General features: G+C 75.1%; 60 protein-coding genes and 1 riboswitch (1 of these 61 only partly in view). Of the genes, 29 read left to right on the top strand and 31 right to left on the bottom strand.

Annotation, left to right across the window (positions count from 1 at the left end; translation table 11 throughout):
* Positions 1-61, bottom strand: partial view of an RNA polymerase-binding protein RbpA gene (locus PHK61_RS02880; RefSeq protein WP_133828683.1) — the beginning only. Its footprint begins 284 nt before the window's first position; the window shows 61 of its 345 coding nt (coding positions 1-61); the start codon lies at positions 59-61; its stop codon lies beyond the left edge, outside the window.
* Positions 62-216: 155 nt separating this feature from the next.
* Positions 217-1,053 (bottom strand): glycerophosphodiester phosphodiesterase family protein, encoded by an 837-nt coding sequence (locus PHK61_RS02875; protein ID WP_274279460.1) that lies wholly within the window; start codon positions 1,051-1,053, stop codon positions 217-219.
* A 165-nt stretch (positions 1,054-1,218) separates the two neighbouring features.
* On the opposite strand from PHK61_RS02875, the gene PHK61_RS02870 reads away from it, so the two are divergent.
* A complete protein-coding gene (locus tag PHK61_RS02870; protein ID WP_274279459.1) occupies positions 1,219-2,088 on the top strand; it encodes a hypothetical protein in 870 nt (289 codons plus the stop codon).
* A gap of 165 nt (positions 2,089-2,253) precedes the next feature.
* On the opposite strand, the gene ligD is transcribed toward PHK61_RS02870, so the two are convergent.
* The 3 genes from ligD to PHK61_RS02855 are packed head-to-tail and all read right to left on the bottom strand — an operon-like array spanning position 2,254 to position 5,140.
* Positions 2,254-3,681, bottom strand: coding sequence for a non-homologous end-joining DNA ligase (ligD, locus tag PHK61_RS02865; RefSeq protein WP_274279458.1), 1,428 nt, complete (start codon positions 3,679-3,681; stop codon positions 2,254-2,256).
* A gap of 10 nt (positions 3,682-3,691) precedes the next feature.
* Positions 3,692-4,711: an extracellular catalytic domain type 1 short-chain-length polyhydroxyalkanoate depolymerase gene (locus PHK61_RS02860; RefSeq protein ID WP_274279457.1), complete on the bottom strand. Its 1,020-nt coding sequence runs from the start codon at positions 4,709-4,711 to the stop codon at positions 3,692-3,694.
* Positions 4,712-4,741: 30 nt separating this feature from the next.
* On the bottom strand, positions 4,742-5,140 hold the full coding sequence (locus tag PHK61_RS02855; protein ID WP_274279456.1) for a CopG family transcriptional regulator: 399 nt from the start codon (positions 5,138-5,140) through the stop codon (positions 4,742-4,744).
* A gap of 85 nt (positions 5,141-5,225) precedes the next feature.
* Between PHK61_RS02855 and PHK61_RS02850 the strand changes: the two genes are divergently transcribed.
* The 5 genes from PHK61_RS02850 to PHK61_RS02825 all read left to right on the top strand — a co-directional run bounded on the left by PHK61_RS02850 (position 5,226) and on the right by PHK61_RS02825 (position 10,960).
* Positions 5,226-6,653, top strand: coding sequence for a thioredoxin family protein (locus PHK61_RS02850; protein WP_274279455.1), 1,428 nt, complete (start codon positions 5,226-5,228; stop codon positions 6,651-6,653).
* Positions 6,654-6,656: 3 nt separating this feature from the next.
* Positions 6,657-7,172 (top strand): UGSC family (seleno)protein, encoded by a 516-nt coding sequence (locus tag PHK61_RS31875; protein WP_476287228.1) that lies wholly within the window; start codon positions 6,657-6,659, stop codon positions 7,170-7,172.
* A gap of 44 nt (positions 7,173-7,216) precedes the next feature.
* Positions 7,217-8,152 carry a YihY/virulence factor BrkB family protein gene (locus PHK61_RS02835; protein WP_274279452.1) on the top strand — a complete coding sequence of 312 codons (936 nt, stop codon included), beginning with the start codon at positions 7,217-7,219 and terminating at the stop codon, positions 8,150-8,152.
* A gap of 198 nt (positions 8,153-8,350) precedes the next feature.
* Positions 8,351-9,709, top strand: a complete 1,359-nt coding sequence (locus tag PHK61_RS02830) for an FAD-binding oxidoreductase (RefSeq protein WP_274279451.1) — start codon at positions 8,351-8,353, stop codon at positions 9,707-9,709.
* 27 nt (positions 9,710-9,736) lie between these two features.
* Positions 9,737-10,960 (top strand): class I SAM-dependent methyltransferase, encoded by a 1,224-nt coding sequence (locus PHK61_RS02825; RefSeq protein WP_420791345.1) that lies wholly within the window; start codon positions 9,737-9,739, stop codon positions 10,958-10,960.
* Here the strand turns inward: PHK61_RS02825 and PHK61_RS02820 are convergent.
* The gene (locus PHK61_RS02820; RefSeq protein WP_274279449.1) at positions 10,908-11,561 is read right to left on the bottom strand and encodes a sigma-70 family RNA polymerase sigma factor; all 654 of its coding nucleotides are present in this window, start codon (positions 11,559-11,561) and stop codon (positions 10,908-10,910) included. The genes PHK61_RS02825 and PHK61_RS02820 overlap by 53 nt on opposite strands.
* A gap of 286 nt (positions 11,562-11,847) precedes the next feature.
* On the bottom strand, positions 11,848-12,501 hold the full coding sequence (locus tag PHK61_RS02815) for a TetR/AcrR family transcriptional regulator (RefSeq protein ID WP_274279448.1): 654 nt from the start codon (positions 12,499-12,501) through the stop codon (positions 11,848-11,850).
* Positions 12,502-12,570: 69 nt separating this feature from the next.
* Here PHK61_RS02815 and PHK61_RS02810 point away from each other — a divergent pair, with 69 nt between their 5' ends.
* Positions 12,571-13,068 (top strand): hypothetical protein, encoded by a 498-nt coding sequence (locus PHK61_RS02810; RefSeq protein WP_274279447.1) that lies wholly within the window; start codon positions 12,571-12,573, stop codon positions 13,066-13,068.
* Between the two features lie 240 nt (positions 13,069-13,308).
* A complete protein-coding gene (locus PHK61_RS02805; RefSeq protein WP_274279446.1) occupies positions 13,309-14,385 on the top strand; it encodes an AbrB family transcriptional regulator in 1,077 nt (358 codons plus the stop codon).
* Between the two features lie 6 nt (positions 14,386-14,391).
* Here the strand turns inward: PHK61_RS02805 and PHK61_RS02800 are convergent, their stop codons facing one another.
* On the bottom strand, positions 14,392-15,162 hold the full coding sequence (locus tag PHK61_RS02800) for a 5-formyltetrahydrofolate cyclo-ligase (RefSeq protein ID WP_274279445.1): 771 nt from the start codon (positions 15,160-15,162) through the stop codon (positions 14,392-14,394).
* 62 nt (positions 15,163-15,224) lie between these two features.
* Between PHK61_RS02800 and PHK61_RS02795 the strand changes: the two genes are divergently transcribed.
* The 3 genes from PHK61_RS02795 to PHK61_RS02785 are packed head-to-tail and all read left to right on the top strand — an operon-like array spanning position 15,225 to position 18,120.
* Positions 15,225-15,815, top strand: a complete 591-nt coding sequence (locus PHK61_RS02795; RefSeq protein WP_274279444.1) for an ArsR/SmtB family transcription factor — start codon at positions 15,225-15,227, stop codon at positions 15,813-15,815.
* Positions 15,812-16,639, top strand: coding sequence for an SRPBCC family protein (locus PHK61_RS02790; RefSeq protein ID WP_274279443.1), 828 nt, complete (start codon positions 15,812-15,814; stop codon positions 16,637-16,639). Before PHK61_RS02795 ends, PHK61_RS02790 begins: the two co-directional genes overlap by 4 nt.
* Entirely contained in the window at positions 16,636-18,120 is a 1,485-nt protein-coding gene (locus PHK61_RS02785) for an MFS transporter (protein ID WP_274279442.1), read from the top strand. The genes PHK61_RS02790 and PHK61_RS02785 overlap by 4 nt, the downstream gene beginning before the upstream one ends.
* Before the next feature lie 2 nt (positions 18,121-18,122).
* On the opposite strand, the gene PHK61_RS02780 is transcribed toward PHK61_RS02785, so the two are convergent.
* Complete coding sequence (locus PHK61_RS02780; RefSeq protein ID WP_274279441.1) at positions 18,123-19,019, bottom strand: helix-turn-helix domain-containing protein; 897 nt, start codon at positions 19,017-19,019, stop codon at positions 18,123-18,125.
* 89 nt (positions 19,020-19,108) lie between these two features.
* On the opposite strand from PHK61_RS02780, the gene PHK61_RS02775 reads away from it, so the two are divergent.
* Entirely contained in the window at positions 19,109-19,834 is a 726-nt protein-coding gene (locus PHK61_RS02775) for a class I SAM-dependent methyltransferase (protein WP_274279440.1), read from the top strand.
* Here the strand turns inward: PHK61_RS02775 and PHK61_RS02770 are convergent, their stop codons facing one another.
* Genes PHK61_RS02770 through PHK61_RS02760 form a run of 3 tightly spaced genes read right to left on the bottom strand, consistent with a single transcriptional unit; the run spans position 19,835 to position 22,807 of the window.
* Complete coding sequence (locus PHK61_RS02770) at positions 19,835-21,178, bottom strand: pyridoxal phosphate-dependent decarboxylase family protein (RefSeq protein ID WP_274279439.1); 1,344 nt, start codon at positions 21,176-21,178, stop codon at positions 19,835-19,837.
* Between the two features lie 11 nt (positions 21,179-21,189).
* The gene (locus PHK61_RS02765; RefSeq protein ID WP_274279438.1) at positions 21,190-21,900 is read right to left on the bottom strand and encodes a DUF998 domain-containing protein; all 711 of its coding nucleotides are present in this window, start codon (positions 21,898-21,900) and stop codon (positions 21,190-21,192) included.
* 7 nt (positions 21,901-21,907) lie between these two features.
* Positions 21,908-22,807 (bottom strand): acyl-CoA thioesterase family protein, encoded by a 900-nt coding sequence (locus tag PHK61_RS02760; RefSeq protein ID WP_274279437.1) that lies wholly within the window; start codon positions 22,805-22,807, stop codon positions 21,908-21,910.
* Between the two features lie 88 nt (positions 22,808-22,895).
* Between PHK61_RS02760 and PHK61_RS02755 the strand changes: the two genes are divergently transcribed.
* Positions 22,896-23,498 (top strand): class I SAM-dependent methyltransferase, encoded by a 603-nt coding sequence (locus PHK61_RS02755; protein WP_274279436.1) that lies wholly within the window; start codon positions 22,896-22,898, stop codon positions 23,496-23,498.
* A 31-nt stretch (positions 23,499-23,529) separates the two neighbouring features.
* On the opposite strand, the gene PHK61_RS02750 is transcribed toward PHK61_RS02755, so the two are convergent.
* Complete coding sequence (locus PHK61_RS02750; RefSeq protein WP_274279435.1) at positions 23,530-24,324, bottom strand: MmyB family transcriptional regulator; 795 nt, start codon at positions 24,322-24,324, stop codon at positions 23,530-23,532.
* A gap of 113 nt (positions 24,325-24,437) precedes the next feature.
* On the opposite strand from PHK61_RS02750, the gene PHK61_RS02745 reads away from it, so the two are divergent.
* Positions 24,438-24,848 carry a hypothetical protein gene (locus tag PHK61_RS02745; RefSeq protein WP_274279434.1) on the top strand — a complete coding sequence of 137 codons (411 nt, stop codon included), beginning with the start codon at positions 24,438-24,440 and terminating at the stop codon, positions 24,846-24,848.
* Positions 24,849-24,859: 11 nt separating this feature from the next.
* Here the strand turns inward: PHK61_RS02745 and PHK61_RS02740 are convergent, their stop codons facing one another.
* Complete coding sequence (locus PHK61_RS02740; RefSeq protein ID WP_274279433.1) at positions 24,860-25,618, bottom strand: YqjF family protein; 759 nt, start codon at positions 25,616-25,618, stop codon at positions 24,860-24,862.
* Between the two features lie 92 nt (positions 25,619-25,710).
* Here PHK61_RS02740 and PHK61_RS02735 point away from each other — a divergent pair, with 92 nt between their 5' ends.
* Complete coding sequence (locus tag PHK61_RS02735) at positions 25,711-26,361, top strand: GOLPH3/VPS74 family protein (protein ID WP_274279432.1); 651 nt, start codon at positions 25,711-25,713, stop codon at positions 26,359-26,361.
* An 83-nt stretch (positions 26,362-26,444) separates the two neighbouring features.
* The gene (locus tag PHK61_RS02730) at positions 26,445-27,242 is read left to right on the top strand and encodes a DUF427 domain-containing protein (RefSeq protein ID WP_274279431.1); all 798 of its coding nucleotides are present in this window, start codon (positions 26,445-26,447) and stop codon (positions 27,240-27,242) included.
* Here the strand turns inward: PHK61_RS02730 and PHK61_RS02725 are convergent, their stop codons facing one another.
* From PHK61_RS02725 to PHK61_RS02710, 4 genes are all read right to left on the bottom strand, one after another.
* The gene (locus tag PHK61_RS02725; protein WP_274279430.1) at positions 27,243-27,821 is read right to left on the bottom strand and encodes a mycothiol transferase; all 579 of its coding nucleotides are present in this window, start codon (positions 27,819-27,821) and stop codon (positions 27,243-27,245) included.
* Between the two features lie 59 nt (positions 27,822-27,880).
* Positions 27,881-28,348, bottom strand: a complete 468-nt coding sequence (locus PHK61_RS02720; protein ID WP_274279429.1) for a MarR family transcriptional regulator — start codon at positions 28,346-28,348, stop codon at positions 27,881-27,883.
* Between the two features lie 46 nt (positions 28,349-28,394).
* Positions 28,395-29,369, bottom strand: coding sequence for a type I pantothenate kinase (gene coaA, locus PHK61_RS02715; RefSeq protein ID WP_274279705.1), 975 nt, complete (start codon positions 29,367-29,369; stop codon positions 28,395-28,397).
* An 82-nt stretch (positions 29,370-29,451) separates the two neighbouring features.
* Complete coding sequence (locus PHK61_RS02710) at positions 29,452-30,186, bottom strand: SDR family oxidoreductase (protein WP_274279428.1); 735 nt, start codon at positions 30,184-30,186, stop codon at positions 29,452-29,454.
* A 50-nt stretch (positions 30,187-30,236) separates the two neighbouring features.
* Between PHK61_RS02710 and PHK61_RS02705 the strand changes: the two genes are divergently transcribed.
* From PHK61_RS02705 to PHK61_RS02670, 8 genes are all read left to right on the top strand, one after another.
* Positions 30,237-30,701: a PPOX class F420-dependent oxidoreductase gene (locus tag PHK61_RS02705; RefSeq protein ID WP_274279427.1), complete on the top strand. Its 465-nt coding sequence runs from the start codon at positions 30,237-30,239 to the stop codon at positions 30,699-30,701.
* A 19-nt stretch (positions 30,702-30,720) separates the two neighbouring features.
* Positions 30,721-32,076 carry a hemolysin family protein gene (locus tag PHK61_RS02700; RefSeq protein ID WP_420791338.1) on the top strand — a complete coding sequence of 452 codons (1,356 nt, stop codon included), beginning with the start codon at positions 30,721-30,723 and terminating at the stop codon, positions 32,074-32,076.
* The gene (locus PHK61_RS02695) at positions 32,073-33,257 is read left to right on the top strand and encodes a hemolysin family protein (protein WP_274279426.1); all 1,185 of its coding nucleotides are present in this window, start codon (positions 32,073-32,075) and stop codon (positions 33,255-33,257) included. The genes PHK61_RS02700 and PHK61_RS02695 overlap by 4 nt, the downstream gene beginning before the upstream one ends.
* Positions 33,258-33,403: 146 nt before the next feature.
* Positions 33,404-34,447: an NAD(P)/FAD-dependent oxidoreductase gene (locus PHK61_RS02690; RefSeq protein ID WP_274279425.1), complete on the top strand. Its 1,044-nt coding sequence runs from the start codon at positions 33,404-33,406 to the stop codon at positions 34,445-34,447.
* A 317-nt stretch (positions 34,448-34,764) separates the two neighbouring features.
* Positions 34,765-35,541 carry a VldE C-terminal domain-containing protein gene (locus tag PHK61_RS02685; protein WP_274279424.1) on the top strand — a complete coding sequence of 259 codons (777 nt, stop codon included), beginning with the start codon at positions 34,765-34,767 and terminating at the stop codon, positions 35,539-35,541.
* A 132-nt stretch (positions 35,542-35,673) separates the two neighbouring features.
* Complete coding sequence (locus PHK61_RS02680) at positions 35,674-36,978, top strand: MFS transporter (RefSeq protein WP_274279703.1); 1,305 nt, start codon at positions 35,674-35,676, stop codon at positions 36,976-36,978.
* 146 nt (positions 36,979-37,124) lie between these two features.
* A complete protein-coding gene (locus PHK61_RS02675; RefSeq protein ID WP_274279702.1) occupies positions 37,125-38,519 on the top strand; it encodes an APC family permease in 1,395 nt (464 codons plus the stop codon).
* Positions 38,516-39,322 (top strand): universal stress protein, encoded by an 807-nt coding sequence (locus PHK61_RS02670; RefSeq protein ID WP_274279423.1) that lies wholly within the window; start codon positions 38,516-38,518, stop codon positions 39,320-39,322. The genes PHK61_RS02675 and PHK61_RS02670 overlap by 4 nt, the downstream gene beginning before the upstream one ends.
* Here PHK61_RS02670 and PHK61_RS02665 read toward each other — a convergent pair.
* Complete coding sequence (locus PHK61_RS02665) at positions 39,319-40,269, bottom strand: helix-turn-helix domain-containing protein (protein ID WP_274279422.1); 951 nt, start codon at positions 40,267-40,269, stop codon at positions 39,319-39,321. The genes PHK61_RS02670 and PHK61_RS02665 overlap by 4 nt on opposite strands.
* 143 nt (positions 40,270-40,412) lie before the next feature.
* On the opposite strand from PHK61_RS02665, the gene PHK61_RS02660 reads away from it, so the two are divergent.
* The 3 genes from PHK61_RS02660 (at position 40,413) to PHK61_RS02645 (ending at position 42,157) form a co-directional block, all read left to right on the top strand.
* Positions 40,413-41,279 (top strand): alpha/beta hydrolase, encoded by an 867-nt coding sequence (locus PHK61_RS02660; RefSeq protein ID WP_274279421.1) that lies wholly within the window; start codon positions 40,413-40,415, stop codon positions 41,277-41,279.
* A 65-nt stretch (positions 41,280-41,344) separates the two neighbouring features.
* Complete coding sequence (locus PHK61_RS02655) at positions 41,345-41,560, top strand: helix-turn-helix domain-containing protein (RefSeq protein WP_274279420.1); 216 nt, start codon at positions 41,345-41,347, stop codon at positions 41,558-41,560.
* A gap of 24 nt (positions 41,561-41,584) precedes the next feature.
* Positions 41,585-42,157, top strand: coding sequence for a Clp protease N-terminal domain-containing protein (locus tag PHK61_RS02645; protein ID WP_420791337.1), 573 nt, complete (start codon positions 41,585-41,587; stop codon positions 42,155-42,157).
* A 5-nt stretch (positions 42,158-42,162) separates the two neighbouring features.
* On the opposite strand, the gene PHK61_RS02640 is transcribed toward PHK61_RS02645, so the two are convergent.
* The 9 genes from PHK61_RS02640 to PHK61_RS02600 all read right to left on the bottom strand — a co-directional run bounded on the left by PHK61_RS02640 (position 42,163) and on the right by PHK61_RS02600 (position 50,802).
* On the bottom strand, positions 42,163-42,378 hold the full coding sequence (locus tag PHK61_RS02640; protein WP_274279419.1) for a hypothetical protein: 216 nt from the start codon (positions 42,376-42,378) through the stop codon (positions 42,163-42,165).
* A 216-nt stretch (positions 42,379-42,594) separates the two neighbouring features.
* Positions 42,595-45,528: an aminomethyl-transferring glycine dehydrogenase gene (gene gcvP / locus PHK61_RS02635; RefSeq protein WP_274279418.1), complete on the bottom strand. Its 2,934-nt coding sequence runs from the start codon at positions 45,526-45,528 to the stop codon at positions 42,595-42,597.
* Positions 45,529-45,731: 203 nt separating this feature from the next.
* A riboswitch (glycine riboswitch) is annotated at positions 45,732-45,835 on the bottom strand.
* 99 nt (positions 45,836-45,934) lie between these two features.
* On the bottom strand, positions 45,935-46,483 hold the full coding sequence (locus PHK61_RS02630) for a MerR family transcriptional regulator (protein WP_274279700.1): 549 nt from the start codon (positions 46,481-46,483) through the stop codon (positions 45,935-45,937).
* 192 nt (positions 46,484-46,675) lie between these two features.
* Positions 46,676-47,149, bottom strand: a complete 474-nt coding sequence (locus PHK61_RS02625; RefSeq protein WP_116710890.1) for a bifunctional nuclease family protein — start codon at positions 47,147-47,149, stop codon at positions 46,676-46,678.
* A gap of 204 nt (positions 47,150-47,353) precedes the next feature.
* On the bottom strand, positions 47,354-48,247 hold the full coding sequence (locus PHK61_RS02620; RefSeq protein ID WP_274279417.1) for a MerR family transcriptional regulator: 894 nt from the start codon (positions 48,245-48,247) through the stop codon (positions 47,354-47,356).
* A complete protein-coding gene (gene garA / locus PHK61_RS02615; RefSeq protein ID WP_274279416.1) occupies positions 48,244-48,711 on the bottom strand; it encodes a glycogen accumulation regulator GarA in 468 nt (155 codons plus the stop codon). The genes PHK61_RS02620 and garA overlap by 4 nt, the downstream gene beginning before the upstream one ends.
* A gap of 226 nt (positions 48,712-48,937) precedes the next feature.
* Entirely contained in the window at positions 48,938-49,327 is a 390-nt protein-coding gene (gcvH, locus tag PHK61_RS02610; RefSeq protein ID WP_274279415.1) for a glycine cleavage system protein GcvH, read from the bottom strand.
* A gap of 94 nt (positions 49,328-49,421) precedes the next feature.
* Positions 49,422-50,012, bottom strand: coding sequence for a cardiolipin synthase ClsA (gene clsA / locus PHK61_RS02605; RefSeq protein ID WP_337993910.1), 591 nt, complete (start codon positions 50,010-50,012; stop codon positions 49,422-49,424).
* 25 nt (positions 50,013-50,037) lie between these two features.
* Positions 50,038-50,802, bottom strand: a complete 765-nt coding sequence (locus PHK61_RS02600; protein WP_274279414.1) for an SDR family oxidoreductase — start codon at positions 50,800-50,802, stop codon at positions 50,038-50,040.
* A 24-nt stretch (positions 50,803-50,826) separates the two neighbouring features.
* Between PHK61_RS02600 and PHK61_RS02595 the strand changes: the two genes are divergently transcribed.
* Positions 50,827-51,948 (top strand): glycosyltransferase family 9 protein, encoded by a 1,122-nt coding sequence (locus PHK61_RS02595; RefSeq protein WP_274279413.1) that lies wholly within the window; start codon positions 50,827-50,829, stop codon positions 51,946-51,948.
* On the opposite strand, the gene selD is transcribed toward PHK61_RS02595, so the two are convergent.
* The 3 genes from selD to PHK61_RS02580 all read right to left on the bottom strand — a co-directional run bounded on the left by selD (position 51,929) and on the right by PHK61_RS02580 (position 54,304).
* On the bottom strand, positions 51,929-52,930 hold the full coding sequence (gene selD, locus PHK61_RS02590) for a selenide, water dikinase SelD (RefSeq protein ID WP_274279412.1): 1,002 nt from the start codon (positions 52,928-52,930) through the stop codon (positions 51,929-51,931). The two genes, PHK61_RS02595 and selD, sit on opposite strands and share 20 nt — an antisense overlap.
* A gap of 9 nt (positions 52,931-52,939) precedes the next feature.
* Complete coding sequence (locus PHK61_RS02585) at positions 52,940-53,647, bottom strand: DUF742 domain-containing protein (protein WP_274279411.1); 708 nt, start codon at positions 53,645-53,647, stop codon at positions 52,940-52,942.
* A gap of 405 nt (positions 53,648-54,052) precedes the next feature.
* Complete coding sequence (locus tag PHK61_RS02580) at positions 54,053-54,304, bottom strand: RNA-binding S4 domain-containing protein (protein ID WP_274279410.1); 252 nt, start codon at positions 54,302-54,304, stop codon at positions 54,053-54,055.
* A gap of 56 nt (positions 54,305-54,360) precedes the next feature.
* On the opposite strand from PHK61_RS02580, the gene PHK61_RS02575 reads away from it, so the two are divergent.
* Positions 54,361-55,104: a sulfite exporter TauE/SafE family protein gene (locus PHK61_RS02575; RefSeq protein ID WP_274279409.1), complete on the top strand. Its 744-nt coding sequence runs from the start codon at positions 54,361-54,363 to the stop codon at positions 55,102-55,104.
* The last annotated feature ends 150 nt before the right edge of the window (positions 55,105-55,254 follow it).

Below are 55,254 nucleotides of genomic sequence, written 5' to 3'. Positions count from 1 at the left end.
CGCGGTCGGTCTCGTAGCTCACGGCCCCGAGACGGCTACCACGGAGGACGCGGTCGGCCATGATGGTGTCCTTTCCTCGACTGCGAGTGCACCCGCAGACGCGCGGGGCGCCGGGCACGGGGTGGTCAACGCCGGACCACCGCAGTTCGTTCCCGCCGTGCCCGTCGTTCACCCGTTCCGTGACCCGACTCACCGGTCCGGGCGCACACGGGGTGATTACCCGTCCTCGTCAACGCCCACACGACGCCGGTTGTGCCCGGGCCAGGCCCCGCGCGTGACGAGGACGTCCCGCAGCAGGTCGGGGCGGTCGGTCATGATGCCGTCGACCCCGAGGTCGAGCAGGCGGTGCATCTCGGAGGTGCGGTCGACCGTCCAGGCGTGGACCTCGACGCCGAGCTCGTGGGCCGCGGCGATGAGCGTCGGCTCGACCACCGACAGCGCGCCGAAGCGCACGGGCAGCTGGGCGAGGTCGCCGCGCACCGGCAGCGCGCGGCGCAACGGGCCCGGCGACGCGGCGCGTGCCCGCAGGCGCACCGCCGAGCGCGCCGCGATGCCCGTGATCACCCGGTCGCCGAACCGTGCGCGCACCGCCTGCACGCGCCGCTCGTCCATGCTCGCCACGGCGACGCGCTCGGCGACGTCGTCGCGCTCGAGCAGCTGCAGCATGGGCCCGAGCGTGCCGGGTGCCTTGAGGTCGACGTTGAACCGCGTGTCGGGGAGGGCCTCGAGCACCTCCTCGAGGCGGGGGAGCGGCTCTCGCCCGCGCAGGCGCACGCCGGCCAGGTCGGCCCAGGGCATGGAGCGCAGGACCCCCGGGTGCCCGGCCACGCGGCGCAGGGTGGCGTCGTGGTGCACGACGAGCACACCGTCGGCGGTCGCGTGCACGTCGGTCTCGAGATAGGTGTAGCCCTCCTCGACCGCCCGGCGGAACGCCAGGAGCGAGTTCTCCAGGCCCTCGAGCTCACCGATGTGCCAGCCGCGGTGCGCGAACGCCCGCGGGGTCCGGCCGGCGAGGAACGGATGCGGGGTGTTCGGGTGCTGGGCCCGGGTCACGGGCCCCGAGTCTGCCCGGTCCGCGGGATCGGCGCGCGGGTCGGACGTTGTTGCTGCACACAGCCGTGGTCCTTCGCACGTTTCGGGGAATCGCCGGACCACCTTGGGGGCGCACATGTACGTGCAGTAGTCTCGGCGATCACACTGGGCTGAGGGGAGCGCAGGATGCCCAAGGGGTCGGGGGGTGAGCCCTCCTGGTGGTCGTCGGGCGACGTGCCCGCCGAGCTCCCGTCCTGGGCGCGTCGCGGCCTCGAGGAGTCGCCCACCGAGCTCACGCCCTCCGCGCCGGTCACCGACCCGGGCCGCCACCGCCGACGCCGCCGTGCCGCCGCGGCCGCCGGCGCCGGCGCCGGCGGTCGCCTGCGGGGCTGGGGGCTGGCCGCCGCCTCGGTCGCGGCCGCGGCCGCCGTGGTGCCCGCCGCGATCTCGACCCTCGCCCACGACGGGGAGAACACCGCCCTGCCGCGCGTGGGCACCTTCCCGGTCGTCGCGCCGGGCGACCTGCCGGGCCAGGGCGCCGCGCCGGGCACCCTGACGGCCCCGGGCTCGTCGACGCAGGACCCGGGCGCCCCCGCCGACGCCTCCGTGCTCCCGCCGCTGGACGACCCGGGCGTGGCGATCGCCCAGCCCCCGCGGTCCGCGACCGTCACCCCGCGCGCCCTCGCTCGCGACGACGAGACCACCTCGCGCGCGACCACCCGCCCGAGCACCGGCAGCTCCAGCGCGGACGACGAGGACGACGAGACCTCGACCCCGACGACCCGGGGCGACGGTGACGACGACGGTGACGACGACGGGTCCGGCGGTGGGTCCGGGGGCTCGGGCGGGTCCGGGGGCTCCGGCGGATCGTCCGGCGGGTCGGGCTCGTCCGGCGGCGGGTCCGGGGGCTCGGGCGGGTCCGGTGGCTCGGGCGGCTCCGGTGGGTCCGGTGGGTCCGGGTCCCGCGGCGGCGACGGTCTGGTCGGCGGGCTCGGCAACACCGTCAACGGTGTGGTCGGCGGCGTGGGCCGCACCGTCAACGGCCTGACCGGCTGAGCCGGGCCCGCCCCGGACCGCCGGTCGCTCGCCAGAACGATCTCCCGACGGTGCCGCTGGTGCTGTGCGCCCGCGGGCACCCACCGCCCGTCCGGTGGCGGCCGGCCGATCACGGCCGGACCGACGACTCCCACGACACTCCCGGGAGATCGATCCGGAGAGCGGTCAGCCGGCCGCCGGCGCCTCGGGCAGGTCGGGTCGTGTGACGCCCTCGCCCAGCGCCGCGGCGTAGAGGTCACCGTGCGTCTCGATGCGGGCGAGCACGTCGGCGGGGGAGAACGTCAGCTCCCGGACCTCCTGCGCCGCCTCCACCTCGTCCCAGGTCAGCGGCGTGGACACGGTCGGCGCGCCGTGGGCCGCCCGCGCCCGCAGCGAGTAGGGCGCGACGGTGGTCTTCGCCGTGTTGTTCTGGCTCCAGTCGACGAAGATCTTCCCGCGACGCCGCTCCTTGGCCATGATCGCCGTGACCGACCGCGGGGTCTCGCGGGCCAGGAGCTCGGCGACGCCCTTCGCGTACGCCGACGTCCGGGCGGGGTCCTCGACGCGCACCGCCGCGCTGACCTGCATGCCCTTGCTGCCGCTGGTCTTCGGGCAGGGCTCGAGCCCGTCGGCGCGCAGGACGTCGCGCACGCGCCGGGCGATCCGCGCGCAGTCGACGACCGTGGTGCCCTCGCCCGGGTCGAGGTCGAAGACGAGCTCGTCGGGCGGCTGCGGGGTGTCGTCGTCGTCCACCCGCCACTGCGGCACGTGGAGCTCGAGCACCGCGAGGTTGGCCAGGTACACGAGCGTCGCGAGCTCCTCGACGACCACGAAGTTCGCCGTCGCCGACCCCCGGCTGCTGCCCGGGGTCGGCACGGTGACGCTGCGCAGCCACTCCGGGGCCTTCGCACCGGCGTTCTTCTCGTAGAACGAGGGCGCGGAGATGCCGTCGGGGAAGCGGCGCAGCGTCAGGGGCCGGCCGGCGAGGTGGGGGAGCAGGGTGTCGGCGACGCGGGCGTAGTAGTCGATCACCGACGCCTTGGGGACGTCGGGGTAGAGCTCCTTGTCGAGGTTCGACAGCCGCAGCCCGCGCCCGCCGACCACGACCCGCGGCGACTGCGCCGACGTGTCCCGCGCCGGGGCGGGGGTGTCGCTCTTCCGGCGCTGGACCAGCCAGTCCTTCTCCTGCTGGTCGTCGCGGTCGGGCCGGAAGAACACGAACCGGCCCGAGACCCGCTCGCCGTGCAGCGTCACCGCGACCTCGCGGTCGGACCACTTCTCGGTCTCGTAGCGCCCCGAGTCCCAGATCGTCATCGACCCGCCGCCGTACTCGCCGGCGGGGATCTCGCCGTGGAAGTCCAGGTACTCCAGCGGGTGGTCCTCGGTGTGGACCGCGAGGCGCGGCGCGCCCGGCTCGTCCGGCAGACCCCGGGGCACCGCGAAGGACACGAGCACGCCGTCGCGCTCGAAGCGCACGTCGTAGTGCAGGCGCCGCGCGTGGTGCTCCTGCACGACGAAGCGGTCGCCGGTCGGCGCCGCGTCGTCGACCCGCCCGAACGGCTCCGGCGTGCGCGCCGGATCCCGCTTGGCGTTGTACTCGGAGAGGTCGGGCACGGGAGCTGGTCTACCCGACCGCGCGGTCCGGCTGCACCCCCGCCGCGCCCGTGAACCCGAAGAAGGCGAGCATCGCGCCGGCGGCGTCGGGTCCCGACGGATCGGCGTACTGGACGCCCGCGCGCCCGCCGGACCAGGCGTGCCCCAGGCCGTGCACGGTCCACGACTCGGCCAGCACCCGCCCGCCGGGCTCGGTGACCCGCTCCCGGGTCCAGCCGCGTCCCCCCTCGGCGCGCCCCGACGTCCGCTCGCGCGCCACCCCGCCGGCCCCGACCAGCGCCGAGCGCACCACCGCCTCGCCGTTGCCGGGCGCCACGGTGCGGTCCGCGTCGCCGTGCACGACGACGAGCGGGACGGGCCCGGCGTCGGCGACAGTCGCGGGCGGGCTGGACATCGCCGCGAACGCCGAGCCGACGTCACGCGCGGCGCGGTGGGGCAGGCCCGAGTGCACACCGGCCCCGCAGTAGAGGTCGGGATGGGTGGCGGCCATGACCGCGGCCATCGCCGCGCCGGCGGAGAAGCCGGCCACGGCCACCCGCGCCGGGTCGGTGCCCAGCTCCGAGGCCACCGACCGGGTGATCGCCGCGATGATCGCCGGCTCCCCGGCGTCGCGGGTCTGGTCGCCGGGGCGGAACCAGTTCCAGTAGCCCATCGCGTTGGCGGCCCGCGACTGCTCCGGGTAGACGACCGCGACGCCGGCGCGCTCGGCCGCCTCGTCCATGCCGGTGCACGCGGCGAACCCGTCGGCGTCCTGCGTGCCGCCGTGCAGCATCACCATCAGCGGCGCGCCCGGCGCGAGGCCCGCGGGGACGCAGAGGCGGTAGGCGCGCCGGTCGCCGTGCGCGGACGCCGCGCCGCGGGTGACGGTGCCCCCGGCCCGCGACCGGCCGGTCCGCCCGGGGGGCGAGTAGGGCGCCGGGGACGCCATCGCGGGCAGACCGCCGCCCAGGTGCTCCTGGATCCTGGCCGTCGCGTCGAGCAGACGGCCCTGGCGGACGAGGCGGGTGGCGTCGTTCATCCTGCGGAACACGGCGTCCTCCTGCTGACCCCCGGGGGGTCGTCAGACGATGCGGGGACCCAGTGCGGCCTTCACCGCACGGCTGGCCCGGAAGGCCCCGAGTACCTCGACCGAGGCGATCGTGGCCGTCGCGAGCTCCGGCGGGACGTCCTCGGCGACGGTGGCGAGCCCGAGCACACGGATGTGCACCTGCTCGCCGGCGTCGCGCAGGGTCTCGAGGTCGCGCCGGGAGAAGTGCTGGGTCCCCAGCACCAGGGTGCGGCGCGCGACGGTCTGCTCGATCGCGCGTTCGCTGGTGGCGAGCTGGTTGCGGACGGCGGTGCGGATGAAGTCCGTGCGGGTGGTGAAGAACCCCTCCTGCACGAGCAGGTCGATGCGCCCGAGGTCGACCGGACCGAGATTGATCGTGATCTTCTCGGTCCGCTCCGGCTCACCGGCCATGTGATCCTCCGTCCGCCATCCACATGGATGGTGCACGGAAGGTCCGCGGTGCGCAAGGGATGGCCCGGCCGGTAACGTGCCGAGGGTGGGCGTGCCGGAAGACGGTCTCGTGGTGGTGCTCAAGCAGGACTGCCCGACGTGCCGCCTGGTGGCGCCGGTCCTCGACGTCCTCGACGCGACCGTCTTCAGCCAGGACGACCCCGCCTTCCCGCCCGGCATCGAGGTCCGCGACGACACCGCGCTCGACGCCAGCGTGGCGCTGGGCATCGACGTCGTGCCGACCCTGCTGCGCCGGGAGGGCGGGCGCGAGACCGCGCGCACCGAGGGCTGGGACCGCGAGCGGTGGCGCGAGCTCGCCGGGGTCGCCGACCTCGGCGCCGAGCTGCCGGAGTGGAAGCCCGGCTGCGGGTCGCGCACCCACGACCCCGCGGTCGCCGACGAGATGCTCCTGCGCGCCCGGGGCCACGAGCTCGCCGCCCGGCGCGTCGAGCTCGCGGGCCTCGAGGACGAGGCCGAGGCGCTCTACGACCGGGGCTGGACCGACGGGCTGCCCGTGGTCGCGCCGACCCCGCCGCGCGTGCTGCGGATGCTCGCGGGCACCACGCGGGCGCCCGACGAGGTCGTCGCCGTCGTCCCGCCGAACCTCGTGCCCGCGACCGTCGAGAAGGTCGCGATCAACGCCGTCCTCGCGGGCTGCCGCCCCGAATACCTCCCGGTGGTGCTCGCCGCCGTCGAGGCCGCCTGCGACGACGCGTTCAACGCCCACGGCCTGCTCGCGACCACCTGGGGCGCGGCGCCGGCGGTCCTCGTCCACGGCCCGGTGGCCCGCCGGATCGGGGTGCACGCCGGCGGCAACGCGCTCGGGCAGGGCACGCGGGCGAACTCGACGATCGGGCGCGCGCTGCAGCTGGTGATCCGCAACGTCGGCGGCGGGCGGCCCGGCGAGGTCGACCGGGCCACGCTCGGCCAGCCCGGCAAGGTCGGGCTCTGTTTCGCCGAGGACGAGGACGGCTCGCCGTGGGAGCCGCTGTCGGTGTCGCGCGGGGTGCCGGCCGGGGCGTCGGCGGTCACGGTGTTCGCCGCCGAGGGCGCCCGCGGTGTCGTCGACCAGATCTCGCGCACCCCGGACTCGCTGGCCCGCTCGCTGGCGGGCGCGCTGCGCGGGGTCGCCCACCCCAAGCTCGCCGGCGGCTTCGACGCCACGCTCGTGCTGGCGCCCGAGCACGTCGCGGTGTTCGCCGGGGCGGGGTGGGACCGCGCGCGCTTCACCGCGGCGCTCGACGAGCTGCTCCTGATCCCGCCCGAGGAGCTCGCCCGGGGCGCCGACGGCATCGAGGAGGGCCTGCCCGCGCCGCTGGGCCGACCTCTGGGCGCGCGACCCAAGTTCCGGCCCGGCGGTCTGCTGGTCGCCGTGGCCGGCGGGGGAGCGGGGAAGTTCTCCACCGTCATCGGCGGCTGGGTCGGCGGACCCGGCGGCAGCGATCCCGTCACCCGCGTCATCGAGGAGGCCTGAATGGTGACCGTGCTGGACCCCACCGACGAGTCCCGGCCGTCGTCGCGCACCGTCGGGGCGCGTCCCGACGACCTCGCCGGCCGGACCGTGGGGCTGCTCGACATCGCCAAGCCGCGCGGCGACGTCTTCCTCGACCGGCTCGAGTCGCTGCTCGGTGAGCGCGGCGCGACGGTCCGCCGCTACGCCAAGCCGACCTTCACCAAGCCGCTGCCCGCGGACCTGCGCGCGGAGATCGCCGCCGAGTGCGACGTGGTGATCGAGGCACTCGCCGATTGAGGCTCGTGCACGTCGTGCAGTGTGCACGACCTCGCCGCCCTCGAGGCCGACGGCGTCACCGCCACCTTCGTCGCGTCGACGGAGTTCGTGACCGCCACCGACGTCCAGGCCCGCGCGCTGGGCTTCGCGTCCGTGCCCGCCGTCTACGTCGCGCACCCGATCCAGGACCGGACCGACGACGAGATGGCCGCCCTCGCCGACGAGTCGTTGCCGCGGGTCCTGGCGGCGGTCACCCGGACGTGAACCCCCGGTGAGGGCGCCGGGACCCGGCGTGGTTGCCTGGGCGGATGGCACCGGCGGGGCGGCTCGGGCGCATCGGGTGGCCGACGTCCGCGCGTAGGGGACCCTGGTGGCGGCGCCTGCGCGAGAGCCGGCGGCTCTACCGCGCCCGTCACGGTGACCACCTCGCCGCCGCCGTCACGTTCTTCACCGTGCTCGCCCTGGTGCCGCTGCTGATGCTGGCGGTGTCCGCGGTCGGGTTCGTGCTGTCCTCCAGCCAGAGCGTGTTCGCCGAGGTGGAGGGACTCCTCGCGGCGGCGCTGCCCCAGCCGGTGGGCACGGAGGTCGTCCACGTCGTCCACGTCGTGGTGGCCGAGCGCGGCACCCTCGGGGTGCTCGGGCTGGCGGCCGCCGCGGTCTCCGGGTGGAGCTGGATCAGCCACCTGCGCGACGCGGTGACCGCGCTGCTCGGGCTGCCCTGCCCGGAGCGCCGGGTGCGCTCCGCGGTCTCCGACGTCACGGCGCTGGTGGGCGTCGGCCTCGCGCTGGCCGTCTCGTTCGCGCTGGCGACGCTGACCGGTGTGCTCGGGAGGTGGGTGCTCGACCTCCTGGGGCTGACGAGCACGGGCGGCGCGCGGGCGGTGCTGGCGGTCGGCTCCCTCGTCGTCGGGCTCGCCGCCAACTGGCTGGTCGTCGCGTGGTGCCTGGCCCACCTCCCGCGCCCGACGCGGTCCCTGCGCCCGCTGCTGCCCGCGGCGGCCGTGGCCGCGGTGGGCCTCGTCGTCCTGCAGCAGATCGGCGGCCTGTACTTCCGGCTGGTCGGGAGCTCGCCCGCGGTGACCGCCCTGGGCGCCCTGGTCGGCTTCCTCCTGATCGTCTATCTCGTCGTCCGCTGGCTGTTCCTCGTGACCGTCTGGACCGGGACACGGGCCCCGGACGCCGTGGCCGACCGCGGCGAGACCGCCCGCGGGGGGATCGAACTGGTGGCCGACCTGGTCGGGTGACGGCCCGGCCCACCGTGGCCACGCCGTGGCCACGCCGTCGCCGCACCGAACCGACACGCCGGGTGGCACACCGGACACGGTCCGTCGAGCGTCCGCTCGGGTGGCGCACAGAACATCTGAGATCCGGTGCTTCAGGGTTCACACCGGGCATACGCTCGCCCGTGATCCGGGAGGAGGCACCCAGATGACGGTCGGCTCATGACCACCACGACGGACGCCGGGACCGCCCACCGCCGGGCGGTGGACGCGGTGCGGGAGGGGCTCGCGGCGCTGCCGCCGAACGCCCCGGTCCGGCTGCGCAAGAAGACCTCCAACCTGTTCCGCTTCCGCGACGGCGCGGGCGGGCTCACCGTCGAGGGACTCGACCGCGTGCTCGCGGTCGACCCCGAGGCGCGCACCGCCGACGTCGCGGGGATGACCACCTACGAGGACCTCGTCGCGGCGACCCTGCCGCACGGGCTCATGCCGCTCGTCGTCCCGCAGCTCAAGACGATCACCCTGGGCGGCGCGGTCGTGGGGCTGGGCATCGAGTCGTCGTCGTTCCGCGACGGGCTCCCGCACGAGTCGGTGCTCGAGGCCGACGTGCTCACCGGGACCGGCGACATCCTGTCCACCACGGACCACCCCGACCTCCTGTCGGGCCTGCCGAACTCCTACGGGACGCTGGGCTACGCGCTGCGGCTGCGCATCGAGCTCGCACCGGTCCGCCCGTTCGTGCGCCTGCGCCACGTCCGCTTCGACACCGCGGAGGAGGTCACGCGGGCGCTCGCCGAGGTGTCGGCGACCCGGGCGTGGGCGGGGGAGCGGGTCGACTTCTGCGACGGCGTCGTGTTCTCCGCGCGCGAGCACTACATGACCGTCGGCGAGATGGTCGACACCGCGCCGTACCTCTCCGACTACACCGGGCAGGGCATCTACTACCGGTCGATCCAGCACCGGGAGACCGACTTCCTGTCGATCCACGACTACCTGTGGCGCTGGGACACCGACTGGTTCTGGTGCTCGCGGGCGCTCGGCGTCCAGCACCCGGTGGTCCGGCGGCTCTGGCCGTCGCGCTACCGCCGCTCCGACGTCTACCGCCGCATCGTCGCGCTCGACCGGCGCACCGGGCTGTCGCAGGCCCTGGCGCGCCGCCGCGGCGTGACCGGCGTCGAGCCGATCATCCAGGACGTCGAGGTGCCGGTGGACCGTCTGCCGGAGTTCCTCGCGTTCTTCCACGAGGAGATCGGGATCAGCCCGGTCTGGCTGTGCCCGCTCCGTCAGCGTGATCGCCGGGCATGGCCGCTCTACCCCCTGGACCCGGACACGACCTACGTCAACATCGGGTTCTGGTCGGACGCCCCGCTCGCGGAGGGCCAGGCGCCGGACCACCACAACCGGCGCATCGAGCAGGTGCTCATGGGGCTGGACGGGCACAAGTCGCTGTACTCGACGGCCAGCTACACGCGCACCGAGTTCGACGCGTTGTACGGAGGGGCGACCTACCGGGAGCTCAAGGCTCGCTACGACCCGGACGGCCGCCTCCCCGACCTCTACACCAAGACCGTGACGGGCTGAGGAGGGATCGTCGTGCAGGTCGCCGAGATGTTCCGACCGGTGCTGGGGGAGCAGGCCCCCGTCGCCATCCGCGCCTACGACGGGAGTCGGTCGTCCCCGGGCGGGGCGCCCCCCGTCGCCACCGTCGACGTGCGCAGCGAGACCGCGCTCGCCTACCTCGCGAGCTCGCCCAACTCCCTGGGCCTCGCGCGGGCGTACGTCTCCGGGCACCTCGACGTCGACGGCGACATCTACACCGCACTCACCGCCCTGGGCGAGCTGACCGTCTCCGACGTCACGCCGGCGACGCTCGTGCGCATGGCCGCGCGCCTGGCGCCGCTGCGCTTCAAGCACCGCGTCGCACCCCCGCCCGAGGAGCACCGCCAGCACGGCCGGCGGCACTCCAAGGACCGCGACTCCGACGCGATCGAGCACCACTACGACGTGTCGAACCGCTTCTACGAGATGGTCCTCGGGCCCTCGATGGCCTACACGTGCGCCGTCTACCCGTCCGAGACCGCGACGCTCGAGGACGCCCAGTTCACCAAGCACGCGCTGGTGGCCGAGAAGCTCCGCCTGGAGCCGGGCATGCGGCTGCTCGACGTGGGCTGCGGCTGGGGCCAGATGGCGATGCACGCCGCCGAGCACCACGGGGTGCGCGCGCTCGGCGTGACGCTCTCGCGCGACCAGGCCACCTGGGCGCAGAAGGAGGTCGCCCGCCGCGGGCTCGGCGACCTCGTCGAGATCCGTCACGGCGACTACCGCGACGTCACCGAGGGGGAGTTCGACGCCGTCAGCTCGATCGGGCTCACCGAGCACATCGGGCGGCGCAACATCCCGGGCTACTTCCGCTTCCTCCACGGCAGGCTGCGCACCGGGGGGCGCCTGCTCAACCACTGCATCACCCGGCCCGACGCGCACCACCGGGCCCACGCCGACCCGTTCATCGACCGCTACGTCTTCCCGGACGGCGAGCTCCTGCCGATCGGGTGGCTCATCTCGCGGATGAACGCCGCCGGGTTCGAGATCCGGCACGAGGAGAACCTGCGCGAGCACTACGCGAGGACGCTCGCCGGGTGGTCGGCCAACCTCGAGGCGAACTGGGACGAGTGCGTCGCCGAGGCCGGCGAGGGCCGCGCCCGTGTGTGGCGGCTCTACATGCCCGCGTGCCAGGTCGGCTTCGACCTGAACAACATCCAGCTCCACCAGGTGCTGGGGGTCAAGCTCGGCCCCGACGCCCGGTCCGGGTTCCCGCTCCGGCCCGCGTACTGAGCAGCCCGCGGGGCGGGGTGTCGTCGGGGCCGCGGTCGTCGTCGGCCTCGCCCATGACGGTGCGGAGCTTGGCGACGGCGCGGTGCTGGGCGACCCGCACCGCGCCGGGCGTCGAGCCGACCGCGATCGCGGTCTCCTCGGCGGAGAGCCCGACGACGACGCGCAGTACGAGGATCTCGCGCTGCTTGGCGGGCAGCTGGGCGAGCAGCGCGCGCATCTCCGCGCTGGCGGACATCTCGAGCGCCGCCTGCTCGGGACCCACGGCGTCGGTGAAGCCCTCGGGCACGTCGTCGGTGGGCTCGGAGCGGTCGCGGCCGGCGTGCCGGTGGGCGTCGACGACCTTGTGGGCGGCGATGCCGTACACGAACGCGAGGAAGGGCTTGCCCTGGTCGGTGTAGGTCGGCAGCGACTTCAGGACCGCCAGGCAGACCTCCTGGGCGACGTCGTCGGCAGCCACGCAGGCCCGCTCGGTGCCCAGGCGCGAGCGGCAGTAGCGCACGACCAGGGGCCGCAGGATCATGAGCAGCTGGTTGAGCGCCCTGCGGTCGCCCGCCACGACGGCGGCGACCAGCCGGTCGATCTCGTCGGATTCGTCGGTCACCGGCGCCCCCGCCGGTGTCCTGCTCCTGTCGTCACGGTTCCCCCCGAGCACGCCCGGGTCCTCGCCGGGCACTGATCGTGAGCGGGTCGTCACGCGACGGACATGAAAGTCGCGGTGTGCGACCCGGTCGTGACCTCACCGTGCTCGATCGGGTGGGCGGTGGGAAGGAGGCGCGCGGTCGGCGGTGCGACCGTCCGCCAGACGGTCGATCGATCGTGTGCCATTCAACGTCTTCACCCGATCGGACCGCCTCACCGGTCGCCGCGCCTCGGCGAGCGGATCTCGATCACCGCAGCAGGTCGGCACGCAGCACGGCCGCGGTCATGGCCTCCCCGACCCACTCCTCGTACTGCTCGCCGGTCCAGCCCCGGGTCGCGGTGAGGAGGTGCCAGACCTCGGTGCTGTTCAGCGTCCACAGCCGGTCGCGGGCGGCGTCGGCGTCGAGTCCGGGGGAGAGGGCGTCGAGCTCGACCAGCCGTCCCACGACCATGCCGGTGCCCACGAGCCGCTCGCGGTCGGTGGTCGCGCGCAGCTCCACGAGGTCCGGGTCGCCGGCGAGCGCGCCGGCGCCGATCTGCATCGCGAGCGGGCCGAGGCGGTCGAGCAGCTCGCGGCCCAGCCGCGCGTAGCCGTGCAGGAAGGCGACGGGGTCGGGCTCGGCGTAGAGCGCGCGCACGTCGGGGCGCTCCGCGAGCGGCACGGCCTCGCCGTCGCCGACCATGAGGAGGTCGTAGCCCTCCTTGAGCAGCGCGGCCTTGGTCCCGAACCCGTTGTAGACGGTCTGCGCGGACACGCCCGCGGCCGTGGCCACCGACGCCACGGTGGTCGTCGCGTACCCCTGGACCACGAACTGCTCGACGGCCGCCATCGCGATCTGCCGGCGCGTGAGGGCGGCCTGGCGCTCGCGCCCGGAGGCGTCGTACCGACGGCGTGCCGACATTCCGTTTGACTCCTGCCCAAATCGAGTTAGTCTCACTCTACCGAATACGTGGCACCAGGGGAGACCCGCATGAGCACCGACCTCATCGAGCGGACGGTCCGCACCACCCGGCCGTCGTGGCGCCGGGCCCACCTCGTCGGGCTCACGGCCCTGACGGCGTACTCGACGGGCATCGGCTGGCAGGCGCAGGCCGTCTCGTACCCGCTGTACCGGGCGGTGCCGGCCGAGGACTTCCTCGCGTACCACGCCCAGTACAACGCGGCGATCCCGCTCGTGGTGATCGCACCCGGGTTCCTGACGTTCCTCGCCTGTGCGGCGTTCCCGTGGACGCGGCCGGCCGAGGTGTCGCGCCGTCTCGCGGCCGTCGCCGCGGCCGGCGGGCTGGTGTCGCTCGTGTCCACGGTGGCCTGGGCGATCCCGATGCACGACCGGCTCGACCGGCTCGGTCGGTCGGCGGCGACCATCGACAGCCTGCTCGACGCGAACCTGGTGCGGTCGCTGGCGCTGACGGCGAGCACCGCGGCGCTGCTCGTCGCGACGTCCCGCATCACTCACTCGATCCGATAATCGACATTATGTCACTTCGTCAGGAGGGCCCTCTCCCCGTCGCGACCAGGACCTGAGCGAAAGGTCCCTTCGCGCGGAGAGACCGGCGGCGGGCGCCCTGCGCCGGAACCGTCGGGGCGCGAGAGGCACGGCTCGCAGGATCTCCAGGGCTCGGCGCCTGCGGAACGTGCCGCTCGGCGGTGACTCGAACACCTGTGCGACTCCCCCGGTGCCGGTCCCTGCGGCCTAGGCTCGGGCGTGGTGGCAGATCGCATCGAGGGCACCGGCACCCGGTGGGCGGTGCTGGCGGTGCTGACGGTCGCCGCGACCCTGGGGTTCGGTGCGCTCGCGGTGCCGTCGGCGGCGCTGTTCGCCGGGCTCGTGGTGGCGACGGTCGTCGCCCTGGCCGGATGGGGCCCGCGCGCGGTCCCGCGGCGCGCCTCGACCGCCGGCCAGGCCGTCATCGGCGTCGTGATCGGCCTGCTGGCCCGCCCCGAGATGCTGGGCGCGGTCGCCGCCGAGTGGCTCCCGGTCCTGCTGATCAGCCTGGGGACGCTGCTGGCGAGCATGGCCGCGGGCCTGGTGATGGGCCTGCAGCGCGGGATGTCGCCGCTGACGGGCATGCTCGCGCAGACCGCCGGCGGCGCCTCCGGCCTCGTCGCCATGAGCCACGAGCTCGGTGGCGACGAGCGGATCGTCTCGGTCGTGCAGTACCTGCGGGTCGGCCTGGTGACCGTGACGATGCCCGTGGTCGCGATCGCCTTCTACGGCGCCGCGCACGCCGGGACCGCCGGACCGCCGACCGGGGGCCCCTCGGCGCCCTGGTGGGTCGGCGTCCTCCTGCTCGTCGCGTGCACCGCGGTCGGCGCCCCGCTCGCCCGGGCCCTGCACGTGCCGGCGGGCGCCCTGCTCGGACCGATGGTGCTCGCGGCCGCGCTGAGCATGTCCGGTCTGGGCATGTCCGGTCTGGTGGTCGGGGCGAGCGTGCCGACCCTGCTCGTCGACGTCGCCTACGCGGTGATCGGCTGGCAGGCCGGGCTGAAGTTCACGCGCGAGGCGCTGGCGACCGTCGTGCGCGTGCTGCCGCTGGCCACGGCGCTGATCCTCGCGGTGATCGCGGTCTGCGCCGGGCTGGGCCTGCTGCTCTCGTGGACCACCGGGATGACCCCGCTCGAGGGCTACCTCGCGACGACCCCGGGCGGCATCTACGCCGTCCTGGCCACCGCGATCTCCTCGGGCGTCGACGTCACCTCCGTGGTCGCGGTCCAGGTGCTGCGCGTCCTGCTGATGCTGCTCGTCGCCCCCCTGCTCGCCCGGATCGTCGGGCGGCGCGGCTGAACCCCCTCACGATCCCGGCCGCAGCCGCTGCAGCAGCGGGATCGCGGCGATCTTCTCCTCGGTCAGCTCGTCCCACGCGATCCGGCCCGGATGGCGCGCCTCCCGCGTACAGGTGATGACCCGGTCGGCGGTGACGAGGAGGTCGAGGCGCACGTCGTGGCCGGTCACCGGGATCTCGCCGACCGGGACGACCTGCTGCTCGTGCACGGTCGTAACCACCGGGGTGTCCGGCGCGACGAGCCCGGCCTCGCTGGCCACCGCGAACTCGAGGTCGCTGAACCCGCCGCCCTTGCCCAGCCGCGCGCCGTCCTCGGCGACGGCCACGCACCCGGTGACGACGAGGTCGACGGGCTCGAGGTCCTCGACGGCCACCGTCCGCGCCGAGCGCGAGGCCCCCTTGATCGACGACGCCTTGCGCGGGGTGTCGGCGAGGTGCTCGGGGTCGAGCAGGAAGAACGGCGCCTCCTCGGCGAGGCGCGGCACGGCCATGTAGACGGTCTTGCCGTCCTGCAGCGCGCGCTGGCGCACCGGCCACTGCGCGGCGTCCGGGTTGCACTTCAGCGTGCGGGCCCGGCGCCACACGTCGGTCCCGCGCAGGCGCTCGGCCGCGGCCTCGGCGCCGCTGACGTTCGGGATGCGCCCGTGCGCGCCCGGGAACCGCGCGAGCTGCCCGTCCCTGAGGGCGTCCCACACGCGCTGCCGGATCGCCGCCTTCGCCTCGTTCACCTCCGCCGGGCCGCCCGCGTCCGCGTCGTGCCGTCCGGGGGTCCGTGCCACGCCCCCACCGTAGGGCCTCTCCCCCATTTGACAAATTTTCTTGTCAATGTTCTCGTGGGTCCGTGCTCGACGTGGACGTGATCGACGAACCGGCCGCCGCCGCGGCGGCCCTCGACCCGTTGCGCGCGCGCCTGCTGGCCGCGCTCGCCGAGCCCGGATCGGCCTCCACGCTGGCCGGACGGGTCGGCCTGACCCGACAGAAGGTCAACTACCACCTGCGGACCCTCGAGGCGCACGGCCTGGTCCGCGAGGTCGCCCAGCGCCCGAAGCGGGGGCTCACCGAGCGGGTGCTGGAGGCCTCGGCCGCCTCCTACCTGGTCTCCCCCGCCGCGCTGGGCGAGGCCGCGAGCGCCCCCGAGCGGGTCTCCGACCGGCTCTCGGCGCGCTACCTGCTCGCCCTCGCCGGCCGGGTGGTGCGCGAGGTGGGCGACCTCGCCCGCCGCGCCGACGCCCAGGACAAGCGCCTGGCGACCCTGGCGATCGACACCGAGATCGCCTTCGCCTCGGCCGCCGAGCGGGCCGCGTTCGCCGAGGAGCTCGGCGCCGCCGTCCGCGACCTCGCCGCCCGGTACCACGCGCCGGACGGCCGCCCCCACCGCCTGATCGTCGGCGCGCACCCCGTGCCGGCCCCGACCGAGGAGGACGAGTCATGAGCGAGGACGAGCGCACCGTGGATCTCGAGGTCACGGTGCCCGGCACCCCCGAGCAGGTCTGGGACGCGATCGCGACCGGCCCGGGCATCAGCTCCTGGCTGCACCCCACCCGCGTCGGCGAGCACGTCGGCGGCGAGTTCGCCTTCGACATGGGCGGCGGCGACGGCGACGTGGGAGACGAAGCGCAGCGGAGCTCGACCCGTCCACAGGGCACCGTCACCGCGTACGACGCCCCGGAGCGCTTCGCGACCGAGGCGACCTGGACCGCCGGCTCCGGGAGCACCGAGACCACGACGCTCGCCACCGAGTGGCTGGTGTCCACCCGCGACGAGGGCACGTGCGTCGTGCGCATGGTCATGAGCGGCTTCGGGACCGGCGACGACTGGGACGACGAGATCGACGCCCTGCGCGAGGGCATGGCCGTCGCGCTGGAGACGCTGCGCCTCTACCTCACCGACTTCGCCGGGCGCCGCCCGTCGACGGTCAGCGCGGGCACCCGGATCGGCGGCCCGCAGCCCGCCGCATGGGAGACGCTGCTCGCGGCCACCGGGCTCGCCGACGCCCGCGTGGGCGACCGCGTGGCGCTCGGCGGCACCCCGGAGCTGGCCGGGACGGTCGCGGTGCTCTCCCCCGGCGAGCACCGCAGCGACGTCGTCCTGCTCCTCGACGCGCCCGCGCCGGGCGTCGGCGACCTCGCCACCGCCGGCCGGGACGCCCACGCGAGCGTCCACCTGACCCTCTTCGACGACCCGGACACCGACGCCGCCGCCGTCGCCGACCGCGAGCGCCCCCGCTGGCGCACCTGGCTCGAGGAGCTCCGATGACCGCGGCACGCACACGGCTCGCGCTCGCCGTCCTGACCCTGCCCGCCCTGCTCGTCGCGCTCGACCTGTCGGTGCTGCTCGTGGCCCTGCCGCGCCTCGCCGAGGACCTGCACGCCGACGCGGCCCGACAACTCTGGATCACCGACGTCTACGGCTTCCTCGTCGCCGGGTTCCTCGTGACCATGGGCACCCTCGGCGACCGCATCGGACGCCGCCGGCTGCTGCTCATCGGCGCCGCGACGTTCGGGGCGGCGTCGCTGGCGGCGGCGTCCGCGCCCACCCCGGAGCTGCTCATCGCCGCCCGCGCGGCGCTCGGGATCGCCGGCGCCACGCTCATGCCCTCGACGCTGGCGCTGGTCACGAGCCTGTACACCGACCCGCGCCGGCAGGGCGTGGCGATCGCGACCGTCTTCTCGGCGATCATGGTCGGCGGCGCCCTCGGGCCGGCGCTGGGCGGGCTGCTGCTCCAGCACTTCTGGTGGGGCGCGGTGTTCCTGCCCGGGGTCGCGGTGATGGTGCTGCTGCTCGCGGTCGGCCCGCGCCTGCTGCCCGAGGGCGCGGGGACGGGCGTCGGGCGGCTCGACCCCGCGAGCGTCGCGCTGTCGCTGCTCGCCCTGCTGCCGGTGGTGCACGGGGTGAAGGCGCTGGCCCGCGGCGACGCCGGCGTGCCGACCGTCGCCGCGCTCGTCGTCGGGGTCGCGGCGGGCGTCGCGTTCGTGCGCCGCCAGCGCCGCCTCGAGCACCCCCTGCTCGACCTGCGCCTGCTCGCGCACCCCGCGCTGCGCGGCGCGCTGGCCACCATGCTGCTCGGCGGCGTGGTGATGGGCGGGATGTTCCTCGTGATCACCCAGGACCTCCAGCTGGTGGCGGGACTCGACCCGCTCGCCGCCGGTCTCGCGACGCTGCCCGGCACCGTCGCGATGCTGGTCGGGGTCATCGCCGGCCCCTACCTCGCCCGGCGGGTCCGCCCGGCGTGGGTGATGGCCGGCGGCACGACGCTCGCGGCCCTCGGGCTCGCCGGCGTGGCCCTCGCCGCCCCCGGCGGCACCGCGCCGATGATCACCGCGTTCACCGTCGCCCTGTTCGGCATGGGCCTGCCCGGCGGGCTCGGCGTGGGCCTCGTGGTCGGGTCGGCACCGCCGGCGCAGGCCGGGTCGGCGTCCTCGCTCTCCGAGACCGGCCAGGAGCTGGGCATGGCGGTCGGGCTCGCGGGGATGGGCAGCCTCGCGGTCGCGGTCTACCGGGCGCTGCTGCCCGACGAGGTGTCGGCGGCCGCCCGCGAGGGCCTCGCCGGGGCCGTCACGACGGGCGACCCCGGGGTCGTCGCCCCGGCCCGCGAGGCGTTCACCGGCGCGGTCACCGTCACCGCGGCCGTCGCGGCCGTCGTCCTGCTCGTCGTGTCCGCGCTGGTCGTGGCCACCCTGGGGCACGTGCCCGCGACGCCGGCCGGGGCACCGGCGCCGGAGCCGGTCGCGGCGTGAGGTCAGGCGGCGCGCCACCGCCCGGGCGGGACACCGTGCTCGGCACGGAAGCGACGCACGAAGTAGCCGGCGTCGCGGAACCCCACCCGGGCGGCGACGGCGTTCACGGTCAGGTCGGTGCCGTGCAGCAGGCGGCGGGCCTCGCGCAGGCGGCGCTCGGTGATCCACTGCTGGACCGTGCGCCCGGTGCGCCGGCGCACCACGGTGGTCACGTGGCCCGGGGTCAGCCCGACCTCGGCGGCCACGTCGCGCAGCGACAGCGGCTCGGTGAACCGGCGCTCGACGACGTCGAACACCGCGGCGAGCAGGGGCTCGTCCCGGTCGCGGAGCTCGTCGGTGACCACGGCGTCGAGCCGCGTGAGCCCCACCAGCAGCAGCGTGAGGTACGCCCGCACCGCGGCCCCGGCCCCGTCGCGGCGCTCGCGGAGCTCGGTGTCGAGGGCCCGCAGGTGCTCGCGCCACCGCGCGCGCTCCGCATCGGGCACCGCGAACCGCTGGGAGCCCACCTGCCCGTGGCCGACCAGCGGGGCGAGCAGCGGGTGCGACCGCCACGAGACCAACGAGTCCGTGGTCGCCGGGTCGACGACGTCGGCCGGGAAGAAGACCATCCACACCTCGGCGTCGGCGTCGACGTGCCCGTCGTGCGGGGCCACGACCGTCCCGGGTGCGAGCACCAGCACGTCCCCCGGCGCCAGCGGGACCTCGCGGTCGTCCACCCGCATCGCGCCGCGGCCGCCCTCCACCAGCAGGAGCACCAGGAAGTCGTGCGCGTGCGGCCCCGCGACGGGCAGGCCGGCGGCCGGGAGCGCCGCGCCACCGCGACGGTGCCGCACGGTGACGTCGAGCCCGTCCGGGGAGCGTGGGTAGTCGACGACCGGGACGTCCGAAGAACGTCTCATCACGACCGAGCCCGGTCCCTTGTCGCCTGGTGGAGCCGCGCCGATCGTGGACCGCGACACCGAATCCCGTCCCACGAGGAGAGTCCAGCATGACGGAGCCGGAGCGCGCCAGCACCGCGGGCCGGGCCTACCTGCCCGGCATGCCCCGCGAGGCGCCTCAGGTCCTGTACGACGTGATGAGCCGCCTGCTCGGCGCCGGCCCGTCGCACCGGCGCCTCGTCACGCAGGCCGCCCCGCCGCCGGGCGGGCGGGTGCTCGAGATCGGCTGCGGCACCGGCAACGTCCTCGCCACGATGGCCCGGAGCCGCCCCGACGTCGAGCTGATCGGCCTCGACCCCGACCCGGCGGCCCTGGCCCGCGCCCGCACGAAGCTCGGCGACGGCGTCCGCCTCGAGCAGGGCTTCGCCGACGCGCTGCCGCTGCCCGACGCCCACGTCGACCGGGTGCTCTCGTCGCTGATGTTCCACCACCTGCCCCCCGACGACAGGCCCGGCGTGCTGCGCGAGGTCCGGCGCGTGCTGCGCCCGGGCGGCTCGGTGCACGTCGTCGACATGGAGGGCGACCGGTCGACCGGCCCCGTCGCCCGGGCGACCGGGGCAGCGATGCACGCGATCAGCCGAGCGAAGAGGAGCGAGGGGCACGGTCACGGGCACGGTCACGGCGGGCACGACCAGGACCTGCGCCCGCAGCTCTCCCCGGCCGCGGACGTCGTCATCCTGCTCACCGAGGCCGGCTTCGTCGACGCCGGGGTCGTCGAGCGGCGCCGGTGGGTGTTCGGGACGCTCGCGTCGTACCGCGCGCTCGTCCCGGCCTGATCACAGCAGCCGGCGGATGGCGGTGGTCGAGCGCCGGACGTCCTCCGGGGTCGTCGACCAGTTCGACACCGACAGCCGCACCGCCGGGCGGCCCCGCCACACCGTGGTGCCGACCCAGCAGGTGCCGTCGCGCGCGACGGCGGCGGCGAGCTCGCGGGCGTCGTCCCCGCGCGGCCGGAACAGGACCTGGTTGAGCACCACGTCGTTGAGGATCTCGATCTCGGGGTGCGCGCCGAGCTCGTCGGCGGCCTGGCGGGCCAGCGTGCAGCAGCGCTCGACGAGGTCGGCGACGCCCTCGCGGCCCAGGCTGCGCAGGGCGGCGTGCACCGGCAGTGCCCGGGCCCGCCGCGAGCTCTCCGGCACGCGGCTGGACGGATCGGCGACCCCCATCGGCAGGTAGGCCGCCGAGAGGCTCATCGCCGCGGTCACCGCCGCGGGGTCGCGGACGATCGCCATGCCGCAGTCGTAGGGGACGTTGAGCCACTTGTGCCCGTCGACGGTCCAGGAGTCGGCGTGCGCGGCGCCGGTGACGAGGTGCCGCCGGGCCGGCGCCGACGCGGCCCAGAGACCGAACGCCCCGTCGACGTGCAGCCAGCGCTGCTCACGCCCCGCCACCACCGCGGCGATGTCGTCGAGCGGGTCGGACGCGCCGGTGTCGACCTGACCCGCCTGGGCGCACACGAGCACGGGACCGTCGATCGCGGCGAGCAGGTCGCGCAGGACGTCGGCACGCATCCGCCCCTGGTCGTCGGCCGGGACGCGCACGGCCCGCCCGGACCCGAGGCCGAGCAGGCGCAGGGCCTGCAGGATCGTCGAGTGCGCCTGCTCGCCGATCACCACGGTCGGGACCGGCGCGCCGGCCAGCCCGTCGGTGCCCACGTCCCACCCGGCCCCGGCAAGCAGGGCGTGCCGCGCCGCGGCGAGGCCGACGACGTTGGCCATCTGGGCGCCGGTGACGAAGCCGACGGCGCTGTCGGCGGGGAGCCCGAGCAGGTCGCACACCCACCGCCCGGTGATCTCCTCCAGGGTGGCCATCGCCGGCGACATCACCCGCGCGGCGACGTTCTGGTCGGTCGCCGACACCATCCAGTCGGCGCCCAGCGCGACCGGCAGCGAGCCGCCGGTGACGAACCCGAAGTAGCGCGGTCCCGGCGTGGCCACGAGGCCCGGCTCGAGCGCCGCGGCCAGCTCGGAGAGGACCTGCGGCGCCGGGGTGCCGTGCTCGGGCAGCCGGTCGTCGAGGGCGAGGGGCTCGTCCACGGGACGACCCACCGGGCGCTCGGGCAGCGACGCGAGCCAGTCCCCCGCGAGCCGCCGGGCCCGGTCGAGCGTCTCGTCCCACACGCCGACGGACGCTACGCGGCCGCCTGCTCCTCGGGCTCGTCCTCGAGCGCCGGCGCCGACCGACGGGCGTGGGCCAGCGCCCACGCGCCCAGCAGGGCCACCACGACCACCTCGGCGAGGGCGAGCCCTCGCTCGAGCAGGCCCAGCGGGACCGCGCGCCACCACGGCACGCCGGTGATCCCGCGCAGGGCGATGGCCCCGACGATCGGCACGAACGAGGCCAGCGCGAGCCACGACCCCACCCGCGCGCCGATCCGGAAGGGCCGCGCGGCCGCGTCGTGGCGGTGCCGCCGCGCGAGCAGCAGCGACCCGAGCGGCAGGGCGATGAACGCGACGAGGCTCGCGTACCGGTGGATGTAGCCCGAGACGCTCGGCCCGATCGACCAGTTGGTCTTCTCGAACGCGACCACCAGCAGCAGCCCGACGCACCACGCGCCGAGCAGCACCACCGGCAGCGACCGCGCCCGCGCCAGCCCCGCGGCCACCAGTGCCGCGATCACCCCCGCGGACCCGACCGCCAGCCCGACCACCGCGACGTCGAACACCCAGCCGCCCGGCAGCAGCGCGTACTCGCTGATCGTGCGCCGGACGGGGTCGACGCGCGACGAGGGCCCGACGAGGTGCATCGCACCGATCACCACGAGCGCGAGCAGCACGCCGGCGAGCCCGATCCGCGCGCCCGGCGCGACGCCGCGGGCAGCGGTCACCTCGGGAGTCGTCACGACCGGGTCAACGTGGCGATCGCGCGCCGCGTTCCGCGACGGCCGGACCGAACCCGTCGGCGAGACCGACGCACCGCTCCCCCGCGAAGATCCCCGCGCGGTAGTGCAGGCCGTCGGGGGCGTCGTCGACGGCGAGGGCCACGTCGTAGGTGCGCGGGTGCGCCACCTCGTCGACGTACTGCACCTCCCAGGCGCTCGGCGCGAGCGCCTCGGGCGGGCCGCCGTCCACCGCGCCGAGCTGCGCCGCCTGCCAGGTCGCGACGGCGTCGGCGTACCAGGACAGGACCGCGACGTTGTTGACGTGGCGGTTGGTGTCGACGTCGCCGATGCGCGTGGTGATCGTGTGGCCGAAGGGGTAGCCGCCGCGGTCGTGCCGGGCGGCCTCGGGGCGCGCCGGTGCGCCGCCGGGCTCGTCGATGACCATCGCGGCGAGGTCGGCCCGCAGCTCGTCGGGCAACGTGCTCGGGCCCGCGGCCGTGGCGAGCACGGTCACCGAGTCCGCGACGGCGACGCACCGCTCGCCCCGGAACACGCCGTGGCCCCAGGAGTAGGACGACCCGCCGATGCGCCGCACCCCGGTGCCGACGGTGTAGTCGCCGTCGAAGGGCAGGGGCGCGAGGACGCGGAGGCGCTGGGCGGCGAGCAGGACCCGGAACCCGGCGCGCGCGGACCCGCCGTCCCGCGCCCGGCGGCGGAAGCGGGGCAGCGCCGCGCCGATCCGCGCCTCCTCGAACCAGCGCCCCAGCGCCACCGTCGTCACGCGGCCGTCGCCGCCCAGGTCGGCGTAGCGCGGAGCCATCGGGCGCCGCACCGGGAACGCGGACGGATCGGTGAGCCGGCCACCGTCCTGGTCCGGCGACGGGGCCAGGGAGGGCCCGGCGGACAGGACCGGGGCGTGGTCGGCCATGGCGCCATGGTCGACGACGGTGACCGGCGCGTCCCGCGGTCGCCGACCGGATCACATGTGACAGTGCACCGCGGGATACCCGCGCCCCGTGACCGACTTCCCTCCCGGGTTCTTCGACCGCGCCGACGACGGCGACGACGCGGGCTTCTACGGCCCGCCCCGCCTGGTGCAGCACATCGACGACGGCGCGATCGCCGCGGTCGGCGCGTTCTACGACGAGATCGGCGTCGAGGGCGACGTGCTGGACCTCATGAGCTCGTGGGTCTCGCACCTGCGCACCCGGCCGCGGCACCTCACGGTGCTCGGGATGAACGCCGCCGAGCTCGACGCCAACCCGATGGCCGACCAGCGCGTGGTGCGCGACCTCAACGCCGACCCCGCGCTCCCCTTCCCGGACGCGACCTTCGACACGGTCGTCTGCACGGTGTCGATCGACTACCTGGTGCGGCCGGTCGCCGTGTGCGCCGAGGTCGGCCGGGTCCTGCGCCCCGGCGGGACCTTCGCGCTGACGTTCTCGAACCGCTGCTTCCCCACCAAGGCGATCCGCGGCTGGCTGGCCGCCGACGACGGGCAGCGCGCGGCCATCGTCGCGACCTACCTGCACGACGCGGGCGCGTTCGACGAACCGGTCGCGCAGCGCCGGGAGTCCACCGACGACCCGGTGATCGCGGTGCACGCGCGGCGCCGCTGACGTTCCCGCGACCTGAGCGCTCCGGTCCGCCCTACTCCCCGACGAGACGCTCCAGCACCGCGCGGGTCGCGTCGTCGGCGGGCACGAACGATTCGAGCGACAGCTCGTCGAGCGTGACGTCCCACGCCGCGCCGAAGTGCGTGATCGTCGAGTACAGGCGCAGGTCGCCGTCGGGGTGGGCGATGTGCAGCGGCAGCATCACGTGCGCGGCCCGCGCCGCCGCGCCGGTCGGGGCGGGCGGGGCGTAGCCGGCGAGCTCCTCGCGCAGGGCCACGAGCCGCGGGTCCCCGGTGAGGTCGCTGAGGCGCTCGAGGCGGTGCAGCAGGTGCCCCGCCCACTCCGGGAGGTTGCGCACGTGGGGCGCGAGCCCGTCGGGGTGCAGGCTCAGGCGGTAGACGTTCACGGGCGGCTCGAGCAGCGCGGGGTCGAGCAGCGCCAGCAGGGCACTCACCGCGCGGTTGGCCATGACGACGTCGCCGCACCGGTCCACGACGAGCGCCGGGAACGGCTCGTGGCCGGTGAGCAGGTGCTGCAGGGCGCCCCGGACGGCGTCGAGGGCCGACGCGTCGAGCCGCGACTCGCTGTAGGTCGGGGCGAAGCCCGCCGCGAGGAGCAGGGTGTTCCGCTCGCGCAGCGGGACCTCGAGGTGCTCGCAGAGGTCGACGAGCAGCTCGCGGCTGGCCCGGGCGCGGCCGGTCTCGACGAAGCTCAGGTGGCGGGTGGAGACGCCGACGTCGAGGGCGAGGTCCATCTGGCTGCGCCGGCGGCGGGTGCGCCAGCCGCGCAGCAGGTCCCCGGGGGCGGGTCGGGACTCGAGCGTCGTCACGGACCCGACGCTAGGGCGCGCCGCGGTCGGCGGCCATGACCTACGAGGTCATCGACCTGCTTACCCCCGTCGCCGCAGGGTTCTCGTCGACAGCCCCGACCGAGGAGGACCCCATGAGCACCACGACCACCGCCACCACCGCCGCCGACACACAGCGCACCCTGCGCGGCGTCCTGCGCCTCGACGCCGCCGCCTCCGGGGCCCTGGGCGTCGCCGCCGCGGCCGGCGCCGGCGTGCTCGACACGCTGCTCGGCCTGTCCACCCCGCTGCTGCTCGGCGTCGGCGTCTTCCTCGTCGTCTACGCCACCGGGCTCGTCCTGCTGGCCGGCCGCCCGGCGATCCCGCGGCCCGCGACCTGGGTGGTCGTGCTCGGCAACAGCGCCTGGGTGCTGATGAGCCTGGGCCTGGTCGTCGGGGCCTGGGACCAGCTGACCGTGCTCGGCGCGGTCGTCGTCCTCGCGCAGGCCGCGGCGGTCGCGGTGTTCGCCGACCTGCAGTGGGCCACGGGCCTGCGCCGCTCCTGAGGGCCGGACGCTCAGCGCCGCCGCGGGAACCCGAAGCGCACCGACACCCCGGGCGACCACATCACGTGGTCGGGCGGGCGGGACGCGAGGTCCGGGAACCCCGCGGCGGCCAGCAGCGTGTCGTCGAGGTCGAGCACCTCGGCGTCGTGCAGCGGCCAGGGCTCGTGGACGTTCGGCACGTACCAGTCGCGGCGCGCGTGGCGCTCGTGCAGGCCCCAGCGGGCGGTGAGGAAGTCCTCCAGGGAGACGGAGCCTGCGGAGCTCGACCCGGGTGGCAGCTCGCCGGCGACCCGGGGCGCGCCGATCCGGACGCCGACACGGCTCGGGTGCGGCCGGCGGGTGACGTAGGTGCGCTCGCCGGCCTCGCCGGAGATGCCCATCGAGGCCCAGCGGTACGGCAGCCCGAACGCCGCCCGCGCGCCGGCGACGACGGCGAGGCGGGTGGCGTCGAGGCTGCGGAAGACGATCCCGCGCACCCCGCGCTCGTCGACGGTGTAGCAGCGGACGTTGGTCTCGGCGAACGTCCCGAGCCACGGCACCGACGGCCCCCGCAGCACCCCGGCCCCGACCATGCGGAACGGGACGAGCCCGACCCAGGTCACGCCCCCGTGGACGTCGGGCCGCACGCCCGGCGGCAGCAGGGGCGCCACCACCGCCGGGTCGACCGCCCAGTGCAGGAACGCCACGTCGCACCAGCGCTGGGTCATCATCGTCGCCCCCGCGTAGCCGGGGGCCTCCCTGGTCACGGGCTCGGTCACGGGCTCGGTCACACCCCGGTCCTCCCCCGTACGGACGTCCCCGACACACGATCTCCGCCACGAGGAGGAGGCGGCCCGGGCGCCGGGCCCGCCACGATGACCCCATGCGCACCGCCGAGGACCTGGCCCTGCTCCTGCACGACCCCGACACGGGCGCGCCCCTGGTGGACTCGACGTCCCTGCCGCGCGCCCTCGCCGGCGCCGTGGTCCTCCAGCTCGTGCTCGACGACCGCGCCCGGCTCGAGGAGCGCCGGTGGAGGACCGTCATGGTGATCGGCGACCGCTCGGCCACCGGCGACCACGTGCTCGACCTCGCGCTCGAGCGCCTGCCCGCCGAGCCCACCCCGAAGGCCGCGATCGAGAAGCTCCAGAGCCGCGTGCGCGACCCGCTCCTGGCCGGGCTGGTGCACGACGGCTCCGTGCGCCGCGAGGAGCGCACGGTCCTCGGCATGGCCCGCTCGCCGCGCTACCCGGCCGCCGACCGCCGCCGCCGCGACGCGGTCGTCGCCCGCCTGCGCTCGGTGCTCGTCGACGGGGCCGCGCCCAGCACCGACGACGCCGCGCTGGTCGCCCTGCTGCGCGCGGTCCGGGCCGAGCACAAGGTGCTCGACGCCCCGAAGCGCGCGCTGCGCGACCGCAGCAAGGTGATCGCCGAGGGCGAGTGGGCCGGCGAGGCCGTGCGCCGCGCGATCGCCGACGTCCACGCCGCCGTGGCAGCGGCCGCGAGCGCCGGCGCGGTGGCCGCGTCCACCTGAGCCGCGCGCCCCGGCCGGGAATGCACGCCGCCGCGGGCCGGGTTGCACGGGCCAGGTGCAGTCCCCGGTAACTGGAGGTCGTCGTGGCCCTGACCATGTTCGGTGGCCCGCTGTCGCGCCGCGTGCCCGAGACGCGGACGTTCACCGTCGAGGGCCCCGCCCACTCGCTGCTGCTCGAGCCGTTCACGCGGCGCGTGCGCGCGGAGGTCGACGGGGTCACGGTGCTCGACACGACACGCGGCGCACTGCTCCACGAGACCGGACTGCCCCCGCAGCTCTACGTGCCCGAGGAGGACCTGCGCGCCGACCTGCTCGAGCCCAGCGACACCAGCACCCACTGCCCGTTCAAGGGCGACGCGACCTACCGCAGCCTGCGGGTGGGCGACCGCGTGGTGCCCGACGCGGTGTGGGCCTACCCGGAGCCGATCGCGGAGTCGTCGTGGCTCGCCGGGCTCGCGGTGCTGGCCCCGGAGGCCGCCGACCGCTGGTTCGACGAGGACGACGAGATCATCGGGCGCCTGCCCGACCCCTACCACCGCGTGAACCTGCGCAACACCAGCCGCCACGTCACCATCACCACCACCGACGGCGTGCCCGTGGCCGACGCGTCGGGTGGGGTGCTGCTCGGCGAGACCGGCCTGGTCGACCGCCTCTACATCCCGCGCGCCTCCGTCTCGGCCACGCTCGAGCCCTCGGAGAAGCGCACGGTGTGCCCGTACAAGGGCCACGCGACCTACTGGTCGGTCCGGCTGCCCGACGGGCGCCTGCTCGACGACGCCGCGTGGTCGTACGACACGCCGACCGACGAGTCGCGCGCCATCGAGGGGCTGCTGAGCTTCGCCCACGACGACCTGGTGGTCACCGCGGACGTCACCTTCTGATCAGGAGGGGTCGTCGTCCCGGGGCTCGGGGTGCGCGCCGGTGAGCGAGGCCGCGGCGTCGCGCAGCACCTGCGCCTGTCCCGCGTACCGGGCGGTCTCGGTGATGAGGTGCAGGAGGATCCAGCGCAGCTCGATGTGCCCGCGCCGGTCGTCGCGCACGGCGTCGTCGAGGGACTCCGCGCCGGCCAGGGCGTCACGGCCCTTCTCACAGACCTCGAGGTAGTTGCCGACGACGTCGTGCGGGGACTCGATGTCCGCGAGCCGGAACTCGGGTACGTCCTCGTCGACGTAGCTCGGCACGTGGCGGCCTCCGCGACCGCCCCAGCGCTCGACGAGCCACGTGCGCTCGAGCTCGGCGAGGTGCTTGACGATCGCCAGCAGGCTGGGGCCGTCGGCGTCGGGCACGCGCCGGCGCAGGGTCTCCTCGTCCAGCCCGTCGAGGGCGTGCACGACGAGGGCGCGGAAGTAGTCGAGCCAGCCCTCGAGCGCCTCGCGCTCGTCGGCCACCTCGGGTGGGGACGGGCGGCGTTGCAGGGGCGCCTGGAACAGCACCGGCTCTCCCGGAGTCGTATCGCTCACACCTGACACACCGTCCGTCGTCAGCCGACCGCGGAACGTTACACCGCGCGGGAGATCCGTCACTCCTCGACGAGGACCTCGAGGGCCGGCAGGGCCGCCTCGAGGGCCGCCCGCTGCTCGGCGTCCAGCCGGTCGAGCCGCTGCGCGAGCGACGCCGTGCGTTCCGTGCGGATGCGCCGGATGGCGGCGTGCCCCTCGTCGGAGAGGTGGATCAGTGCGGACCGCGCGTCCTGGGGGTCCGGCGTGCGGACCAGCAGCCCCGCGTCGTCGAGGGCCGCCAGCACGCGGCTCATCGTGGGCGGTGTGACCGCCTCCCGGCGCGCGAGCTCCGAGAGGCGCAGCGGGGCGTGGTCCTCGAGGGTGGCCAGCACCGACGTCTGCAGGGGCGGCAGGGCGGCCGCGGAGTCGACACGGATGCGGCGGTTGAGCCGGCCGATGGCCAGTCGCAGGCGCGACGGCAGGTCGGGATCGGACGATCCGGACCCACCGGACGGGCCGGCCTGCGTCCCGGTGGCGGAAGTGGACATAGCTCATGGTCCCACGCGGCCGTGACGACGAGGTCAGAGCACGATGTCAGAGCTTGCGCAGGCGGATGCGCCTGACCGTGTGGTCGCCGCCCTTGGTGAGCACCAGCCCGGCCCGCGAGCGCGTCGGCGCGATGTTCTCCCGCAGGTTCGGTCCGTTGATCTCGTCCCACAGGCGCGCGGCCTGGGCGCGGGCCGCGTCCTCGTCCATCTCGGCGTAGCGGCGGAAGTACGAGGCGGGATCGCGGAAGGCGGTCTCGCGCAGGGCCAGGAAGCGCTCGACGTACCAGCGGCGCACGTCGCTGGGGTGGGCGTCGACGTAGACGGAGAAGTCGATCAGGTCGGAGACGGCCAGCGCGCTGGCCCGCTCCCCGGTCTGCGGCGCCGGCTGGAGCACGTTGAGGCCCTCGAGCACGAGGATGTCCGGGCGGGACACGATCCGCTGCTCCTCGAGCACGTCGTAGACGAGGTGCGAGTACATCGGGACCGGCACCTCGGGCTTGCCGGCCTTGATGTCGGCGACGAAGCGCAGCAGCGCGCGCCGGTCGTAGGACTCGGGGAACCCCTTGCGGCGCATGAGGCCGCGGCGCTCCAGCTCGGCGTTGGGGTGCAGGAACCCGTCGGTGGTCACCAGCGCGACGTCGGGGTGGTCGTCCCAGCGGGCCAGCAGCAGGCGCAGCAGCCGGGCGGTCGTCGACTTGCCGACCGACACCGACCCGGCGATGCCGATGACGAACGGCGTCGCCTCCTCGTCCTGGCGCAGGAACCGCCGGTAGGCGTCGAGCAGGCCGGCGTTGGCCCGGACGTGCAGGTCCAGCAGGCGCGAGACCGGCAGGTAGACGTCACGGACCTCGTCGAGGTCGACCGGGTCGCCCAGCGAGCGGAGCTCCTCGAGCTCCTCGGCGGTCAGCGGGACGGCGCTGGTGTCACGCAGCTGCGCCCACGACCCGCGGTCGAAGTCGACGAACGGGCTGCCGCTCACGAGCCGTCCATCGCCCGGGCTCCCTCGCACATGGCGGGACATTGTCGTCGGGGACACGGGGTGCCCCGCCAGCGGCTGCGGCGCAGGTCACCTCACTCCCGGCCGACGGGTGCAGGTCCGCCCGCTACGTCTCCCGCTGCTGGGCGCTCGCGACCAGCGCGTACTCCACCACGCACACCTCGGGCGGGAGGCCGAGCACGTGCACCACGGCGGCGGCCACGTGCTCGGGCGTCAGGCCCAGCGCGTGCATCCGCCCGCGGAAGGCCGCGACGTCCTCGCGCCCCGCCTCGTCGGCGGCCATGAGGTCGGTGGCCACGAACCCCGGCGCGACCGTGGTGACGCGCACCCCGCGGGCGCCGGCCTCGCGCCGCAGCGTCTCGTCGACCGCGTGGGCGGCGTGCTTGCTGGCCGCGTAGACCCCGCCCGCGGCCGTGGGCACCCGCCGCCCCGACATCGAGGAGATCGTCACCCAGCTCGCGCCCTCGCCCAGGTGCGGCAGGGCGGCGTGGGCGGTGGCGAGCAGGCCCCCGACATTCACGTCGAACACCTCGCGCCACCGCTGCGGGTCGGTCTCGCCCACCGCGCCGAGGTGCATCGTCCCGGCCGCGGCGACCACGGCGTCGAGCCCGCCGAGGGCGCCGGCGAGCTCGTCGACCCCCCGGGTGACCGCCGTCGCATCGGTGACGTCCGCGACGGCGGCGTGCCCGCCCACCTCGTCGGCGAGCGCCGCGAGCCGGTCCGCCCGCCGGGCCAGCAGCCCCACCCGGGCCCCCGCGGCGGCCGCCGCCCGCGCCACGGCGGCCCCGATGCCCGAGGACGCGCCCGTCACCACCACACGACGACCGTCCAGCGACCCCATGGTGATCACCGTAGAGGGGCGGGGCCTCCCCCGCGGCTACGCTCGTCGCCATGGTGAACGTGGCGACCAACGACCGCGTGGGACGCGAGGAGCTCGACGCGTTCCTGCGTACGCGGCACAAGGCGATCGTCGTGACGCGGCGCACCGACGGCGGCGACCAGACCTCGCCGGTCACCCTCGGCATCGACGCGCAGGGACGCCTGCTCGTGTCCACCTACCCCGAGCGCGCCAAGGTCACCAACGTCCGCCGCGACCCGCGCGTGGCGATGTGCGTGCTCTCCGACGACTTCGACGGCCCGTGGGTGCACGTCGAGGGCACCGCCGAGGTCCTCGACCTCCCCGACGCGCTCGACCCGCTGTGCGACTACTTCCGCTCGATCTCCGGCGAGCACCCCGACTGGGACGAGTACCGCGAGGCGATGGCGCGCCAGGGCAAGTCGTTGATCCGCCTGTCGGTGGAGCGCTGGGGGCCGATCGCCACCGGCGGCTTCCCGGCCCGGTTGGCCTCGGGCTGAGGCGGGGACTCGGTCGATCGTGGAATTCCTGCTGTCGGCGCTCGGACTCGTCGGGTTCGTCGCCGTCACCTTCGGCACCGCCCTCTTCGTGGCGGCCGAGTTCTCCCTGACCAGCCTCGAGCGCAGCCAGATCGACAACCACGTCGCCGAGGTCGGCGACCGCCGGTCGAAGATCGTCCAGCGCGCGCACCGCAACCTCTCGTTCGAGCTCTCCGGCGCCCAGCTGGGCATCACGATCACGACGCTGATCACCGGCTACCTCTCCGAGCCCGCGATCGCGACGCTGATCTCCCCGCTGCTCGAGGACCTGGGCCTGCCCGCGGGCGCGGCCGGCGGCACCGCGTCGGTCATCGCGCTGATCGTCGCCACCGCGCTGTCGATGACCTTCGGCGAGCTGGTGCCCAAGAACCTCGCGATCGCCCGCCCGATGGGCACCGCCCGGATGGTCGCGGGCATCCAGGCCGGCTTCTCGAAGGTGCTCTCCTTCTTCATCAAGGGGCTCAACGGGTCGGCGAACTGGATCGTGCGGCGCCTCGGCATCGAGCCGGCCGAGGAGCTGCGCTCGGCGCGCTCGCCCCAGGAGCTCGGCTCGCTGGTGGCCACGAGCGCCCAGCAGGGCACGCTCGACGAGGGCACCGCCGAGGTGATGGCGCGCTCGCTGCGGGTCGGCGACCGCCGCGCCGACGAGCTGATGACCCCCCGCGTGCGGGTGGAGTCGCTGTCCCAGGACGACACCGTCGACGACCTGCTCGCCGCCACCGTGCGCACCGGGTTCTCGCGGTTCCCGGTGGTCGACCGCGACCTCGACGACATCCGCGGCGTCGTGCACGTCAAGCAGGCGTTCTCCGAGCCGCGATCACGGCGCCCCACCACCAAGCTGCGCAACCTCATGCGCACCGCCACCACGGTGCCCGACTCCCTCGACGGCGACGAGCTGCTCGACCGCCTGCGCGGCGCCGGGCTCCAGATGGCGCTCGTGGTCGACGAGTACGGCGGCACCGCGGGCATCGTCACCCTGGAGGACCTCGTCGAGGAGATCGTCGGCGACGTCCGCGACGAGCACGACCGCGGCGAGGGCATGCGGGTGCACAGCGAGGGCGAGGACAGCTGGATCGTCTCGGGGATGCTGCGCCCCGACGAGCTCGCCGAGGAGGTCGGCTGGTCGTTCCCCGAGAGCGAGGTCTACGAGACGCTCGCGGGCTACATCGTCGCGGAGCTGCAGCGCCTCGCCCACGTCGGTGACGCCGTGACCTGCGACGACTGGCAGCTGATCGTCACGCGGGTGGACCACCGCCGGATCGCCGAGGTCCGGGTGGTGCGACCGCCGAAGGTCCCGGCCGCGGTCACGACCGACGGGACGGAGGCCCCCGCATGAGCGACACCGTCGCCCTGCTGCTGATGATCGCGCTGCTGTTCGCCAACGCGTTCTTCGTCGGCGCCGAGTTCTCGCTGATCACGGCCCGCCGCGACCGCCTCGAGGCCCTGCAGGCCGAGGGCACCGCGGGGGCCGCCACGGTGCTGCGGGCCTCCGAGCACCTCTCGATGATGCTGGCGGCCGCCCAGCTGGGCATCACGATCTGCTCGCTGGCCCTCGGCTCGCTCGGCGAGCCCGCGGTGGCCCACCAGCTCGAGGGCGTCCTGGAGCCGCTCGGCGTGCCGTCGGTGCTCATCCACCCGATCGCCTTCGTGGTCGCGCTGACGATCGTGACGATCCTGCACATCGTCATCGGCGAGATGGTGCCCAAGAACATCGCCATCGCCGGGCCCGAGCGCACCTCGCTATGGCTCGTGCCGGCGCTGGTGGCGTTCCTCAAGGTCACGCGCCCGGTCATCACGGTGCTGAACTGGTGCGCCAACCACGTCCTGCGGCTGTTCGGGGTGACGCCCGTCGACGAGCGGGAGGCGGCCTACACGCCGCAGGAGATCGCCGAGATGCTCTCGGAGTCGCGGCGCGAGGGGCTGCTCGACGCCTCGCAGACCCGCCGGCTGACCCAGGCGCTCAGCTCCGCCGAGCACACGGTCGCCGACGTGACGATCCCCCTGGACCGGGTCACCGTGCTCCCGCCGCACCCCACGGTCGGAGCGGTCGAGGAGGCCGTCGCGCGGACCGGCTTCTCCCGGTTCCCCGTGCAGGCGCCCCAGGCACCCGACGCCCACCCGCGCCTGGACACCCGCCCGCTCGAGCCCGGCACGACGCCCATCAGCCCCGGCAACGGCGACGGGGCGCGGTCCGAGCACGCGCCGGTGGTCGCGTTCGACGGCTACCTGCACGTCAAGGACGTCCTCGACCTGGGCGACGGCGACGGTGACGGGCAGTCCGACGACGTGGCCGCCGACCGCCCGGTGCCCGCCGAGCGGGTCCGCACGCTGCCGGAGCTGGCGCTGTCCGCGCCCGTCGACGAGGCGCTCGCGGCCATGCGCCGCGAGGGCTCGCACCTCGCCCGGGCCGTCGACGACCACGGCACGACGGTCGGGCTCGTGGCCCTCGAGGACCTCGTCGAGGAGTACGTCGGCACGGTCCGCGACAGCACGCACGTGACGCGGTCGCGGGCATGACGGGAGACGGAGCGCAGCCGAGCTCGACCATGGACACCGCGGGAGACGGAGCGCAGCGGAGCTCGACCATGGACACCACGGGAGACGGAGCGCAGCGGAGCTCGACCATGGACACGGCGGGAGACGGAGCGCAGCGGAGCTCGACCATGGACACCGCGGGAGACGGAGCGCAGCGGAGCTCGACCGTCGACGCCGTCCGCACCGAGGTGCTCGTCGTGGGCGGCGGCATCAGCGGGATCGCGTGCGCGCGGGCCCTGGTCGCCGCCGGGGTGCCCGTGCGGGTGTTCGAGCGCTCGCACCGCGTCGGCGGTCGCATGGCGAGCCGCCCCCTGCCCGAGGGCGGCGTGCACCTCGTCGACCTGGGCGCCGCCTACTTCACCGTGCGCGACGACGAGTTCGCCGGCGTCGTCGAGGGCTGGCGCGGGCGCGGCCTCGCCGTGCCGTGGACGGACACGCTGGCCAGCCGGGAGGCCGACGGCAGCTGGTCGTCGAAGGCCGGCCCCGAGCGGTGGTGCGCGCCCGGCGGGCTGCGCTCGCTGGTCGCCGACCTCGCCGAGGACGTGCCGGTCAGCACCGGCCACACGGTGACCGCCGTCGAGCCCGGCCCCGCGGTCGACGGCATCCCCGCGTGCGCCGTGGTGCTGGCCATGCCCGACCCGCAGGCCGCGCGCCTGCTGCACCCCGCGCTGCGCGCCGGCGCCCTGGTCGCCGGCCGGGAGTGGAACCCCGTCGTCTCGGTGGCCCTGGGCTACGGGCACCGCAGCTGGGAGCGCCTTCCGATTCCGGGGTCGAGCTCCGCTCCGCTGCGTCTCCGGGCGGCGTTCGTCAACGGGCACCCCGACGTCGACCTCCTCGCCGACGACGGCGACCGGCGCGGTGACCACGCCCCGGTGCTCGTCGCCCACACCACCGCCGAGCGGGCCCGGCGCCACCTCGACGACCCCGAGGGGGCGGTCCCGCCCGTCGTCGCCGCCGTCACCGGGCTGCTCGACCTGGACGACGCGCCGGCGTGGACGCACGCGCACCGCTGGACCTACGCCAGCCCGGCCCGGCCGCACGAGGAGGAGTTCGTGCTCACCGACGACCTCGTCGGGCTGTGCGGCGACGGCTGGGGCAGCCCGAAGGTCGAGACGGCGTGGCGCTCGGGCACCCTGCTCGGCCGCGCGATCGCCGCCCGGGTCGTGTGCTGAGCGGTCCGCCGGGTACCGGTCACCGCGGTGCGTGACCGGGTCGTGACCGCCGACCGCGCCGCACGTCCCGCCCGGCGTCACGCGGGCAACCCGACCTGATCTCGGCGTCCGGTTCGTCTACTGTCGCTCACGGAACGGTCACGAGTTGGTCACGGCTCCCCCACCGGTGATCAGCTCCCTCCCCGCGGCGACGACCGACCCCGACGGCGTCGCCAGGCCGTTCCGTGACCGGAAGGCAGCACGTGACACGGCAACGCTCCCCCTGGGGCCGTGACGCGCACGCAGGACAGCGCGAGCCCCGTACCGTCCCGTTCGTCATGCCCGAGGGCGCCGTCCGCGGCGCGTCCCGGCACCGCTCCCCCGGTCGCGCCGCGATCCGGCACGGTGCCGTGGCCGCTGGCCTGACGGGCAGCGCGCTCGCGCTGGTCGGGCCGGCGGTCATCGCCCTGCCCGACCAGGACACGCAGGACGCCGCGGCGACCCTCGAGCTCTCGGCGCAGGGCGCGGCCCTCGCGGCCACCCCGAGCAGCGGCGGGACGCAGGCGGCCGTGGCCCCGGTCAGCGGGCCCGGCACGAGCGCCGCCTCGGCCGACCTGATCAAGGCCACCGAGCGCGACCGCGCCGCCGACGCCGCGACGGCGCGGCAGGCCCAGGCCCGCCAGGCCGAGCAGCAGCGCGCCCAGGAGGCGGCCGCCGAGCAGGAGCGCACCGCCTCGATCACGGGCTGCGGTGCCTCGAGCTCGTACGGCGGCGTGGCCGACTCCGTGCAGGAGGTCGGCAACGCGATGGAGTGCGTCTTCCCCGGCCACGACGTCCTCGGTGTCGGCAGCCGCGGCGGCCAGTCCGACCACCCCGGCGGCTACGCCCTCGACTTCATGACCACCGACGGCGACACGATCGCCGACTGCGTCATCGAGAACAAGGACGACCTCGGCGTCTCGTACGTGATCTGGGACCAGCGGATCAACACCGGTTCCGGGTGGGAGGGCATGGAGGACCGCGGCGGCGCCACGGCCAACCACGAGGACCACGTGCACATCTCGTTCGACCGCGGGGGCTCGCCGGACGTGTCGGCGCTGCGCAGCTGCGGCTGACACACGCGTCCGGAGCACTTCACAGGGACCTCACCCACCTGGTCCACTGAACGGGTGTCCACGGAGACGAGCGGATCGAGCACGGACAGTGACGTCGGGCGCCGGGCGCTCCGCAAGGTCGCCTGGCGCTTGATGCCCCTGCTCGGGGTGCTGTACTTCGTCAACTACCTCGACCGCGTCAACATCGGTTTCGCCGGGCCCAACGGCATGAACCGCGAGCTGGGCATGACGGCGACGGTGTTCGGGCTCGCCTCGGGCATCTTCTTCATCGGCTACCTGCTGCTCGAGGTGCCCAGCAACCTCGCGCTGCACCGCTTCGGCGCGCGCCGGTGGATCACCCGAATCCTCGTGTCCTGGGGGATCGTCGCCTCGGTCATGGCGTTCGCCCCGAACGCCACCGTGCTGATCATCCTGCGGTTCCTGCTCGGCGTGGCCGAGGCCGGGTTCTTCCCCGGGATCATCCTGTACCTGACCTTCTGGTTCCCGGCCGAGTACCGGGCGCGGGCGGTCGGCTGGTTCATGGTCGCGGTGCCGATCTCCACGGCGGTCGGCTCGACGGTGAGCGCGCTGATCATCTCCGCGGGCGACGGGCTGTTCGGCCTGTCGGGCTGGCGGGTCATGTTCCTGTTCGAGGGGATCCCGGCGATCCTGCTCGGCGTCGTGACCTTCTTCGCGCTCACCGACCGGCCCGAGCAGGCCCGCTGGCTCGCCGAGGACGAACGCTCCTGGCTGCGCCGGCGCCTCGACGCCGAGGCCGCCGAGGTGGAGGCGTCCGGCCACTGGCCGCTGCGCCGCGCGCTCACCGCGCCGCGCATCCTCGCCCTCGCGTTCGTCTACTTCGGGGTCACCTACGGGCTCTACGCGCTCGGGTTCTTCCTGCCGACGATCGTGTCGGACTTCGAGCAGCAGTTCGGCACCAAGCTCGACACGATCGAGAAGGGCCTGGTCACCTCGATCCCCTACGCGGTCGCGGCGATCGGGATGGTCGTGTGGAGCCGCGCCGCCGACCGGGCCGCCGCCCGCGCCGAGGGCGGCTTCCTCGCCGGCGAGGGCGGCCGGCGCTGGTGGCTCGCGCTGCCGATGATCCTCGGCGGGGTCGCGATCCCCGTCGCGCTCTACCTCGAGGACCCGTACTCGGCGATGGCCGCGGTGACCGTGTGCGCCGTCGGCACCTGCGCCGCCCTGCCGACGTTCTGGCCGCTGCCCTCGCAGTTCCTGACCGGCGCGGCCGCGGCCGGGGGCATCGCGCTGATCAACTCGCTGGGCAACATCTCCGGGTTCGCCGCCCCCTACGTCACCGGCGGGCTCGCCGACCTCACCGGCAGCCAGCGCGCCGGGCTGTGGGTCGTCGGCATCGTGACGGTCGTCGCGGCCATCGTCGCGCTCTCGGTCGGGCGCCGGACGAGTGAAGCCGCCGTGATCCGTACCGGAGGTTAGGCTCTCGATCACCCGCCCGGAGCGGGAGCCTGCGGAGCTCGACCATCGACTCGAGGCCGTCGGGGTGTGGTCGCAGCAACCTCGAGGGGGGACCCGTGCCCGGACCCGACCGCTCCGCGTGGCTGCGGCGCAAACCGGTCACCGCGATGGCCGCCGAGACCGGCGCGGACGCGAGCGGGGGGCACGAGGGCGGCGACCTCAGGCGCTCGATGGGCCTCGGTCAGCTCGCGGCCATCGGCATCGGGTCCACGGTCGGCACCGGCATCTTCTTCGTGCTCTCCGAGGCCACCCCGGAGGCCGGGCCCGCCGTCGTCCTGTCCTTCGTCATCGCCGCCATCACCGCCGGGCTCACCGCGCTCTGCTACGCCGAGCTCGCGTCGGCGGTGCCGGTGTCGGGCTCGTCGTACTCCTACGCCTACGCCACGCTCGGCGAGGCCGCGGCGATGGCCGTGGCGGCGTGCCTGATCCTCGAGTACCTCGTGTCGTCGGCCGCGGTGGCGGTGGGCTGGTCGGAGTACCTCAACGCCCTTCTCGAGGCCACGGTCGGCCTCCGCTTCCCCGATGCGCTGTCCGGCGCGCCGGGCGCGGGCGGGGCGTTCAACCTGCCCGCCGTGATCCTCGTGGTGCTCTGCACGCTGCTGCTGATCCGCGGCGTCAGCGAGTCCGCGACGGTCAACGCGGTCATGGTGGTGATCAAGCTCGGCGTGCTGCTGCTGTTCGTCGGCATCGCCTTCACGGCGTTCTCGATCGACAACTTCGCGGAGTTCACCCCGCTCGGGTTCAGCGGCGTGGGCGCCGCGGCGGGCACGGTGTTCTTCTCGTTCATCGGCCTCGACGCGGTGTCGACGGCGGGCGAGGAGGTCCGCGACCCCCGGCGCAGCCTGCCGCGCGCCCTCATGCTCGCGCTCGTCACGGTCACCGCGATCTACCTGCTCGTGGCGGTCTCGGCGGTCGGCGCCCAGCCCTGGACCGAGTTCGAGGGCCAGCAGGCCGGCCTCGCCGCGATCATGGGCGAGGTCACCGGCTCCGCGTGGCCGGGCATCGTCGTGGCCGCGGGCGCCGTCATCTCGATCTTCAGCGTCACGCTGGTGACGATGTACGCCCAGTCGCGCATCCTGTTCTCGATGAGCCGCGACGGCATGCTCCCGCCCCTGCTCTCGCGGGTGAACCCGCGGACGCTGACCCCGGTCCCCACCACGATCATGGTCGGCGTCGCCGTGGCGGTCCTCGCCGGGCTGATCCCGCTCGACGTGCTCGCCGACCTGGTCAGCGTGGGGACGCTGGTGGCGTTCGCGGTGGTCTCGGTCGGCGTGATGGTGCTGCGCCGCACCGCGCCCGACCTGCCGCGCGGCTTCAGGGTGCCGGGCTACCCGGTGACCCCGGTCCTCTCGATCGCCGCCTGTGTCTACCTGGTCTCCGGGCTGCAGTGGATCACGCTGCTGGTGTTCGTGCTCTGGCTCGGCGTCGCGCTCGTGTTCTGGCGGTTCTACGGCGCCCGGCACTCGCGGCTGGCCACATCGACCGCGGAGGAGGCGTCGTGACCGTCCTGGTCGGCCGCGTGCCCGGCAGGGAGCCGGGGCGCGGGGCCCTCGTGTTCGGCGCCCGCCTGACCCGCGCGCTCGGGGGTCCGCTCGTGGTGTGCACGGTGACCTCGCCCGGAGAGGAGGCGCCCGCGGACCCCGGGGACGCCACCCCCGCCGTGGACGGCGTCGAGGTCGAGACGACCGTGGTCGAGGACCGCTCGGTCCCCGGCGGCCTCGCGCGCGCGGCCCACGCCCGGCAGGCCGCGGTGATCGTGCTCGGCGACGCGCCGCCCGGGCCGGGCTCGGTGGGGGCCCGCCTCGCCCGCTCCGCCGACGTCCCCGTCGCGCTGGCCGGCGACACCGCGGTCCACGACGGCCCCGTCACCCGCGTGACCTGCGCCTGGGGCGGCGGCCGGCACGCCGCCAGGGTGCTCGCCACGGCCGTCGACCTCGCGCGGCGCACCGGCGCCTCGCTGCGCGTCGCGTCGTTCGGCCCCCAGCGCGGGCCGACCGTGCCACCTGAGGCGGGTCTGCACGCCGAGGAGGTCGTCGTCGAGCAGTGGCGCGAGCAGATGGTCGCCGCCCAGCGGGCGGGGCTCGCCGAGCTCGGGGTCGGCGACGCCGAGACCCTCGCCGCCGCCGGGGCCAGCGTCGAGGAGGCGGTGGCGGGCATCGGCTGGGACGACGGCGAGGTCCTCGTGGTCGGCGCCAACGCGGCCGGCACGGCCACCCGGGTCCTGCTCGGCGACCCCGGCGGCGCGATCGTCCGCGGCGCCCCCGTGCCGGTCGTGCTCACGCCGGGGACGACGACCCTGTCCTAGGGCCCGCCCTCGTCCCCGGCCGCGCGCCGCTCCCGCGGCGTCATCCCGAAGGCGTCCTTGAACCGGCGGGTGAAGTGCGCGGCATCCCGGAAGCCCCACTCGTGGGCGACGGTGGCGATCGCCTTGTGCCGCGCGCCGGGCCGGCCGAGCTCGTCGTGGGCCCCCTCGAGGCGCCGCGTGATAATCGTCTGCTCGAGGCTGCTGCCCGCGCGGGCGAACAGCGCGTAGAGCTGGCGGCGGGAGATGTTGTGCACCGCCGCGATCTCGTCCGCGCCGAGGTCGGGGTCGCGCAGGCGCTGGCGCACGTACTCGTGGATCCGCGCGAGCAGGGTCTCGTGGTGCACGCCACGGGCGAGCGGGGCGCGGGTCGTCGAGGCGAGCAGGGCGCGCACGAGGTCGATGCTCGCCGCCCCGATCGCCGCGGCCTGCTCGCCGGCCTCGAGCCGGTCGGCCGCCCCGAACAGGTCGACGACGTGGCGGCTGACCAGGGCCGCGAGCGGGCTGGCCTCGAGGTGCGGCGCGGCGGCGCGGACCACCTCCATCGGGAGACCGAGCGCGTCGAACGGCACCTGCAGCGCCCGCGACGCACCGGAGGTCGCCCACGAGAACGCGAAGGGGGCGGTCAGGTCGACCAGCATCAGCCGGCCGGGGGCGACGGTCTGCTGGTGGCCGAACTGCTCGTGACGGGCGGAGCTGCGCTCCTGCACCGCGAGCGCCACGATCGGCGCCTCGTCGCGGCGGGCCCGGCGCACGTCGCGGGACATCGCCATCCCCGACGACTCGCTCCGGAACAGCGGGAGCCGGCCGAGCTGCCAGAGCTCCATGCGCGCGTGGAGGTCGGCGTGCGGCGCGAGCGTGACGGTGGCGGCGCTCGTCTCGGCCATGAGGGTCGTGACGAGCTCGGCGCGCTCGGCGGCCGGGGCGTCCCGGGAGTCGAGCACCAGCATGGTGACTCAGCGTAGAGAAATCGCGCGGTGATACCAAGCCTGCGATTGCATCCTGGGGCAAGAACCGCGCACTCTCGGGCAACTCCGGCACTGAAGGTCTACCTACGGTGATCACACCGTAGGCCGATCGAGGAGTCACGAGCATGACCAGCGCGCCGCGTACGCCCGACACCATCGTCCTCGTCCACGGCTTCTGGGTGACCCCGCGCTCGTGGGAGCAGTGGGTCGCCCACTACGAGGCGCAGGGGTACCGGGTGATCGCCCCGGCCTACCCCGGCTTCGAGGTCGAGGTCGAGTCGCTCAACGCCGACCCCTCCCCCGTGGAGGCGCTCACCGTCCCCGCGATCGTCGAGCACCTCGAGGAGATCCTGCGCGGGCTCTCCTCGCCGCCGATCATCATCGGCCACTCCGCGGGCGGGGCGTTCACCCAGATCCTGCTCGACCACGGCTTCGGCGCGGCCGGCGTCGCGCTGAACTCGGCGCCGACCGAGGGCGTGCCGGTGATCCCGCTGTCGCAGGTCAAGGCCACGTTCCCGGTGCTGAAGAACCCGGCGAACCGCCACCGCGCGATCCGCTACGACTTCGAGCACTGGAACTACGCGTTCACCAACACCTTCCCCGAGGAGCAGGCCCGCGCCCTCTACGAGCGCTACGCCGTGCCCGTCTCGGGCAGCATCCTGTTCGAGAGCGCGCTCGCGAACCTCACGCCCGGCCACCAGGGCACCTGGGTGGACTACCACAACGAGGACCGGGCGCCGCTGCTGTTCGTCGGCGGGAGCTGCGACAACATCATGCCGCCGAAGGTGCAGTGGTCGAACGCCGCGCACTACAAGGCGGAGAAGACGATCACCGAGGTCGTCGAGTTCGGGAGCAAGCCGCACCTCCTGCCCGCCGCCCCGGGCTGGGAGGAGATCGCGGACTACGTCCTGGCCTGGGCGCTGCGCCACGCCACGACCCCGCCGCCGATCGTGCCGGCTCCGGACGCGCCCACCGAGGCGATCACGGTCTGAGCAGCGGCGCCGCCGTCGTGTCAACGTCGGTTGACAGCTCTCGCGTGTCAACCTAGATTGACGGCATGGCTGATGCGACGGCGGTGGCGGCCGCGGCGTCCTCGCGGGACCCGGCGACGGGCCTCGCGGCGGTCGCGTCGTTGCGGACGCTCCTCGAGTCCCTCGAGGAGCTGCAGGTCCGCAACGCGCGCGACCAGGGATGGTCCTGGCAGCAGATCGCCGCGGGACTGTCGGTCAGCCGGCAGGCGGTGCACAAGAAGTACCGCCGCCACATCGACTGACGGATCGACCGGCGGGAGGCCGACGTGTTCGAACGATTCACCGAGCCGGCGCGGCGGGTGGTGGTGCTCGCGCAGCAGGACGCCCGCGAGCGCGCCGCCGACCGGATCCGCAGCGAGCACCTGCTGCTCGGCCTGTGCCGGGCGACCGACACGCGCGCGGCGACACTGCTCGCGGCGCGCGGCGTGACGCGCGCGGTCGTCGAGGCCGACCTGGGCGCGGCCGGGCCGACCGAGCGGCCCGACCAGCCCGACCTCCCCGACAAGGCCGCGCTCGCGAGCGTCGGGATCGACCTCGACGAGGTCCGCGAGCGCGTCGAGGACGCGTTCGGCCCCGGCGCCCTGGAGAGCACGCGGGCCGCCGGGAGCCGCGGTCGGCGCTGGGGTCACATCCCGTTCGACCGCGCCGCCAAGAAGGTCCTCGAGCTCGCCCTGCGCGAGGCGATCCGGCGTGGCGACCGCTCGATCGGCACCGAGCACGTCCTGCTCGGGATGCTGCACTCCGAGACCGGACGTGCGATGCCCCTGCTCGCCGCGCGGGGCGTCACGCTGGAGCGGATGCGTGCGGCGCTGGACGAGCCCGGGGCCGCGAGCGGGTGAGCGCCTCAGTAGGTCGCGCTGTTGGCGAAGAAGATCGCGACGCCGAGGATGAGCAGGCCGCCGAGCACGAACGCGAGGTCGCTCTTCCCCCGATAGACCTTGCGGCTGTTGAAGACGTTGCTGGCGTCCCGCCTCGCACGGAAGTACTCGGCCCAGCGTCGGCCGACGATGAAACCCACGGTGATACCGACGACGATGCCTGCGGCCATGAGCACGCCCACGTGGACCCCCTGATCTCGTGGGCCACAGTGTCACCTCTGGACACACGATCGAGTGAGACCGACACGCCGCGTACCCGGGGTCGCCGCCGAGGAAGCCGGGCCGCGGGGCGGCGGCGAGAGCGACCCTCGCACCCTCGGCGCCGGCCCCGTGATGAGCAGCGAAGGACGCCCCGGCTGCCTGGCACGCAGTCAGGGCGTCCCTCGCTCCCGGGGACGTCAGGACTCGGCGAGCTCCTCCAGCGGCGGGCAGGAGCAGACGAGGTGGCGGTCGCCGTGCGCGGCGTCGATGCGCCGCACCGGCGGCCAGATCTTCGTGGGGCGCCCGCCGGCCGGGAAGGCGGCCTCCTCGCGGCTGTAGGCGTGGTCCCACTCCCCCACCAGCACGGAGCGGGCCGTGAACGGGGCGTGCACTAGCGGGTTGTCGTCCGCCGGCCACTCCCCCGACTCGACGCGGGCCACCTCGCCGTGGATCGCGATCATCGCGTCGCAGAAGCGGTCGATCTCGTCGAGGTCCTCGGACTCCGTCGGCTCGACCATGAGCGTCCCCGCCACGGGGAACGACATCGTCGGCGCGTGGAAGCCGTAGTCGGCGAGACGCTTGGCGACGTCGTCGACCGTGATGCCCGAGGACTTCGTCATCGGCCGCAGGTCGAGGATGCACTCGTGGGCGACGAAGTCGTCCGGGCCCGTGTAGAGCGTCGGGAAGTGGTCCGCCAGCCGCGTGGCGACGTAGTTGGCGGCGGCCACCGCGGTCAGCGTCGCGCGGCGCAGCCCGTCGACGCCCATGAGCCGGACGTAGGCCCAGGAGATCGGCAGGATCGACGCCGAGCCCCAGGGCGCGCCCGCGACCGGCCCGACGCCGGTGTCCGGACCCGCCGACGGCTGGGCCGGGTGGTTGGGCAGGAACGGGGCCAGGTGCTCGGCCACGCCGACCGGGCCGACGCCGGGGCCGCCGCCGCCGTGCGGGATGCAGAAGGTCTTGTGCAGGTTCAGGTGGCTGACGTCGGCGCCGAAGCGGCCGGGGCGGGCGAGCCCGACCAGGGCGTTGAGGTTGGCGCCGTCCACGTAGACCTGGCCGCCGGCGTCGTGCACGGCCGCGCAGACCTTGCGCACGTGCGGCTCGTACACCCCGTGCGTCGACGGATAGGTGATCATGATGGCGGCGAGCGCGTCGCCCGCCTCGGCGATCACCTCGTCCAGGTGCTCGCGGTCGACGTCACCACGGTCGGTCGTCCTGACGACCTTCACCCGCATCCCCGCGGAGATCGCCGACGCGGCGTTGGTGCCGTGCGCCGAGGACGGGATGACGCAGACGTCGCGCTGGAGGTCGCCGCGGCTGCGGTGGTACGCGCGGATGGCGAGCAGGCCCGCGAGCTCGCCCTGCGAGCCGGCGTTGGGCTGCAGCGACACCGCGTGGTAGCCGGTGAGGTGCACCAGCCAGTCCTCGAGGTCGTGGATCACCTGCAGCATCCCGGGGGCGTCGGACTCCGGGGCGAACGGGTGCAGCCCCGCGAAGCCGGGGTAGGTGATCGGCTCCATCTCGGCGGTGGCGTTGAGCTTCATCGTGCAGGAGCCCAGCGGGATCATGCTGCGGTCCAGCGCGACGTCCTTGTCGGAGAGCTCGCGCAGGTAGCGCAGCAGCGCGGTCTCGCTGCGGTGGCGGTGGAAGACGGGGTGGGTGAGGTAGCTCGACGTGCGCGCGAGCGCCGCCGGGATCGCGTCGTCGGTGGCGGCGTCGAGGTCCTCGACGTCCATCTCGCCGGCGCCGAACGCCCGCCACAGGGCCCGCAGGTGCTCGCGGGTGGTCTGCTCGGAGCAGGAGACGCCGACGTGGTCGGCGTCGACCTCGCGCACGAGGATGCCCTCGCCGCGGCAGGCCGCGACCGCCCCGGCCGCGCCGCCCGGGACGCGCACGAGCACGGTGTCGAAGAACTCGCGGTGCACGACCTCGACGCCGCCCTTGACCAGGCCGGCGGCCAGGACCGCGGCCATCCGGTGGGTGCGCCGGGCGATGGTGCGCAGGCCCGAGGCGCCGTGGTGCACGCCGTACATCGACGCGATCACCGCGAGCAGCACCTGGGCGGTGCAGATGTTGCTGGTAGCCTTGTCGCGGCGGATGTGCTGCTCGCGGGTCTGCAGGGCCAACCGGTGGGCCGGGTCGCCGTCGGCGTCGACCGACGTCCCGACGAGCCGGCCCGGCAGCTGACGCGCGAGCTTCTGCCGGACGGCGAGGAAGCCCGCGTGCGGGCCGCCGAAGCCGAGCGGGACGCCGAAGCGCTGGGTGGAGCCGACCGCGACGTCCACGCCGATCTCCCCGGGCGGGGTGACCAGCGCGGCGGCCAGCAGGTCGCAGGCCGCGACGACGGCGGCGCCGCGCGCGTGGGCGGCCTCGACGACGCCGCGGTGGTCGCGCAGCGCCCCGGACGCGCCGTGCGCGGCGAGGAGCAGGCCGAAGAAGTCGTCGGCGGGGAGCTCGGTGGTGACGTCGACGATCTGCAGCTCGATGCCCAGCGCCTCGGCACGCGTGTGGAGCACGGCGATCGTCTGGGGCAGCGTGTCGGCGTCGACGAGGAAGCGTGAGGACTTGGCCTTGTCGGCCCGGCGCAGCAGGAGCATCGCCTCGGCGGCCGCGGTGGACTCGTCGAGCATGGAGGCGCCGGCGACGTCGAGGCCGGTGAGGTCGCAGACCATCGTCTGGAAGTTCAGCAGCGCCTCGAGCCGGCCCTGGGAGATCTCGGGCTGGTAGGGCGTGTACGCCGTGTACCAGGCCGGGTCCTCGAGCACGTTGCGGCGGATCACCGGCGGGGTGATCGTGCCGTGGTAGCCGAGCCCGAGCATCGGCTCCAGGACCGTGTTGCGGGCCGCCAGCTCGCGCAGCTCCTCGAGGACCTGGGCCTCGGTGGCCGGCGGGGGCGGGGCGGCGCCGGTCGGGTCGTCCGACCAGTCGGCGGGGTCGGTGCGGATCGACGTGGGCATCGCCCGGTCGGCGAGCTCCTCGAGCGAGCCGACGCCGACCGTCTCGAGCATGCGGGCGAGGCCGCGGGCGTCGGGCCCGACGTGGCGGTCGGCGAACGGGACACCGTGCTCGAGCGCGGCGAGCGGGGCGGTCTCCCAGGAGGAACGGGACTCGGAACCAGGCTGTGCGGTCATCGACGCCTCCGGCGGCAGGGCGAACTGGGGCCTCGCGCTGCGGACGTCTCCGTCCGGAACGCGGCCTCCCCCTCTGCCGCTGCCCGCTTCGCTGCGAGCGCCTGAGAGCTTCGCCGGTGGGGTGGGCTCACCCTCGGCTTGCACCATCGGCGGGTGGACGATCCCGGCAGGACCCGGACCGCACACCTCTTTCCAGAGGTCGTCTCCTCCGCGCGGTCGGGGTGCCTGAGAGGTTCCGGGGAGGAGTTGCTCCTTCGGCGCCTGCACCCAGAGGCTTCTGTCTGCAGGTCTCTCCCGCGCGGTGTCCAAGAACGACGCGTGGAGGGTACCGCAGATGGCGCGGGGACCCCAGGACCAGCGTGGCCCGCGTCACCAGCCTCGCCGCCCGCGGATGCGGGCGGGCCCGTCAGCCCGCGGAGCGGGCGCCCCGGTTGCGACGCGAGGCCAGTTCGTCCTCGGGCGCGTGCTCGACGGCGGCGGCGTCGGCGCGCTCGGCCGGGAACCGCGAGATGCTGCCGGAGATCTCGCGCATGGCGCCGCCGACGGCGATGCCGAACACGCCCTGGCCACCCTGCAGCAGGTCGACGACCTCTTCCGGCGAGGTGCACTCGTAGACGGTGACGCCGTCGGAGAAGAGGGTGATGCGCGCGAGGTCGCGGACGCCGTGGCGGCGCAGCTGCTCGACGGCGACGCGGATGTTGTTCAGCGAGACGCCGGTGTCGAGGAGGTTCTTGACCACCTTGAGCACCGCGAGGTCCTTGAACGAGTACAGCCGCTGCGAGCCCGACCCCGTGGCCGTGCGGATGCTCGGCACCACGAGCTTCGTGCGCGCCCAGTAGTCGAGCTGGCGGTAGGTGATGCCGACGATCTGGCAGGCGGCCGGACCGCGGTACCCGAGGACCTCGCCGTTGCCCGGCACACCGTCGTCGCCGAACAGCTCGTCCGCGAACAGCAGACCCTGCTCACCCTCCGGGCCGAGGGGCTCGAGCTCGGGGCCGGCGGGACCGCCGTCCTGACCACCGCTCACCGATGTGCCTCCCTCGTCCCGTGGTGACGCCGACGGTACGAGCGGCGGAGACGGGGGTCAACGCGACGCGCGGCGACTCTCGACCTCGAGTTGAGGGTGAGGATAGCGAGGGCCGCGCACCTACGTGTCGGCCCCCCGGAAGTCCTCGGGGGACACGGAGTCGAGGAACTCGCGGAACTTCTCGACCTCGTCCTCCTGCTCGTCGGGGATGACGAGCCCGGCCTCGGAGAGGACGCCCTCCTCGGCGTGGATCGGGACGCCGACGCGCAGGGCGAGGGCCACCGAGTCGCTGGGACGGGCCGAGACGCGGACGTCGCCGTCGAAGACGAGCTCCGCGTAGAAGGTGCCCTCCTGCAGGTCGATGATCCGCACCTGCTCGAGGCGGCGGTCGAGCGCGCCGAGGACGTCCTTGAGGAGGTCGTGGGTCAGGGGCCGGGCCGGCTTGACGCCCTGCTGCTCGAGGGCGATCGCGGTGGCCTCGACCGAGCCGATCCAGATCGGCAGGTACCGGTCGCCCTCGGCCTCGCGCAGCAGGAGGATCGGCTGGTTCGCGGGGAGCTCGACCCGAACCCCCACGACACGCATCTCACTCATGCGACTCGCCCTCCTCGAATGGATCGAGCCCTCGAGAGCCCTGGGCTCCGTCTCCCCGGTCACCGGTCGACGACCCGTGACGCTACACGCTCGGGCACCCCCGCGCGCGCGTCCGAGGACGCGTCGGGGGTTGCGTCGCCGAGCGGATCAGGAGGCCCGCGGAGGGCCTCGTGACGGGCGTGTGACGCCCCGGCGACGGGGGTGTCAGCGGCGCAGGCCGTGACGCAGACCCGCGCCCACGAGCAGGGCGTGCAGGCGCCCGGAGAGGGCCGCGAGCTCGGACGACAGCTCCTCGGCCCGCCGCGCCGCCTCGGGTCCGCGGCTGCGCGCCACCGGGGTGACGAGCTGGGTCAGCAGGCCGACCTCGCGGTCCGCGCTGGCCCGCGCCGAGCGCAGCAGGCGCGGCTCGACGCCGAGGCGCGCGAGCGCCCCCGCGGTCCGCGCCACGAGGACGTCCTCGGGCTCGTAGCGACCGTCGGGGTCGGCGCGCAGGATCCCGTGGTGCTCGAGGCCGTCGAGCAGGGCGGCGTCGACCCCGTCCTCGGCGAGCAGCACGTCGCGGCCCACCGAGTCGCCCCGCCCCACGCCGGCGAGCCCGTCGGGGTCCTCGTCGGGCTCGGCGCGGTCGGCCACCGACGCGAGGCTGCGCAGCTGCGCGGACGCGCCGGTGCCCGTCAGGACCGGACCGGACCCGCGCGGCCCGCCCGGGCCCCCGGGGCCACCCGGCCCGCCGGGCCCACCAGTCTCGACACCCGGCGCGCCGGCGAGCGCGACCTCGCCGCCGGTGACCGTGTCACCGGGCAACGACGGCCCGCCGGGCACCGGGTTGCGGTCGAACTCCTCGAGCCGCGAGCGGATGACCTTGAGCGGGAGGTAGTGGTCCCGCTGCGCCGACAGGACGAAGCGCAGCCGCACCACGTCGTCGTGCGAGAACTGCCGGTACCCCGCCGGGGTACGGGCGGGGCGGATCAACCCCTCGGACTCGAGGAAGCGGATCTTGGAGATCGTGATCTCCGGGAACTCCGCCCGCAGCGCGTCCAGGACCGAACCGATCGAGAGGGGGGCTCCCCCCGGCTCGGGCAGCCCGGCGGCGGTCACTCCAGCCCCGCCCCCGCCCCGGCCGACCCGCCGTCGCGAGGGCCGGTGAGGAAGACGAGCCGGAACTTGCCGATCTGGACCTCGTCGCCGTTGGCGAGCACGGCCGTGTCGACCGGCTCGCGGTTGACGTAGGTGCCGTTGAGGCTGCCGACGTCGACCACGACGAACTCGGCCCCGTCACGGCGGAACTCCGCGTGGCGACGGGAGACGGTGACGTCGTCGAGGAAGATGTCGCTGTCGGGGTGGCGCCCCGCGCTCGTCGTGTCGCGGTCGAGCAGGAAGCGCGAGCCCGCGTTGGGACCGCGCTTGACCACCAGCAGGGCCGAACCCGCCGGCAGGGAGTCGACGCCGGAGACCGGCGCGCTGCGCGACTCGGCCTCGGGCTCGGCCAGGAAGTCGGCCCGGAAGACCGACGTCGTCTCGCCCTGACGCTCGGGGGGGACCGGGGGACCGCCTGTGCTCACCGTGCTCCTCCGTCGTGTCGTGCTCGTCCAGGTCGTCCCGCCCGTCCCGGCGGGCCCTCGCGGCGCCCCCTCGGCGAGGGCGTCGGTGCGGGCTCGGTGACGGATCGTCGCGAGGTGGCCGTCACGGTACCGGTCCCCGTCACGGGGTCGAGTCCCTCCCCACCCACCGTGAGCGCGCATCCGCGTGCTGTGGCGGAGCGTAGGGAGAAGACCCCTCGTCGGAGCCTCAGGAGCCGTCGATGACGGCCTGGTAGCCCTCCGCGTCGAGCAGCTCGTCGATGGCGCGCGCGCTCGGCACCCGCAGCTCCATCATCCAGCCGGAGCCGTAGGGGTCGGAGTTGATGAGCTCCGGCGTCTCGGCGAGCGCGTCGTTGACCGCGGTGACCTCGCCGTCGAGCGGCGCGTAGATCTCCGAGACCGACTTCGTCGACTCCACCTCGGCCACGGACTCGCCGGACGAGACGGCCGCGCCGACGCTCGGCAGCGCGACGTACACGACGTCACCCAGCTGGTCCTGGGCGTAGTCCGTGATGCCGATGCGGACGATGGTCGCGTCCCCCTCGGTCGCGGTGATCCACTCGTGCTCGGCGGTGTAGCGCAGGCCCTCGGGGACCACCGGCGCCTCCTCTGTCCGTGTGCTGCTCGGTTCGGTCGGGCCGCGGCAGGCTAGAGGCCCCGGCGCGCGGGGGCCAACCGCACCGGGGCGCGCGTCACGCCCGCCCGGGCGGCGGGGCCGGCTCGGTCCGCACCAGCTGCACCAGGTAGAGCGTCCCCGACCACAGGTGCAGGGCGATGCCCCAGGCCGTGAAGGCGTAGGCGAACGGCCGCGCGACGTCGGCGCCCGCCCAGTCCATCTGGGCGAGCAGCAGCAGCGGGAACGCGTAGAGCAGGTTCAGCGTCGCCGCCTTGCCGATGTAGAGCACCGGGAAGGCGAGGTAGCCCTTGCGCCGCAGCAGCGGCAGCGCGAGCGAGACGACGACGTCGCGTCCGATGATCAGCGCGAGCACCCACCACGGCACGATCCCGCGGATGAGGAACGCCACGAGCGTGGCCACGGTGTAGAGCCGGTCGGCGAGCGGGTCGAGCATCTCGCCGAGCCGGCTGTACTGGTCGAGCGCGCGGGCGATGCGGCCGTCGAGCCAGTCGGTGATCCCGCTCGCGACCAGCACCACCAGGGCCCACCCGTCGGCGCGCGGCCCCAGCAGCAGCCACAGGAACAGCGGCACACCGGCCAGGCGCACGACGCTCAGCGCGTTGGGGACGGTGAGCCAGCGCTCGTGGGCGAGCTCCCGGAGGGTCACGGGCCGCAGTATCGCAACGACCGGGTCAGCGAGCCGTCCAGCCGAGGTCCATCGTGACCGGCGACCCGGTGAACGCCCCGCCCGCGCTGGTCTGCAGGAACGCGACGACGTCGGCGACCTCGGAGGGCTCGATGAGCCGCTTGAGCGCGTGCGGTGTGAGGATCACCTCTTCGAGCACCCGGTCCTCGCTGATGCCGTGGGCCTTCGCCTGGTCGGCGATCTGGCGCTCGACGAGCGGGGTGCGCACGTAGCCCGGGCAGACCGCGGTGGCGGTGATCCCGTCCGGGGCGCCCTCGAGCGCGAGCGTCTTCACCAGGCCGAGCACGCCGTGCTTCGCCGAGACGTAGCCCGCCTTGAACGGCGAGGCGGCCAGCGCGTGCGCCGACGCGATCGCCACGAAGCGCCCGCCCTCGGGGGCCGCGCGCAGGGCCTCCCACGCGTACTTGGCGAGCAGGAACGGGCTGGTCAGGAGGATGGCGAGCAGGGCGTCCCAGCGGTCCTCGTCGAAGTCGGCCACCGGGGAGACGTGCTGGAACCCGGCGTTGGCGACGACGAGGTCGAGGCGCCCGAAGTGCTCGAGCGCGGCGTCGACCGCGGCGCGGTTGCCCTCGCGGGTCGTGAGGTCGGCGCCCAGGGAGGGCCCGGGGAGCGTCTCAGCCAGATCTCCTTCGGGCGCCTTGAGGTCCACCCCGAGGACCGACCAGCCGTCGCCGTGCAGACGGTCGACGATCGCCCGGCCGATCCCGCTGCCCGATCCGGTCACCAACGCTGCTCGCTGCTCGTTCGCCATGCCCCGACCGTAAGCTCTTCCGCCGTGATCGTTCCGCGGGTCGCCCCGGCACTCGGCCTGCCAGCCGCTCCCGCTCCCCCGGTGCCCGACGTCCGCCGGCTCGCGGTGCTGCGCGCGAACGGGCTCGGCGACTACGTCGTCTCCGAGCCGGCCCTCGCCGCGCTGCGCCACGCCTACCCCGACGCCGAGATCACCCTGCTCGGCCAGCCCCACCACGCCGCACTGCTCGAGGGCCGCCGCTCGCCGGTGGACCGCGTCGTCACCGTGCCCCTCATGACCGGCGTGCGCGTCGGCCCCGAGCCCGACGCGAGCGCAGAGGAGGTCGACGCCTGGTGCGCCGAGCAGCGCGCCCACGGCTACGACCTCGCCGTCCAGATGCACGGCGGCGGGCGCAACTCCAACGCGCTGCTGCTGCGCCTCGGCGCCCGCGTCACGGTCGGCTCCGCCACCCCCGACGCGCCGCGCCCCGACCGCTGGGTGCCGTACTGGCCCTACCAGCACGACACCATCCGCTGGCTGGAGGTCGCCGCGGCCGCCGGCGCGGCGGGCCGGCGTGTCGAGCCGCGGGTGGAGGTGCGTGACGAGGACCTCGCCGCCTCGTACGCCGTCGTCCCGCCCGGTGACGCCCCGCTGCTCGTCGTGCACCCGGGCGCCACCGACGCCCGCCGCTGCTACCCCGAGGAGCGCCTGGGCGCCGTGGCCCAGGACCTCGCCGACGGCGGCGCCCGCGTGGTCGTCGCCGGCGGGGCCGGGGACGCCGCCCGCGTCGAGCGCGTGGCCGCGGGGATGCGTACGCCGCCGGAGACGGCGGTGGGCACGCTGGACCTGCCCGCGCTGCTCGGGCTGCTGTCGCGGGCCACGGTGATGCTGGGCAACGACTCGGGCCCGCGGCACCTCGCGGGCGCGGTCGGGACGCCGACGGTCGCGGTGTTCACCTACGCCAACCTCGCCGACGTCGCCCCGCTGACCCGCGTGTGGCACCGCGTGCTCGTGTCCTGGCACGGCGGCTGCCGGGTGTGCGGGCGGCGGGTGCTCGACGGCTGGTGCGGGCACGAGGAGAGCGCCACCCACGACGTCGACGTGGCGGAGGTCCGCGAGGCCGCGCAGGACCTGTGGGGCCAGGCTCTCAGCGCACCCGCAGGGTGACCCCGTCCTCGGGCGCCACGATCTCGCCGATCACCGGGTGGCCGGGGATCTCGCCGGCGAGCAGGAGGCCGCCGGAGGTCTGGGCGTCGGCGAGCAGCAGGGCCATGGTCTCGTCGACGTCGAGGCGGGCGTGCGGGCGCACCCAGTCGAGGTTGCGCCGCGACCCGCCGGGCACGTAGCCGTCGCGGGCGGCCTCGCGCGCGCCGTCGAGGAAGGGCACCGCCGCGCTGTCGATCACCGCGGTGACCCCCGACGCGCGGGCCATCTTGTGCGTGTGCCCGAGCAGCCCGAAGCCGGTGATGTCGGTGCCCGCCCGGACGCCGGCCGCGACCGCCGCACGGGAGGCCTCGGCGTTCAGCGTCGTCATCACCGCGACGGCCTCGTCGAACGACTCCCCGGTGGCCTTGTGCCGGTTGTTGAGCACGCCGAGCCCGAGCGGCTTGGTCAGCGTCAGCGGGGTGCCCGGGCGCGCGGCGTCGTTGCGGATGAGCGCGTCGGGGTCGGCGGTGCCCGTGACCGCCATGCCGTACTTGGGCTCCGGGTCGTCGACCGAGTGCCCGCCCGCGACGTGGCAGCCGGCGTCGTCGGCGACGGCGAGCCCGCCGCGCAGCACCTCGGCGGCCAGCTCGTAGGGCAGCACCTCGCGCGGCCAGCACAGCAGGTTCAGCGCGATCACCGGGCGCCCGCCCATGGCGTAGACGTCCGAGAGCGCGTTGGTGGCGGCGATGCGCCCCCAGTCGTAGGGGTCGTCGACCACGGGCGTGAAGAAGTCGGTGGTGGCGATCAGCGCCAGCCCGTCGCGGATGCGCACCGCGGCCGCGTCGTCGCCGTCGTCCAGCCCGACGAGCAGCTCGCCCTCCCGCGCGGTCGACGGGGACGGCACCAGCCCGCGCACCACGTCCTCGAGCTCCCCGGGCGGGATCTTGCAGGCGCAGCCGCCGCCGTGGGCGTAGCTCGTCAGACGTGGTCGCGTGGCCGTCATGAGCCCGTTCTACAGCCTGTGCAGGCCGTCCAGCACGCGCTGCATGATGTCGCGCGACGGGGCGCCGGTGGCCGCCACCGCGCGCGGGTGGACGACCAGCAGCCCGGCGCCCGCCATGTCGTCGATGATCACCCGGGCGACGCCCAGCGGCACCGAGAGCAGTGCCGCGACCTCGGCCACGGACCGCGGGTCGCCCACGACGTCGCCCAGGGCGACGTGCTCGGGGTCCTCGAGCGGCGGGCGCGGCGACGGGATCGACACCAGCGTCTCGACCGCGAGGTCCGCCCGCGTCCGGGTGCGCCCCCGGGTGCGGACGTAGGGCCGCACGCGGGTGCGCGTGCTCTCCGGCGGCGGGTCGGCGGTGAGGTACAGGGGCAGGGTGGGCGGGTCGTCGGCCTCGGGCCCGGGGCGGGCCGGTGCCGCGACGGGCGAGGCCTGCAGCGGGACGGCGGCGTCCTCGGCCTTCGCCCGCGCGGCCTCCCGGCGCGTGCGGCGGCCCCGGGAGCCGAACCGGGCGCCGGTGAGCGGCAGCGGACCCGACGCGTCCTCGTCGGGCCCTTCCGCGGCCGGGGCCACCGCCGTCGGGTCGATCTCCGCGCCGGGGTCGGTCTGCTCCTCGTCGGCGAGGGCACGCGGGAAGCGGGCGCCGGTGCGCCCGACGCGCGCGCGCCGGCGGTGGCCGCCGGCCGCGCCGGTCGCACCCTCCCCGTCGCTCACGCTCCGCGTCCTCCCGGTGGTCACGATCGGTGGATGCGATCGGTGCGATCCCGCCCGCGCCGGGCCGTGACGGCGACCGGACGAACGGGAGCGATCGACACGATAGAGTAGGTCTCGGTTCCGTCACACGGTCCCGCCGACCCCGATCGGGGTGACGTGACGACTGTGACGGACGGTCACACCGTCGTTACTGTGTGACGGCAGGATCACGCGCCCGGGACGACACGGTTGCGACCGGATCGGAGGCCGTGTCCGGCGGCGACGCCCCGCCGCCGGAGGGCTAGGCTTCTTCTCAGCCCCATCTCGGACCTCTCTCCGTGGGGCTTTTCCCACCGAGGCTCGGGGTCGTCGTCGTTCCACCCGGTTCGCCGGGACGGCGACCCCGGGTCTCGTTGCATGTACACATCAACTCGCGGCTCGCTGCACGCGGATCCGCTCCCCGGCCAGGGCCACGACGTCGCCCGGGACGACCTGGCGACCCCGGCGCGTCTCGCCGCGGCCGTTGACGGTGACCTCCCCGGCCTCGAGGACCTCGCGGGCGGCGGCGCCGTGCTCGACGAGGCCCGCGAGCTTGAGCAGCTGGCCCAGCCGGATCGTCTCGTCGCGGATCCCGACGTCCCGGATCCGGTTCCTGCCGTCGGGCGCGCGGTGCTCCACGGGCCGAGTGTGCCCCGCGCCTCGCTCCCGGGCGGGCGGGGTCCGCCGGTGGTGGGATGGCGCCGATGGTCGCGCTGCTCGTCGTCGCCGGGTTCGCCGCCGGGCTGTCGGGCTCGATGGCCGGACTGGCGTCGCTGTTCTCGTACCCGGCACTGCTCGCGGTCGGCCTCTCCCCCGTGGCGGCCAACCAGACCAACACGATCGCGCTGGCGGTGGCGAGCGTCGGCTCGGTGCTCGGGTCCCGCCCGGAGCTGCGCGGCCAGGCCCCGCGGGTGCTGCGCCTGCTGCCGCTCACCCTCGTCGGCGGGGCGATCGGGGCGGGCCTCGTGCTCGTCACCCCGTCCGACGCCTTCGCGCTGATCGTGCCGTTCCTCGTGGCCGGCGCGTCGGTGGTCCTGCTGCTGCCCCGGCCGGCGGACGCGAAGCCGGTGACCTCGCGGGCCGGGCAGGCGGCGACGGTGGTGGGCGTCCTGCTCGTCGGCGTGTACAGCGGCTACTTCGGCGCCGCCGCGGGCGTGGTGATGATGGCCCTGCTGACCCGGGCACTCGCCGACAGCCTCGTGCGCGTCAACGCCGTGAAGAACGTGCTGCTCGGGGCGTCGAACGCCGTGGCGGCGGTCGGGTTCGCCGTGCTCGGCGAGGTCTCGTGGTCCGCGGCGCTCCCGCTGACCGCCGGCCTGCTCGTCGGCAACTACTGCGGCCCGGCGATCGCCCGGCGCCTCCCGACCACGGTGCTGCGGATCGGGATCGCCGTCGCGGGCCTCGTGCTCGCCGGCGTCCTGATGGCCCGCGCGCTGTAGGTGGCCGCGGTCTCGGGGCAGCGAGGGCGTCCCTCGCTGCCTCCCGGGCAGCCAGGGACTCCCTCGCTCCGCGGGGTCGAGCGCGCCCCGGACCGCTAGGAGAGTGCTGAAGAAAGTGGGGTGTCGGAGCGGGTGCTCGGGGCTGGGGCT

The sequence above is a fragment of the Actinomycetospora lutea genome, from assembly GCF_028737205.1.
Taxonomy (GTDB): Bacteria; Actinomycetota; Actinomycetes; order Mycobacteriales; family Pseudonocardiaceae; genus Actinomycetospora; species Actinomycetospora lutea.
The sequence above is the reverse complement of the archived record's forward strand: the minus strand, read 5'-3'. Positions and strand labels throughout refer to the sequence as shown.

Bases quoted from the DNA above. Each gene is read 5' to 3' on its own strand.
- PHK61_RS02675 (WP_274279702.1), top strand. From the start codon at position 37,125: ATGGCCGCCGAGACCGGCGCGGACGCGAGCGGGGGGCACGAGGGCGGC.
- coaA (WP_274279705.1), bottom strand. From the start codon at position 29,369: ATGTCCCGCCATGTGCGAGGGAGCCCGGGCGATGGACGGCTCGTGAGC.
- PHK61_RS02705 (WP_274279427.1), top strand. From the start codon at position 30,237: ATGGTGAACGTGGCGACCAACGACCGCGTGGGACGCGAGGAGCTCGAC.
- PHK61_RS02690 (WP_274279425.1), top strand. From the start codon at position 33,404: ATGGACACCGCGGGAGACGGAGCGCAGCGGAGCTCGACCGTCGACGCC.
- PHK61_RS02735 (WP_274279432.1), top strand. From the start codon at position 25,711: ATGCGCACCGCCGAGGACCTGGCCCTGCTCCTGCACGACCCCGACACG.
- PHK61_RS02745 (WP_274279434.1), top strand. From the start codon at position 24,438: ATGAGCACCACGACCACCGCCACCACCGCCGCCGACACACAGCGCACC.
- PHK61_RS02775 (WP_274279440.1), top strand. From the start codon at position 19,109: ATGACGGAGCCGGAGCGCGCCAGCACCGCGGGCCGGGCCTACCTGCCC.
- PHK61_RS02760 (WP_274279437.1), bottom strand. From the start codon at position 22,807: ATGGCCGACCACGCCCCGGTCCTGTCCGCCGGGCCCTCCCTGGCCCCG.
- PHK61_RS02685 (WP_274279424.1), top strand. From the start codon at position 34,765: ATGCCCGAGGGCGCCGTCCGCGGCGCGTCCCGGCACCGCTCCCCCGGT.
- PHK61_RS02815 (WP_274279448.1), bottom strand. From the start codon at position 12,501: ATGTCGGCACGCCGTCGGTACGACGCCTCCGGGCGCGAGCGCCAGGCC.
- selD (WP_274279412.1), bottom strand. From the start codon at position 52,930: ATGACGGCCACGCGACCACGTCTGACGAGCTACGCCCACGGCGGCGGC.
- PHK61_RS02855 (WP_274279456.1), bottom strand. From the start codon at position 5,140: ATGGCCGGTGAGCCGGAGCGGACCGAGAAGATCACGATCAATCTCGGT.
- PHK61_RS02680 (WP_274279703.1), top strand. From the start codon at position 35,674: ATGCCCCTGCTCGGGGTGCTGTACTTCGTCAACTACCTCGACCGCGTC.
- PHK61_RS02790 (WP_274279443.1), top strand. From the start codon at position 15,812: ATGAGCGAGGACGAGCGCACCGTGGATCTCGAGGTCACGGTGCCCGGC.
- PHK61_RS02835 (WP_274279452.1), top strand. From the start codon at position 7,217: ATGGCACCGGCGGGGCGGCTCGGGCGCATCGGGTGGCCGACGTCCGCG.
- PHK61_RS02785 (WP_274279442.1), top strand. From the start codon at position 16,636: ATGACCGCGGCACGCACACGGCTCGCGCTCGCCGTCCTGACCCTGCCC.
- PHK61_RS02575 (WP_274279409.1), top strand. From the start codon at position 54,361: ATGGCGCCGATGGTCGCGCTGCTCGTCGTCGCCGGGTTCGCCGCCGGG.
- PHK61_RS02695 (WP_274279426.1), top strand. From the start codon at position 32,073: ATGAGCGACACCGTCGCCCTGCTGCTGATGATCGCGCTGCTGTTCGCC.
- PHK61_RS02655 (WP_274279420.1), top strand. From the start codon at position 41,345: ATGGCTGATGCGACGGCGGTGGCGGCCGCGGCGTCCTCGCGGGACCCG.
- PHK61_RS02780 (WP_274279441.1), bottom strand. From the start codon at position 19,019: ATGAGACGTTCTTCGGACGTCCCGGTCGTCGACTACCCACGCTCCCCG.
- PHK61_RS02830 (WP_274279451.1), top strand. From the start codon at position 8,351: ATGACCACCACGACGGACGCCGGGACCGCCCACCGCCGGGCGGTGGAC.
- PHK61_RS02625 (WP_116710890.1), bottom strand. From the start codon at position 47,149: ATGAGTGAGATGCGTGTCGTGGGGGTTCGGGTCGAGCTCCCCGCGAAC.
- PHK61_RS02710 (WP_274279428.1), bottom strand. From the start codon at position 30,186: ATGGGGTCGCTGGACGGTCGTCGTGTGGTGGTGACGGGCGCGTCCTCG.
- PHK61_RS02870 (WP_274279459.1), top strand. From the start codon at position 1,219: ATGCCCAAGGGGTCGGGGGGTGAGCCCTCCTGGTGGTCGTCGGGCGAC.
- PHK61_RS02660 (WP_274279421.1), top strand. From the start codon at position 40,413: ATGACCAGCGCGCCGCGTACGCCCGACACCATCGTCCTCGTCCACGGC.
- PHK61_RS02825 (WP_420791345.1), top strand. From the start codon at position 9,737: ATGTTCCGACCGGTGCTGGGGGAGCAGGCCCCCGTCGCCATCCGCGCC.
- PHK61_RS02810 (WP_274279447.1), top strand. From the start codon at position 12,571: ATGAGCACCGACCTCATCGAGCGGACGGTCCGCACCACCCGGCCGTCG.
- PHK61_RS02665 (WP_274279422.1), bottom strand. From the start codon at position 40,269: ATGCTGGTGCTCGACTCCCGGGACGCCCCGGCCGCCGAGCGCGCCGAG.
- PHK61_RS02720 (WP_274279429.1), bottom strand. From the start codon at position 28,348: ATGTCCACTTCCGCCACCGGGACGCAGGCCGGCCCGTCCGGTGGGTCC.
- gcvP (WP_274279418.1), bottom strand. From the start codon at position 45,528: ATGACCGCACAGCCTGGTTCCGAGTCCCGTTCCTCCTGGGAGACCGCC.
- PHK61_RS02600 (WP_274279414.1), bottom strand. From the start codon at position 50,802: ATGGCGAACGAGCAGCGAGCAGCGTTGGTGACCGGATCGGGCAGCGGG.